The following is a 55,914-nucleotide window of genomic DNA, read 5'->3' as shown; positions in this document are numbered from 1 at the left end:
GGATCAAGTTTGGAACAATTATCTGATGGGATTGATCACCGACAATGAAAGGTACAACCAAGTAATTGATATTTGGACGCGAACCAACTCCAACCTTACCAATATCCTGATGAGGAAAATGGAGGAGGACAACCAAGGGTTCAACGCGATTTTCATGATGATGCACTCTGGAGCTAGGGGTTCTAGGGAGCAGATTCGACAGCTTGGAGGGATGAGAGGACTGATGGCCAAGCCACAGAAAAACCTCCAGGGTTCTGTTGGTGAAATTATCGAAAACCCAATCCTATCCAACTTTAAGGAAGGATTGGACGTATTGGAGTATTTCATTTCCACGCACGGTGCTAGAAAAGGTCTTGCGGATACAGCCCTGAAAACTGCGGATGCGGGTTATCTCACCAGAAGATTGGTAGACGTCGCCCAGGATATGATCATTTCCGAGGAAGACTGCGGAACCCTTAGGGGATTGGTGGTACAAGCCTTGAAAGATAACGATGAAATTGTAGAACCCCTTTCTGAACGGGTGGTAGGAAGAATTGCAGTACACGATGTAATTGATCCCATCTCCGAAGAAATCATCATCAGTTCCGGCGAGGAAATCAATGACGCTCTTGCGAAAAAGATTGATGAGTCGGCTGTAGAAGAAATAGAGATTCGTTCTGTACTTACTTGTGAAACTAGGAGGGGTGTCTGTGCCAAATGTTATGGCAGGAACCTTTCAACTGGAAGAATAGTACAAGTGGGCGAGTCAGTGGGTGTAATTGCTGCTCAATCCATTGGAGAGCCGGGTACACAGCTTACCCTAAGAACCTTCCACGTAGGAGGTACTGCTTCCAATATTTCCGTAGAGGCCAGCATCAATGCCAAATTTGATGGTATGGTGGAATTTGAAGAAGAACTTCGATGGATCCATACCACCAATAAGGACGGAGAGGATGTTGCAATAGTGATGGGTAGGTCCGGTGAAATCAAGATTAATGACTTGAAATCCGGAAAAACCCTTGTTTCCAACCACGTTCCTTACGGTGCGGTATTGAATGTGAAGGATGGGCAGAAGATTGCCAAGGGAGAATCCCTCTGTACTTGGGATCCCTACAATGCCGTTATCCTGTCCGAGTTTGACGGTAAGGTTTCCTTTGAGTCTATCATAGAAGGTGTGACTTATAAGGAGGTTGCTGATGACCAGACGGGCTATCGCGAAAAAGTAATCATTGACACCAAGGATAAGACCAAAAACCCTGCGGTAGTAGTGAATTATGGGGATGAGTCAAAAGCTTATAATATTCCAGTGGGAGCCCACCTTTCTGTAGAAGAAAAGGATGAAGTGAAAGCAGGTCAGGTACTGGTGAAAATTCCAAGGTCTGTGGGTAAAACCAGAGATATTACTGGAGGTTTGCCAAGGGTAACCGAACTCTTTGAAGCGAGAAACCCATCAAACCCTGCCGTGGTTTCTGAAATTGACGGTGTGGTAAGTTATGGAGGTATCAAACGTGGTAACAGAGAAATCTTTATCGAGTCTAAGGATGGCGTAAGGAAGCGATATATGGTTTCCCTTTCCAAGCATATTCTTGTGCAGGAGAATGACTTTATCCGGGCCGGTGAGCCTTTATCTGATGGGGCTATTACCCCGAATGATATCCTAAACATCAAAGGGCCCACTGCGGTTCAGGAATATCTCGTGAATGAGATTCAGGAAGTATACCGACTGCAAGGTGTGAAAATCAATGACAAGCACATTGAGGTTATTGTTAGCCAAATGATGCAGAAGGTGGAGATTTTGGATGCCGGAGATACTGGTTTCCTTCAAAACCAAATTGTGGATAAATGGGCTTTCAGGGAAGAAAACGACATGATACTGGATAAGAAGGTGGTCATGGAGTCTGGTGAATCAGCTACCTTGAAACCCGGTATGATCATCACTGCCAGAAGGTTAAGGGACGAAAACTCATCCCTAAAAAGGAAGGACCTTAAAGTGGTACAGGTAAGAGATGCTCAAGCAGCTGTTTCTCAGCCTACCCTACAAGGGATCACTGCTTCATCCCTAGGCACAGAGAGTTTCATCTCCGCGGCTTCCTTCCAGGAAACCACTAAAGTGCTTAGTGAGGCGGCCATCAGAGGTAAGCGTGACGAATTGCTTGGGCTTAAAGAAAACGTTATTGTAGGGCACCTAATCCCTGCTGGTACAGGGCAAAGGCCTTTCAATAGGATGATCGTAGGTTCCAAGGAAGAATACGAATTGCTAACGGCAGAGAAGGAGGCTAGCGTGAAGAGGTCCAAGGAAGCCGTAAAGTAAAGTGGAATAATATCATTGCATAATGAAGAATAATTAAGGCCTGTATGTTTTGTGCAGGCCTTTTTTTATCTCAACCTAAAGAAAATAAAGATGGAAGACAACAAAGAAAAGCCAGCGGGTAACCAAAACCAGATTAATGTGGAACTTTCGGATGAGGTTGCGGAGGGTACCTATAGCAATTTAGCCATGATTGCACATTCCCATTCCGAATTTGTAGTCGACTTTATCCGGCTTATGCCCGGTATCCCCAAGGCCAAGGTGAAGGCCCGAATTATCATGACACCTGATCATGCCAAGCGTTTATTGGCGGCGCTGAAGGACAATATTGAGAAATACGAAAAGGCATTTGGGAAAATAGAAAATGGACAAGAGCCGCCTCAATTTCCCCTGAACTTTGGGGGGTCCCATGGGGAGGCCTAAGGATGCTTTTGTTGGTGCCGAAGGAATGTTTGATCCCAAAGCCATATGCCTGTCCTTCCCAAATATTTGATAGGATATAATGCAGAACTACAAGTAAAATATAAGTCCTTAATTTTGTTTGTTTTATTGATTTGTTTACCTTTGCAGTCCAAAAAATAAAAGTTTAAAGCAGAAAAATAATTGTAACAGTTAATGCCTACTATACAACAGTTAGTTAGAAAAGGTAGAAACACCCTAGAGACCAAGTCCAAATCAAGGGCCTTGGATGCGTGTCCTCAGCGCAGGGGTGTGTGTACCAGGGTGTACACAACTACCCCTAAGAAGCCTAACTCAGCCATGCGAAAGGTGGCCAGAGTGAGGTTGACCAATGGAAAAGAGGTTAACGCCTATATTCCAGGAGAGGGACACAACTTACAAGAGCACTCCATCGTGCTGATCCGGGGTGGAAGGGTGAAAGATCTTCCCGGAGTAAGGTACCATATCATCAGGGGTGCATTAGACACCGCCGGGGTAAAAGACCGGAAACAAGGCAGGTCTAAATATGGCGCTAAGCGACCCAAGGCGGCCAAAAAATAAGCATTAAAAACGACAACTAAGAAATGAGAAAAGCAAAACCAAAAAAGAGGTATATTCTTCCCGATCCCAAGTTCAACGATACCTTGGTGACTAGGTTTGTGAACTGTCTTATGGTAGATGGGAAGAAAAGTATTGCCTACAAAATTTTCTACGACGCCATAGAGAAAGTAGAAGAAAAAGTAGGTGAGAATGGTCTTGAGGTTTGGAAAAAAGCGCTTAACAATATTACTCCAGCCGTAGAGGTAAAGAGTCGTAGGGTTGGAGGAGCTACATTCCAGGTACCCATGGAGGTAAGGCCTGATAGAAAAGTATCTTTGGGGATCAAGTGGATGATCACCTTTGCCAGAAAAAGAGGGGAAAAAACCATGATGGACAGGCTAGCAGGTGAAATTATGGCTGCATCCAAAGGGGAGGGAGCCGCTGTGAAGAGAAAGGACGATACACATAGGATGGCTGAAGCCAACAAAGCATTCTCGCATTTTAGATTTTAATATATAATGGCTAAGAAAGACTTAAAGTATCTAAGAAATATCGGCATCATGGCTCACATTGATGCCGGAAAGACGACTACTTCTGAGCGGATATTGTACTATACAGGAATCTCTCACAAAATAGGCGAAGTGCATGACGGTGCGGCTACCATGGACTGGATGGAGCAGGAGCAGGAAAGAGGGATTACCATTACCTCGGCTGCCACTACCACCAAATGGAAGTACCCTACCATACAGGGACTTGCCAATGACGATACTAAAGATTATCAGATCAACTTGATAGACACCCCCGGCCACGTGGACTTTACCGTAGAGGTGGAGCGTTCCCTAAGGGTACTTGACGGTGCTGTGGCGCTTTTTTGTGCGGTATCTGGGGTTGAACCCCAATCTGAAACAGTCTGGAGACAGGCTGACAAATATAAAGTACCAAGAATCTGCTTTGTGAACAAAATGGATCGTGCTGGTGCTGATTTTTTTAACGCCGTAAAAGAGATTAAGGATAAGTTGGGAGCCAACCCTGTGCCTTTGCAAATTCCAATTGGTGCGGAGGAAACTTTTAAGGGGGTAGTGGATCTTATCACCAACCAGGCTATAGTGTGGAATGAGGAAGACCAAGGGATGACCTATAAGGTGATTGACATACCCGAGGACATCAAAGAGACCGTTTCTGAGTATAGACAAAGCTTGGTGGAGCAGGTGGCTTCCTATGATGAGGAATTAATGGAAAAGTTCTTTGAGGACGAGAACTCCATTACCAAGGAAGAAATGATGACTGCTATCCGTAAAGCAGTAATCAATATGGATTTTTCCCCTGTACTTTGCGGATCTGCTTTCAAAAATAAAGGAGTACAGGCTCTTTTGGATGCCGTAATCGCTTACCTTCCTTCTCCACTTGACCTTCCTCCTGTAAAAGGTACAGATCCGGATACGGAAGATGAGGTCTCCAGAAGTGCGGATTCTGATGATCCCTTTGCCGCTTTGGCTTTTAAAATCGCTACAGACCCCTTCGTTGGGCGCTTGGCATTTATGAGGGTATATTCCGGAAAACTGGAATCTGGATCTTATGTGTTTAACACAAGAACCAGTAAAAAAGAAAGAATTTCCCGATTGCTTCAGATGCACTCCAACAAACAAAACCCCATAGACAGGGTGGAAGCTGGTGACATTTGCGCAGGAGTTGGATTTAAGGATATCAAGACAGGAGATACCCTTTGTGATGAAAAACATAAGGTGGTATTGGAGGAAATGACCTTCCCAGAGCCGGTGATCGGTTATGCCATTGAGGCAAAGACACAGGCTGATGTGGATAAGTTGGGTATGGCCATCTCCAAGTTGGTGGAAGAAGATCCCACCCTTCACGTGAACACCGACCATGAAACCGGTCAGGTTATTCTGAGAGGTATGGGTGAACTTCACCTTGAGATCATCATTGATCGTTTGAAAAGGGAATTCAAAGTAGAAATAAACCAAGGAGCCCCACAGGTGGCTTATAAAGAAGCCCTGTTTGCTACTGTTGAACACAAAGAAGTGTACAAGAAGCAGACTGGTGGTAAAGGAAAATTCGCCGATATCGTATTTGAGATCGGGCCTAAGGAACCAGATCCAGAGACCAACGAAATTAAGCAGGGTCTTGATTTCGTGAATGGCATCGTGGGTGGTGTAATTCCTAAGGAATTCATCCCTGCCATCCAGAAAGGTTTTAACGAGGCCATGAAAAATGGGCCTTTGGCTGGCTACCCAATTGAGGCAATGAAAGTTAGGCTTTTCCATGGATCCTTCCACGATGTGGATTCCGATTCCCTGTCCTTTGAAATGGCAGCAAGAATAGGATTTAAGGATGCAGCCAAAAAATGTAAGCCCCAGCTACTTGAGCCTATCATGGCTGTAGAGGTAGTGACTCCGGATGAATATACAGGACCTATTACAGGTGATCTTAATAGGAGAAGAGGCTTAATGAAGGGCATGGACACCAAGGGTGCAGCCACAGTAATCAAAGCTTCTGTACCTTTATCGGAGTTGTTTGGTTACGTGACCGACCTTCGAACCATTTCTTCAGGAAGGGCTTCGGCTTCCTTGACGTTCTCACATTATGATCCCGTGCCTAACAATATTGCTGAAGGCATCATTGCCAAGGTAAAAGGTGAAAAGGCATAAATTCCAGTAGAAGATGAATCAGAAAATAAGAATAAAGCTTAAGTCTTACGATCACAGCCTGGTGGATAAGTCATCAGAGAAAATCGTAAAAGCCGTGAAGTCCACGGGAGCCGTGGTGGTGGGGCCCATTCCATTGCCAACGAAAAAGGAGAAGTTCACGGTATTGAGATCTCCTCACGTAAACAAGAAATCCAGGGAGCAGTTTCAACTTTGCACCTACAAGAGGCTAGTGGATATTTATTCCAATAGTTCAAAGACGGTAGATGCATTAATGAAAATAGAACTGCCTAGTGGAGTGGATGTTGAAATAAAGGTTTGACCTTATAATTCTCATAGGGAAGAGAGACCTGTGCCTTTGTTGGGCACAGGTCTTTTCTTATCTGGAGTCAGGCCTAGTTTAGGATGTTACGGAATAGAATTTCGTTTGCTCAAACCGTACAAACCCAACTTTCCTTTTAAGGATGGGGGTAATGGGGTAGGCATTCGAAATAAATTTCCAGTAATTAATTGAAAATATTAAACTTGGGTTTTGCAAGGTATGGGTAATTTGCTAACTTTGAAGTCCTTTAAAAGGACACAAGCGTCTAAACGCCTGTGTATCATTGAGTATTATACAACAGAAGATGTCTGGAATAATAGGTAGAAAAGTAGGAATGACTAGCATTTTCAGTGCCGATGGACGAAATGTCGCATGCACGCTAATAGAAGCTGGTCCTTGCGTAGTGACGCAAGTAAAAAATGTTGACACAGACGGGTACAACGCTGTACAGTTGGCGTTTGGTGAGCGGAAGGAGAAAAATACTCCTAAGCCGTTGATTGGCCATTTCAAGAAGGCCGGAACCACGCCAAAGCAGAAAGTTGTTGAGTTTAGGGATTTCCGTATTGAGTTTGAAGGCCAGGTTGACCTTGGCAAAGACGTCATTGCGGATCAGGTATTCCAGGAAGGTGATTTTGTGGATGCCATTGGTACTTCCAAGGGAAAGGGTTTTCAAGGTGTAGTTAAGCGTCACGGATTTGGCGGCGTAGGGGGTCAAACCCACGGGCAGCACAACCGTCAACGTCACCCTGGTTCCATAGGAGCCTGTTCTTGGCCCTCCAGGGTTTTCAAGGGCATGCGAATGGCAGGCAGGACCGGTGGTGACAGGGTAAAAATCCTTAACCTGAAAGTGTTAAAGATTTACCCTGAGAAGAACCTCCTCCTAGTGAGTGGGTCTGTACCTGGGCCGAAAAATTCTTTTGTGATCCTAGAGAAGTAAGAAAATGGAATTATCAATCATAAAAAATAACGGTGAAGATACCGGGAGGAAGATTAATCTTTCTGACGATATCTTCGGCATCACGCCCAACGACCATGCCATCTATTTGGACGTAAAGCAATACATGGCCAATCGTCGGCAAGGTACGCACAAGGCGAAGGAAAGGGCAGAAATTGTCGGATCCACCAAAAAGATCAAAAAGCAAAAAGGTACTGGCGGCGCCAGGGCTGGTTCTTTGAAATCCCCCATATTCAGAGGAGGAGGAAGGGTTTTCGGCCCTCGCCCTAGGGATTATTCTTTCAAGCTGAACAAGAAATTGAAACAGTTGGCAAGGAAATCTGCTTTGGCATATAAGGTTAAAGAAAACAATGTTTTTGTGTTGGAAGACCTGTCCTTTGACACTCCAAAGACCAAGAATTACATCAACCTACTGTCAAGTCTTTCCCTTTCGGACAAGAAGACTTTATTGCTTATGCCGGAAGTCAACAGGAATGTGGTACTTTCCAGCAGGAATGTACCCATGGCAAAGGTGATGGTAGTGTCCGATCTCAACACCTATGAATTGCTTCATGCAGACAGTTTGGTGCTTTGCGAAGGTGCTGTTAGTAAATTAGAAACCCTATTTTCAAAGTAAACCATGGAAATACTAAAAAAGCCTTTGATAACGGAGAAAATATCGGCCATGAATGAGAGGGGCGTGTATGGTTTTATCGTAGAGAAAAGAGCCAAAAAGCCACAGATCAAGAAGGCCGTGGAGGATATGTACGGAGTGAAAGTGGTTGCGGTACGTACCATGAAGTACGCCGCTAAGAAGAAGACCAGATATACAAAAACCAAGATCGTTTCCGGTTACACCAACGCCTTTAAGAAGGCCATTGTGCAAGTGGCGGACGGTGAGATAATCGACTTTTACGGAGAAATTTAATTGAATCAGAATCATGGCAGTTAAAAAATTAAAACCTGTAACTCCAGGTACCAGATTCAGGGTAGCTCCTTCCTTTGACGAGATCACCAAGTCAAAGCCGGAAAAAAGCTTGCTGGCACCATTGAAGAAATCAGGTGGACGAAACCATACAGGAAAAATGACCGCCAGGTATATTGGCGGAGGACATAAGAGAAGACTGAGAACAGTGGACTTCAAGCGGGACAAAGATAATGTGCCTGCTGTAGTGAAGGCCATAGAATATGATCCCAACAGGACTGCAAGGCTAGCATTACTCTATTATGTGGATGGCGCAAAGGCTTACATCATAGCTCCTGAAGGTCTAAAAGTAGGTCAAAAGATAGTGTCTGGGGAAATTGTTCCACCAGAATTGGGCAATGCCATGCAGATGAAAAACATACCATTAGGTACCATCGTGCATAACATTGAACTCAAGCCCGGTAAGGGTGGTGCTATGGCCAGAAGTGCTGGTGGATATGCACAAATTGTGGCAAGGGAAGGTAAATACGTGACCGTAAAACTTCCTTCTGGTGAAATGAGAATGGTATTGGGATCATGCAAAGCCACCATCGGGACGGTATCAAACTCAGACCACATGAACGTGGTTTTAGGAAAAGCCGGCAGAAACAGATGGTTAGGTAGAAGACCCAGGACAAGAGGAGTCGCGATGAACCCGGTAGATCACCCCATGGGTGGTGGTGAAGGTAGGTCATCTGGAGGTCACCCCAGGTCTAGAAATGGATTACTTGCCAAAGGTAAGAAAACCAGGTCCCGTAAGAAGTACTCCAACAAATTTATCATCAGCAGAAGAAAGAAATAATTTATGGCACGTTCGTTAAAAAAAGGACCTTATATAGAGCATCATTTAGCCAAGAAGGTGGATGCCATGAACGAATCCGGAAAAAAATCTGTGATCAAAACATGGTCAAGGAGGTCAATGATCTCTCCGGATTTCGTGGGGCATACTTTTGCTGTACATAACGGCAACAAGTTCATCCCCGTATTTGTGACCGACAATATGGTAGGCCATAAGTTGGGTGAATTTGCGCCAACCCGGAATTTTAGGGGCCACATCGCCAAAAAAGATAAAGGTAAGAGATAATCATGGAAGCAGTAGCAAAATTAAAAAACGTTCCTACCTCTCCTCGGAAAATGCGGCTTGTGGCCGACTTAATCAGGGGAAAAAGAGTAGGGCATGCCTTGAATATTCTTAAGTTCACTCCCAACCATGGTTCCATCCGGTTAGAGAAGCTTTTGCTTTCAGCCATTGCAAACTGGCAGGCAAAAAACCCAGATGAGAAACTGGAGGATGCGGATCTGTATGTTAAAACCATCTTTGTGGATGGGGGCCGTATGCTTAAGCGCCTAAGGCCTGCACCCCAGGGTAGGGCACATAGGATACGCAAAAGATCAAATCACGTAACCCTGATAGTGGCAGCAGCCAGTGAAGGAGTTACCGCTGAGGTTGTTGAATCAAACGAAAAAGAAGACTAGAGTATGGGACAAAAAGTAAACCCTATAGGTTTAAGGCTTGGTATCATTAAGGGTTGGGACTCTAACTGGTATGGCGGCAGGGACTTTGCCGACAAGCTGTATGAAGACCAAAAGATACGGAATTATGTACATGCCCGAATCCCAAAAGGAGGGATTTCAAAGGTAATCATAGAGCGTACCCTTAAAAGAATCACATTGACCATACAAACGGCTCGCCCCGGAGTGGTGATTGGAAAAGGCGGTTCAGAAGTGGACAAACTTAAAGAAGAGCTCAAAAAGATCACCAACAAGGACGTTCAGATCAATATTTTTGAGATCAAGCGCCCGGAGATGGATGCTAAATTGGTAGGAGAATCCATTGCACAGCAATTGGAGGCAAGGATCTCTTTCCGTAGGGCGATGAAACAGTCTATCGCGGCTACCATGCGAGTGGGTGCTGAAGGTATAAAAGTAAAGCTCTCTGGAAGGCTTGGTGGCGCCGAAATGGCCCGGTCCGAGATGTATAAAGAAGGCAGGATCCCATTGCACACCATTCGTGCAGATGTGGATTATGCTATTTCTGAAGCACATACCATCTATGGTATTATTGGTATCAAGGTATGGATATTCAAGGGAGAAGTATATGGTAAGCGTGACCTTTCCCCAAATGCCGGTGCCATAGGTGACGCAAAAGGAGGTGCTCCTGCTGGAAACAGAAGAAGAAGAGAAGGCGGACCGAAAAGAAGAAAGAGAAGCAACTAATTTTCATCCAAATTGAGGAATCATGTTACAGCCAAGAAGAACTAAATATAGAAAGATGCAGAAAGGCCGGGTGAAAGGTATAGCTCAACGTGGGCATACCTTGGCATTTGGAAACTTTGGCATCAAGTCGTTGGAAGCAGGATGGATCACTTCCCGTCAGATTGAGGCAGCACGTATTGCCATGACAAGGGCAATGAAAAGGGAAGGACAGGTTTGGATCAGGATTTTTCCTGACAAGCCCATCACCAAAAAGCCTGCCGAGGTACGTATGGGTAAAGGTAAAGGAGCCCCTGAATATTGGGTTGCGGTCATTAAGCCAGGGACCATCCTTTTTGAAGCCACAGGAGTAAGTATGGAGGTTGCGCAGGAGGCCTTAAGATTGGCACAGCAAAAACTTCCTGTCAGTACTAAATTCACAGTGCGTAGAGAATACGCCGGATAATCACAGAGATGAAAAATTCTGAAATCAAAGCATTAACGGAAAGCGAAATCAATGAACGCATCCTTGCTGAGCAGGAAAATCTGACCAAGCTGAGATTTGCTCATGCCATTTCTCCCATAGAGAACCCTAATAGAATCAGGCAGTCAAGAAAGCTCATCACAAGGTTGAAGACTTTTTTGACGCAAAAACAAATGGCTAAACAAGATTAAAATGGCTACAGAAAGAAACCTGCGTAAGGAAAGAATAGGAAAGGTAGTTAGCAATAAGATGGACAAATCCATTACAGTAGCTGTAGAAAGAAGGGTGAAACACTCCATCTATGGCAAGTTTATGGGTAAGACTACCAAATTTATGGCTCATGACGAAAAGAATGAATCCAATGAGGGAGACCTCGTAAGGATCAGTGAGACTCGTCCGCTGAGTAAGCAAAAGCGTTGGAGATTAGTAGAAATTATTGAAAGGGCTAAGTAACCATGATACAACAAGAATCTAGATTGAGTGTCGCGGATAATTCAGGTGCCAAAGAGGTGCTTGTCATCCGTGTATTGGGAGGTACCCGAAGACGGTATGCCTCCATAGGAGATAAAGTAGTAGTTACAGTAAAGTCAGCCCTTTCTTCCAGCAGTATGAAAAAAGGAACCGTTTCCAAGGCGGTTATCGTGAGAACAAGAAAGGAGATCAGAAGAAAAGATGGCTCCTATATCCGGTTTGAAGACAACGCTGCGGTGCTACTTAACAACAACGATGAACCCCGGGGTACTCGGATCTTTGGACCTGTTGCAAGGGAACTTAGAGAAAAGCAGTTTATGAAGATTGTTTCACTGGCCCCTGAAGTATTGTAAGAAATGGAAAGAAAATTCAATAAGCAACCAAAACTGCACATCCGTACTGACGACACCGTTATGGTGATCTCAGGAGATGAAAAGGGCAAGAAGGGTAAAGTACTTTCGGTGGACTTCAAAAAGAGAAGGGCATTAGTGGAAGGGCTAAACATTGTCACCAAACATGTGAAACCCACCGCCAACAAGCCCCAAGGAGATATTCAGAAAAAGGAAGCCCCAATACATGTGAGCAACCTGATGCTGGTAGATCCTAAATCTGGTGAAGCCACCAAAATCGGCCGCAAGAAAAATGACGACGGTAAGTTAGTTAGGTATTCTAAAAAAACTGGGGAGGTGATCAATGGCTAATCCTAGATTAAAAGATAAATTTGTAAAGGAAATATCTTCGGACTTAAAGGAGAAATTCCAATATAAATCCGTGATGCAGGTACCGAAGTTGACCAAAATTGTGATCAACAAAGGAATTGGTGCAGCTGTAGCGGACAAGAAATTGGTTGACCAGGGGGTGGAAGAACTTTCCATCATCACAGGACAAAGAGCAGTGGCTACCAAGGCAAAGAACTCCATTTCCAACTTTAAATTGAGAGAAGGAATGCCAATTGGGGCTAAAGTGACCCTACGGGGTAACAGGATGTACGAATTCTTGGATAGGCTGGTAGCAATAGCACTTCCTAGGGTTAGGGATTTCAAAGGGATTTCTGACAAAGGATTTGACGGAAGGGGCAACTACACTTTGGGGATAGAAGAGCAGATTATTTTCCCTGAGATAAGCATTGATAAGGTGGCTCGTATCTCCGGTATGGACATCACTTTGGTTACCTCTGCAGAAACCGACGAGGAAGCTCACGCTTTGTTGAAAGCCCTTGGTATGCCATTTATTAGTAACAATAAAGAGAAAAATTAATTATGGCAAGAGAGTCGATAAAAGCCCGAGAAAGAAAGAGACAACGCCTAGTAACGAAGTTTGCCAAAAAAAGAGCTGCGCTCAAGGAGGCTGGGGATTACGAGGCTTTGGATAAACTCCCCAAAAACGCTTCTCCGGTAAGGTTGCACAACAGGTGCAAAATTACGGGAAGGCCAAAGGGATACATGAGGAAATTCGGTATCAACAGGGTCACCTTTAGGGAGATGGCAGCGGCTGGCAAAATTCCTGGTATCACGAAGTCTAGTTGGTAAAATTCGCAAGATAGTTTTTATAATAAGAAGTGAATGTGTAACTTTGCCCGCCCGTTGAGGGGGCGTGGTTAGACTATATATAAATATGACTGATCCAATAGCAGATTATTTGACCAGGTTGAGAAATGCCATCAAAGCTTCTCACCGTATAGTGGAGATCCCTGCTTCCAATATTAAGAAGGAGATCACCAAAGTGCTCTTTGATAAGGGGTACATACAGAATTACAAGTTTGATGAAGAAGGGCCCCAAGGTACGATCAAAATCGCCTTGAAATATAACCCAAACACCAAAGAAAATGCAATCATCAGCTTGTCCAGGGTAAGTAAGCCTGGATTGAGAAAATATGTGGACAAGGAATCTTTGCCAAGGGTTATCAATGGCCTAGGTATAGCGGTTCTTTCCACCTCAAAAGGAATCATGACTGACAAAGAGGCCCGTACTGAAGGTATAGGTGGAGAAGTACTTTGTTACGTTTATTAATAGCTTATTATGTCTAGAATAGGTAAAAAACCAATAGATCTACCTTCTGGTGTGACTGTAGACGTTTCTGATTATAATCAGGTAACTGTTAAAGGTCCCAAAGGTACGTTGTCCCAGGAGGTTTCTCCGGACATTACCGTAAAGGTAAACGACAACCAAGTGGTGCTCGCAAGGCCCACAGAATCAAAAAGGCACAAGTCTTTGCACGGTTTGTATCGAGCACTTATCAACAATATGGTGGTAGGTGTAAACGAGGGGTACAAAAAGGAGCTTGAACTGGTGGGTGTAGGTTATAAAGCCAGTAACCAAGGTCAGGTATTAGAACTTTCTTTGGGGTATTCCCATAATATTTTCTTTGCCCTTCCACAGGAGATTGCTGTGAAAACAGAAACCCCCAAGGGTAAAAACCCTTTGGTAACTCTAGAGGGGATCAACAAGGAGTTGATAGGCCAGGTGGCCGCCAAAATCAAATCCTTCCGATCCGTCGAGCCATTTAAAGGCAAGGGTGTTCGTTTTGTTGGTGAGAAAGTAAGGCGTAAAGCTGGTAAAACCGCTGCTAAAAAATAATTGAGACATGGCTTTTAACAAGAATAAAAGGAGACAGAGAATCAAAAGGGGAATCAGAAAAAAGATTTCTGGTACCGACTCTAGACCCAGACTGTCAGTTTACAAGAGTAATACTGGCATATACGTACAGTTAGTAAATGACCTTGAAGGGCATACCCTGGTTTCTGCTTCCTCCAAGGAACTTGGAGCTAAGCAAAACATCAATGTATCCATTTCCAAGGAAGTAGGTAAAAAACTGGCCGAAAAGGCAGTGGCCGATGGCCATACCGAAATTGTGTTCGATAGGAGTGGATACCTCTATCATGGAAATGTAAAAGCTTTGGCAGATGGTGCCAGAGAGGGAGGCCTTAAATTTTAATCGATATTATGTCCCAATTAAGAAAAAAACCCGTCAGGGCTACAGATACTGAACTCAAAGAGAAGGTTGTTGCTATAAACCGTGTTGCCAAGGTGGTAAAAGGTGGTAGAAGGTTTTCTTTTTCTGCCATAGTCGTTGTAGGTGATGAAAGCGGTGTTGTTGGATTTGGATTAGGTAAGGCAAACGAAGTTACCGATGCTATCACTAAGGGAGTGGAAGATGCCAAAAAGAACCTTATCAAGGTTCCGTTGTATAAGGGAACCATTCCCCATGAACAACTTGGGAAATATGGTGGTGGTTTTGTACTGATAAAGCCCGCCGCTCCTGGTACAGGCGTGTTGGCGGGAGGTGCCATGAGAGCTGTCTTGGAGAGCGCAGGCTACACGGACATACTTGCCAAGTCCAAAGGTTCTTCCAATCCCCACAATGTGGTAAAAGCCACCATTGATGCGTTGGAGAATTTAAGGGATGCGATTGCTGTTTCTCAGCAACGAGGTGTTAAATTGTCAAAGGTTTTTAACGGTTAATGCAATGGCAAAGGTTAAAATAACTCAGATTAAAAGTACCATTAAAAGACCTAAGGATCAAAAGGCCACTATCTCAGCGCTAGGTTTAGGCAAGATCAATAAAAGTGTGGAAGTTGAAAGAACCCCTCAAATTCAGGGAATGATCAACAAAATAGGTCACTTGGTTAAAACGGAGGATATCTAATCCTATTATCATCCAAGGATGTTACTTGGGGATTTAAAACTACTTTAAGATGAAATTACATACATTGAAACCCGCCGAAGGGTCTATTAAGTCCAGGAAAAGGATAGGTAGAGGCCAGGGCTCGGGTAGGGGAGGAACATCTACCAGAGGCCATAAAGGTGCCAAGTCGCGTTCTGGATATAGCCAAAAACTAGGATTTGAAGGAGGCCAAATGCCTCTTCAGAGAAGAATTCCAAAGTTTGGCTTCAAGAATGTCAACCGTGTAGAATATAAGCCCATCAACTTGGTGGATCTTCAAAAACTTGCTGATAAGTTGAAAACTGAAACTATTTCCATGGAAACGTTCGTGGAAAATGGATTGGCAGGAAAAAAAGATGTTGTAAAAGTCCTAGGAACAGGCGAACTTACCAGCAAATTAAGTGTAAGTGCCCACAGGTTCTCGGCTTCCGCTGTTGCAGCCATAGAAAAGGCCGGCGGATCTGTCAATAAGCTTTAAACAATGAAAAAATTTATCACAACAGTTAAGAATATCTTTTCTATTGAAGATCTTAGAATCAGGATCATCAATACTATAGGTCTTCTAGTGGTGTTCAGGATTGGTTCTTTTATCGTACTTCCCGGTGTGGATCCGAGTCAGCTTGGGGAATCTGCCGGAGGTATATTCGGGTTAATAGACACCTTCCTTGGTGGTTCTTTCAGTAGGGCTTCAATATTTGGCTTGGGAATCATGCCTTACATTTCTGCCTCCATTGTGTTGCAGTTGTTAACTGTTGGGGTACCCTATTTTCAAAAGCTACAAAAGGAAGGGGAATCTGGGCGTAAAAGAATCAACCAAATCACACGAATATTGACCATTCTGATCACCATGGCTCAAGGTATAGGTTACATAACTGCAACCATTCCCAATGAAGCTATTGTGGTAAACAAGTCTTTGTTTATGGTGAGCTCTTTGGTGCTTTTGACCTCAGGTACCATGTTTTGTATGTGGATTGGGGAGAAAATTACCGAAAAAGGAATTGGTAATGGTATCTCCATGCTCATCATGATAGGTATCATCTCAGCATTGCCAGGTGCAATTATTGCAGAAACCCTTTCAAAAGGTGGAGGGGGAATTTTGCTCCTAATCTTAGAAGCGGTGGTTCTGTTCTTTGTTGTGGTAGGTGTGGTAGCGCTTACGGAAGCAGTAAGGAGGATACCCGTGCAGTATGCCAAACAGGTTGTTGGGGGGAAGGTATATGGAGGCCAAAGGCAGTATATACCTATTAAGGTGAATGCATCAGGGGTAATGCCCATCATCTTTGCACAGTCGCTGATGTTCCTTCCTGCTTTGATTGCACAGATCTGGGCGGATACTTCAGATATTGCCTCCTACATTGGCACAACCTTTAGTGACTTCACCTCTTGGCAGTACAATTTGGTGTTCGCCGTTATGATTATTCTGTTCACTTTCTTCTATACGGCGATTACGGTGAATCCCGAACAAATTGCCGAGGACATGAAGAGAAACGGTGGTTTTGTACCAGGCATCAAACCTGGAGGGCCTACATCGGAGTTCATTGACAATATTATTTCCAGGATTACACTACCGGGTTCGATACTGCTTTCCTTGGTGGCAATCATGCCTGCCTTTGCGATTATTGCAGGAGTCAGTGGGGAGTTTGCCCAATTTTATGGCGGAACCTCCCTTCTTATTATGGTTGGAGTGATCTTGGATACCTTACGACAAATTGAAAGTTACCTTCTGATGCGTCATTATGAAGGTATGATGAAAAGCGGCAACATGAAAAATGACCCTTCTAGTTACGCCGTTGCCTAAATCATGATACATTATAAGACGGAAGAAGAAGTAGCAATAATAAAGGAAAGTGCCGAAATATTAGGAAAGGCACATGGCGAAGTAGCCAAGCATGTTAAAGAAGGGGTAAAGACCTCTTTCTTGGATAAAATTGCGGAGGAATATATCAGAGACCATGATGGAGTCCCTTCTTTTAAGGGTTACAACGGGTTTCCTTCCTCCCTTTGTATTTCAGTTAACGAAGTTGTTGTTCACGGTTTTCCCGGTGAATATGTTTTGAAAGATGGCGATATAATCTCTATTGATTGTGGAGTCTTTCACCAAGGTTTTCATAGCGATTGCGCCTATACTTACCCTGTCGGTGAAGTTTCCCCATCCGTTGTTGCCCTCCTCAAAACTACCAAGGAATCCCTGTATAGGGGAATTGAAAATGCCGTTTTCAACAATCGCACTGGTGATATAGGCCATGCAATACAGAAGTTTGTGGAGGCTAAAGGGTACACTGTGGTGAGAGAGTTGGTAGGTCACGGCCTTGGTCGAAACCTACACGAATCCCCTGAGGTTCCTAATTATGGAAAGAGAGGCAGTGGGCCATTGTTGAAGGAAGGCATGGTATTGGCCATTGAACCAATGGTGAACCTGGGAACCAGGAATGTGGTACAAGAGAGAGATGGCTGGACCATACGTACCGCAGACAGGAAACCCTCGGCTCATTACGAACACACAGTAGCTATCTTTAAGGATAGGACAGAGGTGTTGACCACGCATCAGTATATTGAGGAACACATTAAGATTTAAATATGGCTAAACAGGCATCAATAGAACAAGACGGTACCATCATTGAGGCACTGTCTAATGCAATGTTTAAAGTGGAACTGGAAAATGGGCATCAGTTGATAGCACATATTTCGGGTAAAATGAGGATGAATTACATCAAGATTCTTCCCGGCGATAAAGTGAAGCTGGAGATGTCCCCTTATGACCTTTCCAAAGGAAGGATTGTATACAGGTACAAGTAATTAGGAGCAGAAGGGGTTTTTCCCCGGATTAATTTATAACATCATGAAAGTAAAAGCATCTATAAAAAAGAGAAGTGTTGATTGCAAAGTGATCCGAAGAAAAGGAAAGCTTTATGTGATCAATAAAAAGAATCCTAAGTTCAAACAAAGACAAGGTTAATCACTATGGCAAGAATTGCAGGAGTTGACATTCCGGATAATAAACGCGGAGAGGTAGGCCTTACCTATATTTTTGGTATTGGGAGAAGTTCCGCTAGGGCTATCCTGAGCAAGGCTGGTATTTCCTTTGATAAAAAAGCTGGTGAATGGGATGATGACGAGTCCACAGCCATCAGAAACATCATTTCTGAGGAATTTAAAACAGAAGGTGTCCTGAAATCCGAGGTACAGTTAAGTATTAAAAGGTTAATGGATATTGGTTGTTATAGAGGGTTGAGACACAGGAAGGGGCTACCCGTTAGAGGTCAAAAAACCAAGAACAACGCAAGAACCAGAAAAGGTAAGAGAAAAACTGTTGCCAACAAGAAAAAGGCGACTAAATAAAGCTTGATTTAATTATGGCTCAGAAAAGAAACGAGAAAGCTAAGGGTAAAAAAAGAGTGGTGAAGGTAGAAGCTGTGGGGCAAGCCCACATCAAGGCTTCTTTCAACAACATCATCATCTCCATTACCAATAATTCAGGGCAAGTCATCTCCTGGGCTTCTGCCGGAAAGATGGGGTTCAGGGGTTCTAAGAAAAACACCCCTTACGCTGCCCAAATGGCGGCCCAAAACTGCGGTCAAACTGCTTATGATTTGGGTTTGAGAAAGGTTGAAGTATTTGTAAAAGGTCCTGGGTCCGGAAGGGAATCTGCCATCAGGACTTTGCAGAATGTAGGTCTTGACGTAACTACTATCGTGGATGTGACGCCATTGCCTCACAATGGGTGCAGGCCTCCAAAACGTAGAAGAGTTTAATTTAAAGTTGTAAAAGAATGGCTAGATATACAGGTCCAAAAGCTAAAATTGCCAGGAAATTTGGCGAACCTATAGAAGGACAAAGCAAGGTTCTTCAGAAAAAGAACTACCCTCCTGGGATGCACGGGAAGGGAAGGAGAAAGAAACAGTCCGAGTATGCGATCCAACTCATGGAAAAGCAAAAGGCCAAATACATCTACGGGGTGTTGGAAAGGCAGTTTGCTAGGATGTTCGATATCGCCTCTAGGAAAAAAGGGGTTACCGGTGAAAACCTGTTGCAACTTTTGGAATGCAGATTGGACAACACCGTTTTCCGACTTGGCATTGCACCGACCAGGAGAGGTGCCAGACAATTAGTTTCCCATAAACACATCCTTGTCAACGGAGAAGTGGTAAACATACCTTCTTATCAGTTGAAACCTGGGGATGTCATCGGAGTAAGGGAACGATCAAAATCCCTGGAAGCAATTACGGAGAGTTTGAGAGGAAGAGACATCAAGAGGTACACTTGGTTGGAATGGGATGGTGGCTCTTTGAGTGGTAAGTTTATTAACGTGCCACTGAGAGACGATATTCCTGAAAATATCAAGGAACAACTTATCGTTGAACTCTACTCTAAATAATCCATTATTTCCCGACCAAAAAAGAAAATACATTATGTCCATATTAGCATTTCAAATGCCCGAAAAGGTGGTGATGGAGAAAGCAGACGATTTTCACGGTCTGTTTACTTTTAAGCCATTAGAAAAGGGCTATGGCGTCACCATCGGAAATGCCCTGAGAAGAATTTTGCTTTCTTCCTTAGAAGGCTATGCCATTACTTCAGTGAAGTTTCCCGGTGTGGTACACGAATTTTCCACTATTGAAGGGGTGGTTGAAGACGTTACCGACATCATCCTCAACCTTAAGCAGGTGAGGTTCAAAAAACTCCACGATGCCATAGATGGTAAAATTACTGTGGAGGTGAAAAATCAGGACGTTTTTACGGCGGGTGATATTGCGAAATTTACTTCCTCCTTCGAAATTCTTAACCCGGAGCAGATCATCTGCCATCTGGACGAAGAAAAATCCTTTGAGGTGGAATTGATCATTGAAAAGGGCAGGGGCTATTTGCCTGCCGAGGAGTCAAAACCTAAAGAACAAATTTACGGGGTAATCCCTATTGACGCAATTTTCACACCTATTAAGAATGTGAAGTATAGGGTGGAAAACACCAGGGTAGAACAGAAGACTGACTATGAGCAATTGATCATGGAAGTTTCCACGGATGGATCCATACATCCGGAGAAAGCCTTACAGGAATCCGCCAAGATTTTGATACAGCATTTCATGTTGTTCTCCGATCAGACTATGGTAATAGATGCACCAGGTAGTGGGGCTATTGAGCCAATAGACGAGGAGTACTTGCACATGAGAAAACTGCTCAAAACTTCGCTCAGCGATCTTGACCTATCTGTAAGGGCCTATAACTGTCTCAAAGCTGCTGATGTGAAAACGTTGGGAGACCTCGCCAGGTTGGAGATTTCTGACATGATGAAATTCAGGAATTTCGGCAAGAAGTCCTTGGCAGAACTGGAGCAACTGATTCAGGAGAAGGGGTTGACTTTTGGAATGGATTTGTCAAAGTATAAACTTGATGAAGAATAAATAAAATGAGACACGGCAAGAAATTTAACCACCTTGGCAGGACCGCCTCGCACAGAAAGGCCATGCTATCCAATATGGCTAGCTCCCTTCTTACGCACAAGAGGATCTCCACCACGCTTGCTAAGGCCAAGGAATTAAGAAAATATGTGGAGCCCTTTATCACAAGGGCAAAAGAAGATACCACCCACAATAGGAGAGTGGTGTTCAGGTATCTTCAAAACAAAGATGCCATAAAGGTGCTTTTTGGTGAAGTAGTGGAGAAAGTAGGCAGCCGTCCAGGTGGATATACCAGGATCATCAAAACTGGCTTCAGGCTTGGAGATAATGCTGAAATGTGCATCATTGAATTAGTGGACTTTAATGAGCTTCTTACCAAGGAAGATAAGGCCACTAAAAAGCCAGGAAGAAGGAGAAGAAGAGGGTCAGGAAAAACCTCTTCCCAAGCAGAAACGGATACTTCTGGTGCTGAAAAGGAAAAAGCTAAGGAAACTCCTGAGCCGGAAGATGCTAAGGAAGCTACTGCCGAGGCAGATGCTGAAAAGAAAGTCGAAAAGACAAAGAAGCCTTCCGCTAAGGCAAAGAAAGAAGAGCCATCCGAAGATGGGGAAGAAAAGTCAGATAAAGACGATAACAAGAAAAGTGAATAAATTGTGTTTTCACAAACATAGGTTAGAAAGGGGATGGGGCTGGAGCCCGATCCCTTTTTTTTGTATCCTTTACTCAAAGTTTACCCTTCTACTGATAAAATCCTTAAATTTGTTCATCCAAATTTCGCTATGAATAGAAAAAAAGCAACACTCTTATTGGCTGACGGTACCGTAATAATAGGCACCTTGGTAGGAAAAGACGGCACAAGTGGTGGTGAAATATGTTTTAACACTGGAATGACCGGTTATCAGGAAATCTACACCGACCCCTCGTATACCGGTCAGATTATTGTAAATACCACCCCTCATATTGGAAACTACGGCACCATCGAAGAAGAAAATGAATCTGACAGCCCTTTAATTGCAGGTATTGTTGTAAATGATTTTTCAGATGTCCATAGTCGCCTGGAGTCTAACCCCAAATCCCTTCAAGAATACCTGGAACACCATGGTATCACCGGAATCGCCGATGTGGATACCCGAAAGCTGGTGAGACATATCAGAAGCAAGGGAGCGATGAACGCTATTATTAGTTCTCAAATTTCCGATATGGAAGAGCTTAAAGCTGCCTTATCCAATGTTCCGGATATGAACGGGCTGGAGCTTTCTTCCCAAGTATCTACTAAAGAGAGTTATTATTTCGGAGACGAAAATTCACCCATAAAGGTGGCCTGTCTCGATTATGGTATCAAAAGAAACATATTGCGATCCTTGGTTTCAAGAGGTGTTTATTGTAAGGTATTCCCAGCCAAAACCACTGTGGAAGAAATGGAATCCTGGAACCCCAACGCTTATTTTCTTTCCAATGGGCCTGGTGACCCTGCGGTGATGGAATATGCTGTAGATACCACTAAAAAACTGCTGGAGCTCAACAAGCCGCTATTTGGTATATGTTTAGGTCATCAAATTCTAGCTAGAGCCTGCGGGGTAGGTACTTACAAGATGCACCATGGGCATAGGGGCCTGAACCATCCCATCAAAAACCTATTAAATGGGATGAGTGAAATTACCTCCCAAAATCACGGTTTCGTGGTGAAAAAGGAGGATGTTGAAAACAATCCAACACTGGAGATCACCCATCTTCACCTCAACGATGGTACGGTTGCGGGCATCAGGTACAAAGATAGACCAGCTTTTTCGGTTCAATACCACCCCGAAGCCAGTCCTGGGCCCCATGACTCGAGGTACCTTTTCGACCAATTTATCTCTTTAATCAAAAACTGAAAACCATAAATCTTATATTTTATGTCATTAATACAAAATATTCACGCAAGACAAATTTTAGACTCTAGGGGAAACCCAACTGTTGAAGTTGATGTTTTTACCGACTCAGGAGCCTTTGGAAGGGCAGCAGTACCCAGTGGTGCCTCTACAGGTGTTCATGAGGCAGTAGAACTCCGAGACGGTGATAAAAATATTTACCTTGGTAAAGGGGTGTTGAAGGCCGTAGCCAATGTTAACGATTTGATTGCATCCGAATTGGTGGGTTTTGATGTCTTTGAGCAAAATCAAATTGACCACCTGATGCTGAGCCTAGACGGCACCAAAAACAAGTCTAAACTTGGTGCAAACGCTATATTGGGTGTTTCCCTTGCGGTAGCCAAAGCAGCAGCTATGGATTCGGGACAACCCCTCTATCGCTATATAGGGGGGGTCAATGCCAACACCCTTCCTGTGCCAATGATGAACATCCTGAACGGGGGATCTCACGCTGATAATGGCATCGATTTCCAAGAGTTTATGGTAATGCCCACCGGGGCAGAAACTTTCTCCGAGGCGCTAAGGATGGGTGCCCAAATTTTTCATCAATTGAAATCTGTACTTAAGGCTAAGGGACTTTCCACCAACGTAGGAGATGAAGGGGGATTTGCACCAGATTTGAAAAACAATGTGGAAGCCATCGAGGTAGTACTTGAAGCTATTGAAAAAGCAGGCTTTCGTCCTGGTGAAGATGTGTTTATCGCCATGGATCCTGCTTCCTCTGAATTTTATGATGAAGAAAAAGGACTTTACGTCTTCAAGAAATCCACTGGAGATGAACTTACTTCTGACCAAATGGCCAATTATTGGAAAGAATGGGTAAATAAGTACCCCATTAAGTCCATTGAAGACGGTATGCAGGAAGATGACTGGAAGGGCTGGAAATTGATGACAGAGTTGGTAGGAGACAAAATCCAGATTGTAGGGGATGACCTCTTCGTGACCAATGTGGAGCGACTTCAAAAAGGCATAGATGAAAACATCGCCAACGCCCTATTGGTAAAAGTAAACCAAATCGGTTCCTTGACAGAAACTATCAATGCGGTAAATCTCTGTCATAAAAACAAATACAAGTCAGTAATGTCTCACCGTTCCGGCGAAACCGAAGATTCCACCATTGCGGATTTGGCCGTGGCACTTAATACTGGACAAATCAAAACTGGTTCTGCTTCTAGGTCCGATCGAATGGCAAAGTATAACCAATTGTTACGGATAGAAGAACAACTAGGTGAATCAGCTTATTTCCCTGGCCAGAAATTCTAATTTGACCTTTCGGCAAAAATGCCACCAACTATATTCTACTACCCTTCCGAAACCCGATTTTCGGAAGGGTAGTTTTTTTACCTGCACGCTTATTCCAACAACCTACATACAATGAAATGCCCATTAGAAAGAATTCTCACACACTGGGATGATTATAGACTGCGAGATTCCCCCGAAACAAGTTCCCCGAAACCAGTTCGGGGCAGGCAGGGGCAGGCTATATGACCGCTGAAAAGACAATATAAACATATGAAAGATTATAAAAGAGCGAGACAGATTTGCCAAGAGAATTCTCAAACTTCCGAAAGGCTTTTGGATAACTTCCTGCTTTATTATGCAGGAGAAAAAAGTAAATTGAGTAAAGAAGCGGATCGCAGAATGGAGGTCTACAAGCACGTGCTAAAGTTGTTGGATAAAAGTTGGCAGAACATGTTGAAATCTCAATACATCATGTTTAAGGTCATGAAGCAAGGGGGCTTTATCCATAAGTACCTTAACCATTCAGCGATCAAGGAACTTAGTTCGCCTGACAGGGAGTGGTTGTCTGCACAAGCCGAAACACCCTGGAGATTTAGTTTTTCTATTTTGCTGGATAATCCTGAAAAAGACTTCTTCGAAATGCAGGATGCCTTTACAGGGGAGGAGTTCCTATTGTATAGTCCGGGACTTAGTAAAACCTTGAAAGGGGGAAGCTACCTTCTTTTTTTTAATCTAATCGGGTATAATGGGACTTGTTGGCAAACCTATGGTCCTTTGGCTGCCTATCCCAGTTTTGACCCCGATGATATCTTCTTCTATGCCACGGAGGTAAATCCTACCATAGAAAGTGATGAGGACATGTTGGAGGATATAGAGAAAAACCCAGTTCCCTATATGGTATTGTTCGCCCAATCCAATTATCCACTTACAGTACATGGTAATCATATTTTGGTTACTTGCCTCACAGTAGTGGAAGACGTAAAGCTTCCCTGTGAAAAAATGACCAAAGATTTTGAGCTGGAGACCGTAGGGAGTGTACACAGACTCAAATTGAAAAATTGGTGTGATTTCCCCCATTTTTCCGTTGCCTATTATGAAGAGGCAAGCCAACTGGTTCAGGTCACAGCCATGACCGATGATGGTTTTAAAGCTTTGGTAAAGGCCCTGAATAATTATGGAATAAAAATGGACGTGGATCCAGATATTTATTTGAAACCCTCTATGCATACGGCAGCTCAAACCATATTAAAAAGGGAGATTGAACTTATGCCATTGGAGTTACTTTTTGAGGAAAAACCATCTACTCAACCGAATCCTGCTTTGGACAATCTAAATAAGCTTTTGATGTTGGCAATACCTGCCATCAACGCCGGGGAGAAACCCGATATAGAGGAGTTGGCAGAAAAAGCTGGTATTGATATAGGAGAAAATAGGGAAAACATCAATGAGCTGTTTGAAGAACTTTTGGAAAAGAGAAAGCAGGGTAAAAGCTAAAAATGAAGTCCAAAGTGCTCAATGGTTGAATTTGTAGCCTAATCCTACAGAGAAAACCCATTCATCCCTGCTATCCATATGAAGAAAGGGGGTGATAAAAACCCACTGCTTATAGTCCACTCGTGGAGAAACCCCCAGTCTAGCTCCGGTACGGCCCTCGTAGACATAGAAGGAAGGCAAGGCCCCAACCCCTATGGACAAATCTTCGGTAATTCTGAGTTTTAGACTAGGCCCTCCAACGTTAAATGCATAGAAATCCTGCCACATGGAAAAACCCACCATTCCCTCCAAGGCAAAATCAAGTTTAGCCTTACTTTTTTTGGGCGATTTGATTTCAGAGGGCTCAGGGTTTGATGGGGTTTCCATATCTTGTGCTAAACAAAGGGAGCTGATAAAAAAGGGCAAAAGTAAGACTATACGATTCATTTTTTTTAGTTGGTGTAAAGGAAAGAATAAACTGAATTAATTTCATAGTTGAATTGGAAGTATAAAGATAGGTAAGTTTCAGGAAGAGACAATTGAAGAAGAATTATTTGATCATTATGGAAAATCACCCGAATAAAGACGAAATCAAGGATAGGCTTCTCCAGTTACTTGCCGCTCAGCTTAAGGAATTGGAGATGGAACTGCTGGAGCTCAAAGCATCAAAAGCCACGGATACCAAAAGTTCGGCCGGTGACAAATTCGAAACGGGCAGGGAAACCATGGGACAAACCCAGCAAATGCTCGAAACCCAAAAGGGAAACCTGAAGGGGATGTCCCAGGATTTGGAGAAAATTCCAGTTTCACCAAGTGAAACCATTTCTGCGGGAGCTCTTTTACAATTATCCATAGGATGGATTTGGGTTGGGATCCCTTATGGCAAAGTAAAGATAGGGGATTGGGAGGTGCAGGCTGTTTCTTCAAATGCACCCATTGTGAAGACTTTGAGGGACAAAAAAATCGGGGAGGAAATCAGTTTGGCCAATAAGGTTATACGTCTACATGGCATATTTTAGATCCATTTCCTTCTTTCAGTAAATTTTTTTATTTATGCTTCTCTTCTTTGTTCTTCCTCCCTTAGTCTGGAAGCGGTCCATTTTGCGTGCGAGGAAGGTTTGATGGAATGTCCGTAGAAATGGGCATATTCATGAGTAAATTCGGCACCGAAAAAGAGGATGAGGGAGGTGTAATTTACCCAAACCATGATAAGAATTACGGTACCTGCCGCCCCAAATCCAGAAGTCGGGTCTGCCATTCCAAAATAAATGCCCAGTAAGGTCTTGCCAATAGTAAAAAGAAGTGCAGTGGCCAATGCCCCCACCCAAACGGATTTCCATTGGATTTCTACATCAGGGAGGAATTTAAACATCAAGGCAAACAAAAGACTGATGACCACGAAGCTGAGGATAAAATCGAAACCTTCCATCATGAAATAAGCGGAATCCCCAAAATTCCCGGTTATCCAATCACTTAGAATGGCTAGGGCAGAGCTCAAGAGCAGTGAAATCAACAATAGGAAAGCTATGACTAGAATTAATCCCAATGAACTCGCCCTATCTAAGATAAACTTTTTGAGGTTGTTGTCCGGGTCGGGCTCTACGTCCCAAAGGTAGTTGAGTGATTTTTGGAGTTGAAAAAACAAGGTGGTGGCCCCAAAAACAAGAGCACCAATACCCACAATTTTCATTACCCAGCTGGAAGTACTGATATGGGCACTATAAACAATACTTTCTAGGCTTTGGGCTGCATCTGGCCCCATTGCCCCACCGATTTGCTGCGTGATCTCCCCCTGAACAGCTTCTTCCCCAAAGAAAACACCCGCTGCCCAAATGATTATTATGAGTAATCCGGGAATGGAAAAGATAGCGTAATAGGAGATAAGTGCACTTTGGCGGAAGGGTTCGGCTCCTAGCCAGCGTTTGGTGGTACTGGCGAGAAGGGGCTTAAGGTGTGAAAACTTGAATTTTCCCATATATTCAACGGATCAAAAAACAGACCAAAGCCTGCTACCCGGGCTTTTTATGACTTTCCTTTCCAGCCCAACCAGCCAAAATGTAAATAAGTGAAGGATTTTTGAATACCTATTGATTCTATCACTCTAACAAGCTCTTGATACTCCTAATTTCAGAACTGAGCCTTTCTATAGCCTGTGCATAAATAGCGTCCCATTCCTCAAATTTATCCACTTTTTTTTGCTCAATTTCAAATTGAATCCCAGGCAATACCCAAGATGCATACCCACTAAAAGGATCAGAGGACGCATAAAGAGACCTGTACCAACTGCCAAATGGCATTCCATCTTCCAACAAGAAATTTTTTTCCAGCTGCAGAAAGCTCTTGTTTATACGATTGATTTGTGAGAGATTAAGGTTGTTACTTTCCCTACTATCACTTAAAATATCAGTGAGGTCTTGAGCATCTTTTTGCAAATCCTTTATTGCAGATAAGGATTTTTCGAATCCAGCAAAATCTGAATTGAGGCTCTTGGCCTGGGAAGAGGCATTTTCCATATGGGTCTTTAAGTCCCTGGCATACCTGGTAATACGATAGGGTATGATGTCTGCATTGGCCAATCTCAGTGCCATGATGCCTGCCCATTGGGCTACTGCACCACCCATCTGAAAGTCGGGGTCAACAAATTTTTCATAAAAATGAAGGTTGTCGTAATTGGTGTGGTATAAAGTAGGCCCACCACTTCCTGCACTTAAAGCGGGAATCCCCGCATGCATATAAAAAGCAATATGATCCGAGCCTCCCCCTAAGTTGCGGATATTGGGCTCCTCCTTTCCGGAAACCCATACGTCGTGAAAAGAGAGCGTAGTGTCTGGGAACTGTACTGCCTTGGATGATTCTACCAGTATTTTTTTCAGGGAGGGTGAGGCTGCTCCTCCTATATTTTTCCCTGAAACCCCTGCATCAAAGTTCAAATAAGCTACAGCCTTTGCCTGTAACTCGTCCAACAATTGTTCCACCCACTCTGTCGATCCAATTACTCCGTGCTCCTCTCCATCCCAATGGGCAATTAATAGGGATCTTTTGGGTTTGTAGCCAGATTCGGCTAATTCCCCAAGTGCTTCGCCAAGGGTCAGCAACATTGCCGTGCCGCTATTGGGGTCAGTAGCTCCAAAGGACCAGGCATCGTAATGACAACCCAATATCACCCATTCATCCGGGTATTCAGCACCTTCCAAAAAGCCCACTACATTGTTGATCCTTACAAAGTCCCTTTCTTGCTTGACGGTCAATTTCACCTGAAGATCCGACCCCCCCTCTACTCGGTAGGTAAAGGGCAAACCTCCTTGCCATTCTGAAGGCACAGCTTCACCCTTCATTTCCTCAAAAATTTCTTTTGCAGCACCATAAGGGATAGGGGTTACGGGGATAGTTGGAAGTTGCGTTTCCGAGGGTTTCAGCCTTTTAACTTGCACCTCTCCATCTAGGGGAAGTGCCGGTTCGAAAGGGGTAAGGGGATCACCGGTAAAATTCTCTGTCATAAGTGACCCTCTTTGTATGGAGCTTTCGTCGTAATATATCCCCTCTGGATAGACCAATCCCTTCATAAACCCAGCATCGGCGGGGTCGGTGTAGATAAGCAAACCTGCTGCACCATATTCCTCGGCAAACTTGGCTTTATATCCCCTGAAGTTCCCTCCGTATCTCGCAATAACAATTTTGTCTGTAAGTGAAACACCAAGTTCCCGTAGCTTCTCAAAATCTTTCTTAGTACCATAGTTGGCGTAGACTATTTCACCACTCACATCCCCGGATCCTGAATAGGCGTTCCATCCTCTGTGCAACTTGGGATGATTGGAATAAGGATCCTCAGGCACCACATATTCCTGCTGGTTGAGTGGCTTTCTTTTTGGGGAAATGATTTCAACATAGGATTCGCCAGGTTCTTTGGGAAGATACACATCGTAGGGGTAGTACTTTACCTCCCAGCCAGCCTCTTCCATTGTTTTTTTTAGGTAGCTGGCCACTTTTTCATTGGCAGAACTGCCCACCACATGTGGCTCTGAACTGATTTGCTCCAAATGACGTCTAAAGCTGCTAAAATCCACTTTTTCCAAAAAGGCAGTTTCTGTTACTACTTGGGTTTTAAGTTGATCTCTTTGAAAGCCCTCGTGTAGGGTTTGGGCTAAGGTTTGTTGAAAAAGGAAAAGTAACAGGAAGATGGGGGTCTTATTCATGGTTGGTGGTGGTTATTGAATCAGTAGGTTCACGGGCCATAGGTTTTCGCCACTTTTGTTTCTTATTCTTTTCGTTCTTAGGTACCTGTTCAATTCGTATTCATCATAGTTCGGGTCATCGGGGTTAAATGAGCTGATTCTTACCAGTCCACGACTGTGGATAAAGGAATCATTTCCTATCCACATTCCTACATGTACCACCCTTTCTGGTTGGTCGGCCGTGGCCGATCTCCCAAAAAACAAAAGATCCCCTACTTCAAGGTTGGCCCAATTTTTCTCGGAATCCACTTCCTCTCCCTCCTTTACTTGCTGGGAGGCGTCTCTAGGGATGACCATCCCGTTGAGAAAGTAAATGGTTTTGGTAAACCCGCTGCAATCCACCCCCTTAGGACTAGTACCCCCCCAAAGGTAGGGAGCTCCCATCATGTTCTTTGCTGTACGGATCAGGTTTTCATCGGATAGTTCCCTGCTCGATATCCACTCCTCAAAGGGAAGCATGGAAAGTTTTGGAACAAAACCACTTCTTCCATCAGGCAGTTGAACCTCAAAGGAAAACTCCGTTTCTTCCAATAATGCCAGAATGTTTCCCGCGGTAATGTCACTGATGGGTTCGGCTTCTTCATCATTTTCGTAAATGTATCCGATCATCTCGGTGCTCACCACTTTTGGCCCTTTTTCCCATTTTGCCAACTCTTCTTCACTGATCAAGTGTATACCCGCGGCATCTACCCATGAAATATAGCCTTCTGGCGTTTGTACAAGATACCAATTTTCCTGTTTTTTTAAGACCTTCAGAGGGGTCCCCATCAGTGCCTGTGTAGCTAATTCGGCAGAATGTTTAGGTTCGCTACGGATATTTGCCACCGAAATGGTGACCAATGCAAAGATCTTATCCCCCAGGTCTGCTGTAGGCAGTAACTTTATACTGTCCGCAAAACTTATGTTTTGGCTTTCTAGGGTGATTAACAACTTCTCATATGCCCCCTTGAGATTAGTTTCCCCCTTAAGGACACCATTTTCATAATGAATATCCCATATGGCTACTCTTTTGTCGGGTGCGTACTCTCTTTTCAATTCTTCACTAACCTGTTCCACGTATGTTCGTTCTTTATGGGATTGGCAACTTATCCAAAGGAACAGGCTTAAAAATACTGTGCAATTCAATATAAGTTTCATGATTTATTCCGCTTAGGTTGGAGTGGCAATTTAGGTAAGAAAGTAACTTGTTTATTCCAGCAGTTCCGGTTTTCTTTCCAAAAATTCCTGATAGAGTCGGATATGACGATTAGTCATGGGGATTTTATACCCCTGAATAAAAACATGGGTAATGTTGGTCTGGGTTTCGAAGGGGTCCCCATCGGAAACGAACAGATTTGCTAATTTGCCCTCGTCCAATGAGCCAATTAGATTATCCAAGCCGAATATTTCTGCTGGGCTCAGGGTGACCGCCCGCAGGGCCTCTTCTCTTCCCATGCCATAAGCAGCTGCAAACCCAGCGTGATAGGGTAGATTTCTGGTGTTCTCGGCTTGCTGGTTGGTTCTGATGGCTACTTTCACCCCTGCTTTAAGCATTTTTCCCGGATTGGCATATACAGCATCATAAGCATCCGACTCCCTGGTAGGCAAACTCAGGATTGGCCCGGTAAGTACCGGAACCTTGGCTTCGGCAATTTTATCCGCCACTCTCCATCCCTCTGCCACTCCGGAGAAGATCACTTTAATATCCTTGTCGGCAATCCACTCAAGGCAGCTTTTTATATCCTTTGCACTGTTTACCTCTATGATAAGAGGGATTTCTTTTGCCAAAATTTTGGAAAGATGCTCCATCTCCGGGTAATAATCAGTACTGCCCCCTGCACTTTTGATACCGTGATACGTTTCAGCTTTTTTCCAAATCGCATCTATTTTATCCAATTGTTCTTTAGCTTCGCTTTTGATAGTGTTCTCACTCCTTTTGTCATAATTCCCCCTTTTTGCTGTAGAGGGGAAATTCATTAGAATTCCCTTAAACCCCCCAAACATTTGGTCAGGGGTGTATCCATGTAGATGAATAAGAGCAGCAGTGCCAGGAAACAAACCTCCCTGGGGAATTGCCAAACTGCTGGTTACCCCACTTACCCTGGTTACGGGTATGGCTACTGCATTTGGGTTGACTGCAGTAATAACCTGCATATTGGGAGTTACCTCCCCTAATTCCAAAAAATCTTGCGTTTCTTCCAAGGAGCTAATTTCCACAAGCCCCAACCTACTTCCGGCATCTATCATACCTGGGTATACATATTTTCCAGTGCAGTCGATTACCCTAGCATTTTCTTCTGGTAGTCCCTTGCCTATGGCTTCTATTTTGCCATTTTTGATTAATAAATCCGTGTCCTCCAAATTCGAATCACTGACCCTTACCAGGTTTCCACCTTTGAGTAAAAAACTTCCATATTCTGCTTTTATCACCTCACCGTCTATTTGCGCACTCCCTAAAATGGGCAGTAGTGCCAATAGAATTAGTAGCCATATCTTAGGAAGAATTCGCATTTCACCCATATCAATGTTTGTGTTCAAAAAGGTTCCTGCCAAAATTAGTGAAAAAGAAATCCACGTCCCGCATGCAATTGTGGGTCTCCTGATACAAGTAAACAGCTTCCACTTTTTCCCTGGGATCCACCTTTAGTCGTTGATCCGTTTCGTCCTCGTGCCGGTCAAAGTATTTTACCCCCTCAATGAAAGTCATTTCAGGAATGGCATAAATGGAAAGGGGATGCCGGTCAAATATTGCTATATCACCATGTTTTCCTTCTTCCAAGGAACCCACCCATTGATCGATGCCCAGTTGGATTGCGGGGTTTATGGTAATAAGGGATAAAGCTTCTTCATCTGAGAGATCCCCGTATTTCTGGGATTTCCCGGCCTCATGGTAAAGGTGCCTGATTACTTCTCCAGAGTCCGAGTTTACTGAGGTTAGCACCCCATTCCTGGTAAGTATAGCAGCATTATATGCGGTGGAATAATAAACCTCAAACTTATAAGCCCACCAATCCGAAAACACGGATGCTCCCATAGAGTATTTCGCCAGTTCCGGAGCTACTTTAAATCCCTCGTTTACATGGGAAAACACGATCTTGTCGATCCCATATTCTTTGCAAACCTGAATAAGCATGTAAATTTCGTCTGCCCTATAAGAGTGGCAATGTATGATTATTTTTCCATCTAAGACATCCCTCAAGGTTTCTAACCGGAGGTTATAAGAAGGAGGCACTTCTTTCCCTTTGTTTTTTTCGTATTCCTCCCACCGCTTTGTATATTGTTTTGCCTCTTCAAAGCCATTCCGAATTACCGCCTCTACACCCATTCTGGATTTTGGTTGTATGTTTTTGCCTCTGCCATGTACCCTTGTAGGGTTTTCACCCAAAGCAAACTTTATAGTCCTTGGTGCTTCGTTCATAAAAAGGCCAGAGGGTTCCTTATTGCCATAACGGTGTTTTAAGGTGATGTTTTGTCCCCCTATGGCGTTTGCGGATCCGTGCATGGCATGGGATACAGTAACTCCCCCGGCCAGTGCCCTGTATATGGAAATATCAAATGGATCGACAACGTCACCCATCCATACCTCCGAAGTAATGGGGCTGGAAGCTTCATTGACGGTCTCCAAGGCTATATGAGAATGGGCATCAATAATCCCAGGCATCACGTATTTTCCTGTAGCATCAATGCTGCTAATACCAGAGGGCACCTTCAGTTCTTTTCCTATTTTTTTTATAACTCCATCTTCAATCCAGAGGTCGGTGGCCTCCAATAACCCATTGGTAATGGTCAGCAGGTTTCCGTTTCGTATAACAATACTTCCTTTAGGCGGTCTTTCAGAAGCTGCCATTAAGAAAATAGCTGATAGAGAGAAAGCAATATATATCAAAGCACTTTTCATTTCTTCGGATTCTCGATTTTTGTTGCTTTAAACGGTACTGTACTGAATCCCAAAATGTTCATATTACCATCAAATTTACCTCCTGAAATAGTACCCTCCACCCTTATTTCTAAATTATTGCCACCTGCAACCACCTCGAAATCAAAACTCATATGACCAGAGGATACCTTTAAGTCCTTTAGGTCGGTTTTCTTTTTTCCAGATCCCTCCGGATCGTCATAGGATATCTTTCCTTTTAATTTTCCCTGTTCTCTTTTGATGAAAATTTCTCCGGTTGATTTTCCTGCACGCGTACTTGTTTCGTATTTCCAAGTCTCCTCTGAATCCGCAGTTTCCTTTTCCTTTGGTTCGTATTCAAAAACATACCCATCTGCTATCACATATTTGATTTGCATGTCCTCGCTGAAAAGGGTGTCTGTGGTGATGATCATGTTCGCCATTTTCCCGGTCGCCAGGTCTCCCGCAATTTCATCTATCCCATACATTTTGGCAGGATGAATGGTCAATGCAGACAAAGCACCCTCTTGGGAGAGGCCATTTTCGATAAGGAGCCTTAGGCTTTTATAGAAACTGTCCTTTCTCAGATGTTTTGTGGAAAACGCGAAGGGAATTCCTGCCTCTTCGTATTTTCCCGCTAGCCTTAACCTATCTCTATATGCCTCTAAAATTCTTTCGTTGCGTTTTTTTATTTCTTGGTCTTCGCTTTCTTCCCAATCCTCAGAGGCACTGGGATCCTCTGGTAAATTGAGGGTCAGCACTGCCCCTACGCCAGCTTTTTTGATGACAGGAATTAAGGCCTCTCCTTCATCTATCCCTGTTAGGATCAAGTCAAAGTTTAACTCTTCTTTTAATCTAAGCAATTTGAGGATATCCAATTCACTACCCACTTCGAAAAGCAAGGGTTTTTCTCCCTTAACCACAGGTTGAAACGCCTCCAAAACCTTGTTTCTTTCTGGAATTCTAACTCCTTGTTGGGAGGCAAACAACCTCTGATGGTCTTCTAAAAGCCTGGCGTTTTGCATCAATTCCCTGAGTTTTGCCATTACCCCAAGAGGGGTGGTGGGATAAAGTCCCGAAACCGTGTGAAACCTTGCGTATAGGGACGTGCCCTCTTTTACCCTGTTAGGAAGTTTGGGGTTGCCGTAAACCACAAGTGCGGTTTGACCAGGAAGGAACCCTTCACCCATCGGTATTTTGTGAGAAATGACTATGCCGATCTTGCGCCACTCGGCATTATGGGAAAATTCGGGATCATAGTGGTCCAGCACATTTTCATAGGGATGGATTCCAGCAAAAATGGCAGGAGGGTTACTGGGGTCAAAATCATCGGGTCTTTCAGGTATCTTGGGTTTGCTGACACCAGTTTTGTTGGCCAGTTCTATTAGCCCCGGATATACAAACAGGGAATCGGCCTTAATTTCTTGAGCATTAGCGGGAACGGAGAAGTCTTTGCCTATCGCCATAATTATCCCTTTCTCAAAAAGTATTTTATGGCCTTCTAAAAGTTGCCCAGGACTCGGGATTAAAGTGGCCCCTGTAATCACAAAAACATCCGTGACCCTCTTGCTTCCTGAGGGATCACTTTGGGCCATGGTAGGCCTTGGGTGGATTCCCCAAGTTGCCAAGAAGATAAAAAAAAGAAGAACAGATGGTTTGTCGTGGGCCATTTTACAGCAAACTAGGGTTTTAAAATTAGTTATTAATTTAATTTGAAGCTAAATCTCTTTTTGTCAAGACGGCTAATTTTGGGAAGGAAGGCATTTTTCCATGTTGGAACTTCTAAAAATGAACTTTCAAAATTACGCAATTTACCGCCTAAACCAAGAAAAAGTCATAGTTTTGGGTTCTCAATTGATTGACTGGAAAACTACCCGCAATTTGTGGGTCCAATATTTGCGGAATTATGACTAAATTCATTGATAATTTTACTCCTAATATGAACAAAGGCTCGCTTTTCAAGGAACTGTTTACCAATATAAAGACCACAGGGGCCATTACTTTTAGTTCTAAACCTTTGGTTAATAAAATGCTCTCTTTTGCTGACTTTAGTGGTGCTAAAATCATAGTGGAGATGGGGGGAGGGGATGGCAGTATTACCCATGGTATTTTGCAGCGGATGGATGAGGACGCAACCTTATTGGTATTTGAGATTAGCGAAAATTTCTGCGAAAACCTTAAAAAGCGATTTGCCACAAAAAATGTAGAAATCATCTGCGATTCTGCTGAAAACCTGGATAAATATCTTGATGGAAGAAAAGCAGATTTAATCTTGTCCTCCCTGCCCTTCAGCCTAATCCCCCAGCCATCCAGAAACCTCATTTACCAAAAAAGCAGCGAATGCCTTAGGCCGGATGGGTCTTTTATCCAGATATGTTATTCCTATTTGCTGAAATTTCAATTTTCCAGTTATTTTAAAGAGATCAGGACCACATTTACTTTCAGGAACTTCCCACCTGTGTTTATCATGGTCTGCAATGTTTAACCCCCGAATACAATTCACCTTGGATTAGCAGGATTTGACATGGCTATTTTTTAAATTGCCTGGGATGAAACAAGATAATCTCAAAGGAAGAGGTGCCAGGATACAGCCAAAGAACGTTTTCTCAAAAACAGAAGAGGTTCAGGAGCACTTAGAGGGCCTAGACCGACCCAAATGGACAGATAAACCCCATACAAAATTCATCCATACGGCTACTAAAAATGCATTGAGCAAAAATGACAGCCCCGACTTACCTTTAAACTACTCTGTAAATCCCTATCAAGGATGTGAACATGGCTGCGTGTATTGCTATGCAAGAAATTCGCACCAATATTGGGGATACGATGCTGGGCTTGGGTTTGAAACCAATATTTTGGTTAAACACGACATCGTCTCCCAGCTCAGAAAAACCTTTGACAGACCCGGATACCAGGCACGACCCTTAATGCTTTCCGGAAATACCGACTGCTACCAACCCGCAGAGAAGAAATACCAACTGACTCGCAAAATCCTGTCCCTTTGTCTTGAATATGGCCACCCGGTTAGTGTCATAACAAAGAATACGTTGATAGAGCGAGATTTAGACCTTTTAAAGGCTCTGGCAGAGAGGAATATAGTGCATGTGTACTTTTCCATAAACCACCTTGACCCCAAATTAAAGGCAATACTTGAGCCTAGGACAGCAACTGCACAGAAGAAATTGGGGCTGATCGAAAAATTCGATACCGCAGGGGTGCCTTGTGGCATCATGGTTGCTCCAATTATACCCACTATTAATTCGGAGGATATTACTGCCATAATCAGAGATGCGGCTGCCGCAGGAGCTAGAAAGGCAGGATATACAGTGATAAGGCTTAATGGCCAAGTTAGGCAAATTTTCCAGAATTGGTTGCAAACCCATTTCCCCGAACGCGCAGAGAAGGTGATGCATCAAATCGAAAGTTTGCATGGAGGAAAGGCTAATGATTCGGAATGGGGAAGAAGGATTAAAGGAGAGGGCGAACTGGCGAGCCTGATCCAGCATGTATTTCGTCAGGCGGTAAAGAAATATTTATTAGATAGGAAAATGCCTATACAAGACCTTTCCCAGTTTATTGCAGGAAAACAAACTAGACTATTCAAATGAAGGAGGAAAACATCCTAGATGTGGCGATTTTAGAATTGGCAAAGATGCGACATCCATCTACGATTTGTCCATCTGAGGTAGTGAGGTGGGTATATCCTCAGGACTGGGAAGAATTTATGCCTGATGTATTGCAAAGTATGATGCGACTTTTTCAGGAAGATAAAATACTGGTCACCCAAAAGGGGGCAACAACAGATAAAAACTTTTTGCCTACAGGACCAGTTAGAATAAGCATTAAATAAACCGACATGACTAATTTACCTAAAACTGAATTATCCATCGCCAATGGGTTGGAAGCAGCAACTTTTGGTGCAGGATGTTTTTGGTGTACAGAAGCAATATTCCAACAATTAAAAGGAGTGGAGAAAGTTCAATCAGGCTTTTCAGGCGGCCATGTTGAAAAACCAAGTTACAAGCAGGTAGTGGAGGGTACCACTGGGCATGCTGAGGTAGTTCATCTCCAGTTTGACCCCACAATCATTACCTTTGAAGAGTTGGTTCAGGTATTTTTTACCACCCATGACCCAACCACTTTAAACAGGCAAGGTGCTGACATTGGTCCGCAATACAGGTCGGCGATATTTTATCATAATCCTTCTCAGAAAGAGATTTCGGAAAGGGTTAGTAAAGGACTTGAGAAGGACAAGGTGTTTGATTCGCCAATTGTTACGGAACTTACGGAATTTGTCAACTTCTATCCCGCCGAGGATTATCATAGCAACTACTTTGATCTTAACGGGCACCAACCCTATTGTCAGTTTGTGATAAGGCCAAAAGTCCAAAAATTCAGAAAGGATTATCTAGACAAACTCAAGAAGGAATAGGGACCCTAATCTTAATTTTCCTTGTAGATCAGTACAGCTTTAATTAGAGACTCTAAGAAACTTTTTACTGTAGGAGAATCTGGCCGCTCAGAACCAAGCTCTGTGAGTTCCCCAAAATGATTACTGAAATAGTATTGCTCATAAGTAGTCTCCAAAAGGTTAACAGCCAGCGCCCTTGGGTAGGGATAATGGGGGTTTGCTTCTTTCAAAATCTCAGAAAGTGCAAAAACCAGTTTCTTATAGGAAACGAAAAACCCTTCTTTGTCCTCTTCATCTACCTTTTTTGTCAAATAGGTTTTGGAAGACTCACAAATGACTATTTCGTGTAGGTCTTTTAAGTTTACATTGATGATGTTTGGAGCCACCTCCAGCACATTTGTAATGACCATGATCAACTTGTCTATTTTAACCCAGGGTTCGGATATATTTTGCGTGTTAAACAAGATTTTAATTTGCAAAACTTCCCAATAAATGGATATCAAGTATACCAGCAAATGATGTTTACTTTCAAAATACCGATAGATGGACGCCTCTGTACTCCCTGTTTTATCTGCCAGCTTTTTAAAGGTGAAGTTTTCCAAGCCATGCTTCTTAATCATCCTAATCCCCTCGGAAACGATTTTGGTGCCTAAACTAGAACTTTCGGGGTTTTTTAAAAAGAGTCTAGGGTTATCGGGAAAATGTACCTTGATGTCCATTGAAAATTAGCTAATAGTTTAGAAGAGACTAGTTTTGCTCTTGAATAACATATGCAGGTTTTTTGATTTTTCTAATGGTAAGCTTCGTAACCACGCGGCTCATGTCGTAATAGATTACAAAAATCAAAACCAAAATTACCATTATAAAAGCAAGAAAATCAATAAGGAGGAAAAAATACCCTCCTACCAATCCTCCCAGGATATAATAAGAAAGAATATATAGCCTTAATTTTAACCTGTCTTTCAACACCTTGGTTCGAGGTGTGATGGGATGCAGCCATTGGGACAATTCTGCTCCTAAATCGGTGAATAGGCCAGTCACGTGGGTGGTTTTAACTACTCCACCTGAAATGGTGGATACCATACCATTTTGTAAACCCATGCAAAACAGTAAACCTCCGATCAGCCATTCGGTCTCTCGTAGGGTTTCCTGGTAATAGAAATGTCCATATACCGTAATGAATGCCAACACTACTATTTCCAAAAAGATGGGTGCCGAATTGGAAAAGTATTTCCCCTTTTTCACTACTGAGCTGATGATGAAATTGGCCGCAAACGCGCCGAAAAGGAACAATAACAACCAAATGAGTACGATGAATACCTGATGCCAGTGTCCTTTAACAAGTTCTTCGGCAAATATGGCCACATGCCCTGTCACATTGGAAGTGAAAGCAAAGAAGGCAATTACCGATGCCACATTTACTGCTCCTGCACTATAGGCAGTGGTTGCTGCCAGCCATAGGTTCTCTTTTGTGGATCTTTTTGTTGGGGAATGTCTGAGCATGATTCTACCGTTGGAAAATGAGTTTGGCAATCCCTCTGGTTTCCATTCCTATATCAAAGTGTAAAACCATTTCATCATCGTTTAATTCCTTGATGTCAAAAAGTTCGCGGGAACCATCTTCATGAAGGATCTGAAGGATATGGCCTCGGCCTTTTATACGCCATGCTGCCTGCGCTATAAGTTTGCCCTCCTTATAGAATTCAAGGCTGTTTCCAGAGCGGAACTTCCAATTTTCGGCTTCATGCTTTTTGATTTCTCCTAGACCCAATTTCAGCACTTCTTTGTTTTCGATTTTCTCATAGGCCCAATCTTTTTCTTCCCACTCCCCTTGAATGACCTCCTCAGGATTTCTCACATTTAACCCCAGAAAAGCAATTAAAAGGAACAAGGACAAGCCTATTACAATAAGAATGGCATTCAACTTTCTATACATGGTAGGGTATTGAGACACTTATTAGCGGCTATGATAGTTTAGCTATCGCTATGAATAGACAAAGGATTAAGAAGAATAGTTTCATGTATTAAAACAAATAGGTTTCCCCTTTATTGTAAGGAGCTTTGTTTTAGTTCTTTCTTCACCCACCCAAGCCGGGAAAAAGTAGTAACTTTGTTTTGTTTTTTTAACCCTGATTTCATGAAATCGAGCATGGCGCAAGCGAAACACGGAGTATTAAAAATTGGCATTTACAGAAAGGAAATGACATTTAGTTTCTCGCAGCCCTGCCCTGAGTTTTTTCAGGGGGGCGCAACGAATTCGCAACGCTCGCAGCGTAGTAGCTCTAAAAATTTGTATTTAATCAATAAATTATTTGATTTAAAGTAATATGCCAATGGTAGGGATGATTATAAAACATGCGAAGATTCCCTGTCTGCCGACCAGGCAGGCATCTGACCGTAAAAAAAATATAAACACATGAAATGCCCATGAGAAAGTATTCTCACACAGGGGGATGATTAACCTGGGCATTCCATCTGACCACTGAAAAACAATTATAAACAGATGAAACGAACTAAAGCGCAACAGTCCAGGTCTGCCATTGAGCGGCTCTATATCACCATGAGGCATTTATTTATGAGAGGAACCTATAAGCCCACTGGCGTGTCGGGAGAGTCCTTGGTCGAGTCCCTTTTAATCCTAAACCCTGAGATCTACGGATTGGTATCTGATCCCGAGAAAGTGGAACTGGATGGCTTGTTGTATGTGATGGAGAGATTGCCAAGAGGAATAGAGGAATGCAGGTACATTCATCTTATCAGCAGGGAGGGTTATGAGAATAGTGGTTTTCCCACGCTGGTGCCAGCAAAGCGGAAAAGAAGCTGCTACAGAGTAGATGGGGAACAGATGTATGTGGAAATGACACGTGGAAAAAGTGATATATACGATATTCTTACCCATCTCACCTTTTTGTACATAGAATCTGAAAAAATCAGAAGGAACAGCACGGATCATAAGGGCAAAGAAAACCTGAATTGGGAAATGTTGCATCGCATTGTGGATAGGTTGGAGACTGATCAGGAGTTTGATAAGGAAGCGGCATGCTCCTACCTTAGCCATATTACCGGAAGAACCTTTGAAGAAACCAAGGAGGCGGTCGAGAAGTTTGATGCGTCCAAAAATTGCAATAGCCTCTTTTCCATCATACACCATATGGGGAAGCTATCCCTGGAAGAGAACTTAGATAACCATGACCGACAAATTTCCTTCTCCGCTACCTTAAGGGAAAGGGTTGGCCACCATGTATACGGGGAGCAATGGGCCTCGCACATTAAAGCCATGTTGGAAGAACAGGGCCTGCTAGAACGTCCCATACACATCATAAGTGCCAACTTACACAGTATACTAAATACCATTTATGGGCATCAGGCATTAGGATTAAAAGATTTTGAAGAAGTGGAACGCTTAGCCATGGAAATCAGCCAAAACTCAAAACATGAGAAGGCCAAAGCAATCCATTCCTATGCCCAGCAACATGGGTTTATCTCGGTTCCGGACACCTCAGGTACCAATATAGGGGTACAGATTATAGATACCTCCAAGATGAATAAAGAGACCTTGCTGCCAGGAGTGAAACTTCCAGAGGATAAAAAGAAACGGCCTGTACTGTTGGTGATGGACTATGCCTTCGGTGAACAGGCCTATGAATGTTTTGATGAATTGTTGAAACCTTACGAACTAAACGGGAGGAGTATACCTCTAGATGTTGTTTCGGCCTCCATCATGGGAAAGGCAGGGATTTTAAAAGGAGGGAAAGGGGATATCATGATTCCTTCCAGCCACGTCTTTGAGGGCACTGCTGATAATTATCCCTTTAGGAACGAACTGAGGAAGAAAGATTTTGATGGCTTTGGGCTAAATGTATTTGAAGGACCCATGATTACGGTACTGGGGACCAGTCTTCAAAATAAAGAGGTGTTGAGGTATTTTATGGAATCCTCCTGGAAGGCCGTGGGGCTGGAGATGGAAGGAGCCCATTACCAAAAAGCCATTCAGGCAGCTAGCAAGATTAGGAGTAGTATCCGGAAAAGTGTGAAGGTGCTATATGCCTATTATGCCTCGGACAATCCCTTGGAAACTGGGGGTACATTGGCTTCGGGAGCTTTGGGCATGGATGGGGTGAGACCCACCTATCTGATCACCTATAGAATATTGGAAAGGATACTTAGAGTATAGGGTATTTAGGAGATGCAGAAATTGAATTTCATCCATTTTTGTCAGGTTTCCCGAATATAATCAGTTGTACACGCAAATTAAAACGCTAGCCATGTTCGGCAAATAAAAATGAATGGCAACAGAAAGTGATGTCAAACCAGTATCAGATGACTCTCAGATGGAATTGATCTTTCTGAACCTAGTACCACTTACCCTTCCAAACCAAGATAATTGGAAGTACGGCTGCTCTTACCATCCCTCAAATTGTATATGTATATCCTTTTTTCGTACCTTTGCACCTCGAAATTTTGGTCAAGATGGTACATGTATGCAGAAAGGAGCATTTCAATGCTGCCCATAAGTTATGGAACCCCAATTGGAGCGAGGAGAAGAACAAGGAGGTCTTTGGCCCCTGTGCCAATTCCAATTGGCATGGCCATAATTTTGACCTTATCGTGACAGTAAAGGGTAAGCCGGACCCTGATACCGGGTTTGTGGTGGATCTCAAGGCCCTAAGCAGAATCATCAGGGTGGAGGTCATCGACAAAGTGGATCATAAAAACCTCAATATGGATGTGGATTTTATGCAGGGAAAGATGGCGAGTTGTGAGATCTTGGTGATGGAGTTTTGGAAGATACTCTATCCCAAAGTAAGCGAGCTAGTAAAAGAAGGAGGCCTTTATAAGTTGACCCTCTATGAAACCCCAAGAAACTTCGTGGAATACTATGGGGAGTAATTTTTTATACCCCTTTTGACCTAAGTCTATGAAGTACTACCTGATAGCTGGAGAGAGATCCGGGGATTTACATGCTTCAAACCTCATTTATGAGATTAAATACTTGGATTCCAATCCTATATTTAGGGGTATGGGAGGGGACTATATGGCTGAGGCAGGGTGCTACTTAAATGTTCATTTCAAAGAAATGTCCATGATGGGGTTCCTAGAGGTGGTTTTAGGAGCCAGAAAAGTACTTACCAATTTACAAAAGATAAAACGGGACATATTGGAATTTAACCCTGATGCAATAATCCTTGTGGATTTCGGTGGTTTCAACATGAAAATGGCAGCCTTTGCCAAGCAGCACCTCATACCCGTGCACTATTATATTCCCCCAAAAGTATGGGCATGGAACAGGGATAGGGCCATAAAACTAAAAAAAATGGTGGATGGTCTTTATACCATACTTCCTTTTGAACCTGAATTTTTTTCCAGATACAATTGGGAAGTTCCCTACGTCGGTAATCCTGTAAGGGATGAGATTGCAAAATTTAAACCTTCACCCCAGTTTTTAGAACGATACGTACTGGGCAAGAAACCGATCATAGCCCTGCTACCGGGAAGTCGTAAGCAAGAGGTTAGGATAATGCTTGGTTTGATGGTGAAGATGGTTAAGCAATTTGTGGGTTTCGATTTTGTTGTGGCAGCAGTGGACAACCTGGCACCCGAGGAATATGAGGAAGCCAATTCACATGGGATCAAGGTGGTAACGGGCGGCACTTATGACCTGCTTACCCATGCCCATGCAGCGGTGGTCACCTCTGGTACAGCCACTCTAGAGACAGCCTTATTCCATGTACCGCAGGTGGTGGTTTACAAGACCAGCATGCTGACATATGCTATTGGCAAGAATCTGGTTAAAGTCCCCTATATTTCTTTGGTTAATCTTGTTGCGGGGAAAAAGGTGGTTGAAGAACTCATCCAGGGGGAATACACCGCAGATATAGTCGCTCAACATTTAAAGGCTATAGCTGAAGATGGTCAAGCCAGGGACAAGATCCTGGATGGATATAAAGAAGTAGGCCAAAAAATTGGAACAAAAAAAGCCTCGCAGGAGACTGCAAGGCTTATTGTAAACAGTTTGAAAGTGTAACCTGTACTAGGCCACCTGTAATTTTTTGAACTTAGATTTGTCAAACTGAGATTTGGCATAATCCTCATCTATGACAAGCTCTTTCACCGATTCGTCAGAGGGAAGCTCGTACATTGCGTCGGTAATGATTGCCTCGCAAATAGACCTCAGTCCTCTTGCCCCCAAATTGAACTCCACTGCTTTTTCCACGATGAAATCGATTCCGTCCTCTTCGAAGACAAGTTTAACGTTTTCCATCTCAAGAAGCTTGATATACTGCTTGGTAAGGGCATTTTTGGGCTCCGTGAGTATTTTTCTCAAGGTTCCTTTATCCAAGGGGTCCAAGTGAGTGAGTACTGGTAGCCTTCCTATAAGTTCCGGGATTAAGCCAAAGCCTTTCAAATCCTGTGCGGTAACGTATTGCAGCAGATTGTTTCTATCCACAAGTTCAATTTCAGATTTCTTGCTGAATCCCAGTGGCTGAGTGTTTAACCTATTGGCAATATGCCGACTGATACCGTCAAATGCCCCGCCACAGATAAAGAGGATGTTTTCGGTGTTTACCGAAATCATTTTTTGATCCGGGTGCTTTCTTCCACCTTGAGGAGGTACATTTACGGTAGTTCCTTCCAAAAGCTTTAGAAGGGCTTGTTGAACACCCTCTCCACTTACATCTCTGGTGATGGAAGGGTTGTCAGATTTTCTGGCAATTTTGTCCAGTTCATCAATATAAACAATGCCCCTTTCGGCCGATTCCACATTGTAGTCTGCTGCCTGTAGAAGTCGGGTCAGAATACTTTCCACATCCTCCCCTACATATCCGGCCTCGGTAAGTACAGTAGCATCCGCGATGCAAAATGGCACTTCCAGAATCCTTGCCAGGGTTTTAGCAAGATAAGTTTTGCCTGTACCGGTGTCCCCTACCATAATGATGTTGGATTTTTCTATCCGGATATCATCGTCACTGGTTTGTTCTTTTTGCCCAAGACGCTTGTAATGATTGTACACGGCAACAGTAAGCACCTTTTTGGCTTCCTGTTGGCCGATCACGAATTGGTCCAGGAATTCCGTAAGCTCTTTCGGCTTTTTTAATTTAAATTTGGGGCGTTTGGATGACTTTTTGGTTTTGTCTTCTTCTCCCAAGATCTGATAGGCCTGCTCTATACAGAAATTGCAGATGTGGGCAGAAATGCCCGACACCATCAGATCCACATCTTTCTTGTTCCTTCCACAAAAGGAGCATGTAATTTGCGCCATTATATCTATTTATTCTTTTACTTTTCTTGTCAGGACCTCATCCACAAGGCCGTATTCCTTCGCGACATCTGCTCTCATCCAGTAATCCCTGTCAGAGTCCTTCTCTATTTTTTCTATCGATTGCCCACTATGCTTGGCCAGGATCTCGTATAATTCTTTCTTGAGTTCCAAAATCTGTTTCACGGTGATTTCCATGTCGGAGGACTGACCTTGCATTCCTCCGGAGGGTTGGTGAATCATTATCCTGGAGTGAGGTAGCGCTGCACGTTTTCCATCAGCACCACCTGCCAGAAGAACAGCTCCCATAGAAGCAGCCAAGCCAGTGCAGATAGTTCCCACGTCCGGGGCAATATACTGCATGGTATCATAAATTCCTAAACCCGCATACACGGAACCTCCTGGGCTGTTGACATAAAGGAGTATGTCTTTTTTAGAATCCACGGACTCCAAGAACAACAATTGCGCGGTAATAATATTGGCGATATGGTCATCAACCCCAGTCCCCAAGAAGATAATCCTATCCATGATCAAGCGAGAAAAGACATCTATTTCCCTGAAATTGGTGGGTCTTTCCTCAATTACTGACCTGGTCATGTTTTCAATATGCTCGGTATACTGGTCAAAAGCTGTGCCACTCACGCCTTTGTGCCCTACGGCATATTTTCTAAATTCGTTTTTATCTATCATGTTAAAATATTTATACTGGTACAAAAATAAAAAAAGCCCTTATAAAAGGACTTTTATTTAACAATAAATTATTGCGTTTAGTTTTCCAGTAGTTTTTTAAACTTTTCAGTACTGATGATTTCCTCTTCGACTTTGGCTTTTTCTAGTACAAAAGCAAGTACCTTGTCATTTTGCACGGAAGTCAACATTTGCATATAATTCTGTCCATCCTTTCCTTGCAGATAGTTGTTTACAAAGAGATCCATGTTGTCTTCCATTTGACCAGCCATACCGGAGGAAGCAAGGTTTTCGCGAATCATTTGCTTGGTTTTTTCTACCACCTCTTCATGTTCTGCCTTGATCTCGTTTTCCTCGGCAATTTTGTTGGAGATTAATGCCCAGGTGAGGTGGTTAGCGTAGGCCGGAAACTCTTTTTCCACCTCTTCCTCAGAAACTTTTCCATCGTTTGAACGGGTGAGCCATTCTTTCAAGAAATCTTCGGGTAAGTTGACATTTGCCTTTTCTATTAAGACTTTTTTCAATTCTTCTTGGGTAAATAACTCGGTTTCTTTTTGGTAGTTTTCAGAAATGATGGCCTTGATTTTTTCAAGAAACTCCTCCTCGGAACTCACTTGCCCCTCACCCAAAACTTTGTCAAAAAGTTCTTGGTCCAAAGTAGCTTCTTCAGTCCTGTTGATGTTTTTTACAATGAAGGTATGTTCACCTTCTATGGCTTTAGCCTCTTCCTCACTCACATCTAGCAATTCAGCCAAATCTTCGGGTTTTAAGGCTTTGCTGGGATCAAAGGTGATTTCAGCTTCCTTTTCTACCCCGATAAATTTTTTGGCAGTTCTCCCGTCCATTTTCTCAATTGGAAGGGAAAGGGATTTTTCCAAAGAGCCATCTTCTGATTTAAGGTCTCCATAAAGAAAATCACCCTCTTGGCTGACCTCAGGGTTGGTCATTTTGCCATATTGTTTTTTGATGTTCTCCATGGCCTCATCAATCTCATCTTTCCCCACCTCTATTTGGTAGTTTTTTACCTTTAGACTTTCATCAATGGGGATGTTGAGATTCTCTACAAAGCCAATTTCGTATTCGAATTCAAATTCTTTTTGCTTTTTCCAGTCGATGTCATCGGCATTTTCCTGCTTTGGCAAAGGGTCTCCCACCACTTTAAACTCCTGTTCTTTCAGGTAATCATTTAGGGAACTGGAAAGCATTTGGTTGATTTCCTCCACCAAGACGGATGTTCCATACATATTCTTAATCAAAGAAATTGGAGCTTTGCCTGGTCTGAAACCTTTTAAATTGGCTTTTCTTGCATATTCCTTGATTTTCGCATCAACTTTGGGTTGGTAATCTGCTTCGTTTAGCTTAATTTTAATAGAAGCTACGTTGATGGCATGCTTGTCTAGTGTGATTTCCAAGGGATGTTTGTTTAAGGTTATCCAATAACAAAAACCCCCAATCTCGACTTTCACCTAGCATAGGATGTAGAAATCAAGATCGAGGGAGATGTAGTGTGCGGATGGAGGGACTCGAACCCCCATGCCTCGCGGCGCTAGATCCTAAGTCTAGTGCGTCTACCAATTTCGCCACATCCGCATTAAGAAGAATTAGTTTCCCATCCCTAATTGCACTTAGCAAATTATTCATATGGGAAACCATAAGTAATTAGAAGAAGAGTAAAATGAAACAAGCCCCAATGAAAGTAGCCTGATTATTGTGATTTCTCACCACCTCTGCCTAATGTGGATGCAAAGGTAAATAGGAAAATTTAAGATTCCATAGGTAGTGAAAAAAAAATGAAAAAATAATTCCAAACCCAAGGTAAAAGAACCTTACAATTGTATTAAATTAGGGTGTATGATTAGAGTCGACGTTGAGGAAGAACGAAAAGAGATACTTAAGAGATATAGAAGGCTGCTGAGAGTGGCCAAACCGCTCCTGAAAAGCGGGGATGCCAAGTTGATAAAAAAAGCATTTAATGTTTCCAGTGAAGCTCACAAGGAAATGAGGAGGAAATCCGGTGAGCCATATATCTATCACCCCCTGGAAGTAGCACTTATCTGTGTGGAGGAAATTGGTTTGGGAACCACGAGTATTATCGCTGCCCTCCTGCATGATGTGGTAGAGGACACAGATATGGAACTGGAGGACATTGAAAGGGATTTTGGGCCCAAAGTGGCACAAATCATAGATGGACTCACCAAAATCTCCGGAGTCTTTGAATATGGAAGCTCCCAACAGGCAGAGAATTTTAGGAAAATGCTCATCACCCTCTCAGATGATGTCAGGGTGATTTTGATCAAGTTGGCGGACCGGTTAAACAATATGCGAACCCTGGACAGCATGCCCAGGCACAAGCAACTAAAAATAGCCTCTGAAACCAAATACCTCTATGCCCCACTTGCACACAGGCTGGGGCTATATAGCTTTAAATCCGAATTGGAAGACCTCCATTTGAAGTTTACGGATAAAGAGACCTATGAATTCATCGTAAATAAGATCAACGAGACCAAAGTCTCCCGTAATAAATTCATCAAGACCTTTATTGCACCCATCCAAACAGATCTAGAGGCTCAAAACTTCAGATTCAATATAAAGGGCCGACCAAAGTCCGTTTTTTCCATTTACAGCAAGATGAAGAAACAGAATATACCTTTTGAGGAGGTGTATGACCTTTTTGCCGTCAGAATCATCATTGATACCGCTCTTGAAAATGAAAAGGCAGATTGCTGGCAGGTGTATTCGATCGTTACCGATTTTTACAGGCCCAACCCCGATCGCCTCAGGGATTGGATCAGCACTCCTAGGGCCAACGGGTATGAATCCTTGCATACTACCGTAATGAGCCAGACGGGGCAATGGGTGGAGGTGCAAATACGAACGCAGCGTATGGATGATATTGCTGAAAGGGGATATGCCGCTCACTGGAAATATAAGGAAAAGGAGAATTCCCCCGAAAAGGCCGCTGGAGGGCTAGACGAGTGGATCACCCAGGTTAGGACGCTGCTGGAGAATAACGACGGGTCCGCCATTGAATTTATGGACGATTTCAGAGGGAACCTGTTCCAGGATGAGGTGTTTGTCTTTACCCCCAAAGGAGACTTGAAAGTTCTTCCTTTCGGGGCCACTGCCTTGGATTTTGCTTTTGAGATCCATTCCGAAGTGGGTGCAAATTGCATAGGAGCTAAGGTGAATCAGAAATTGGTGCCGATTGGTCATAAGCTGAAAAACGGAGACCAGGTGGAAATTCTCACATCCAAGAAGCAGAAGCCCTCGGAAGACTGGCTAAAGTCGGTGGTGACCTCCCGAGCCAGGGCTAAAATTAAGGATGCATTAAAAGAGGAAAAGAAACAGTATATCCTGGACGGAAAAGAAATTGTGCAGCGTAAGCTAAAGCAGATGAAGATGGAGTTTTCATCCGTTGTAGTGGAACAGTTAAGGGCGTTTTTTGAAACCAAGACGACTACTGAGTTTTATTACAAGGTAGGAAGAGGAATAATTGATCCCACCTCTATAAAGGGTTTTAAAGAATTCAAGCAGCAGAAAAAGCTCAAAAAGAACACCATGATTCAGGTGACGGATGAGTCCTCATTCACCAAGGAGATAAAAAACCTGAAAGGGCCTGAACATGATCAGTTGTTGATTGGGGAAGACATGGATGTGGTGGATTATATTTTGGCCAAGTGCTGTAACCCCATACCCGGAGATGATGTGTTTGGCTTTGTTACGGTGAATGAAGGCATAAAAATTCACAGAACTTCCTGTCCAAATGCCTTGGAATTATTGTCTAACCATGGCAACCGTGTAATCAAGGCAAGATGGACCAGTCAGCAGGAAATTGCCTTCTTGGCAGGGTTAAAGATTGTCGGTACCGACAGAGTGGGGCTGATAAGTGACCTCACCAAGGTGATTTCCAATGAACTTAAGGTAAACATGCGGTCTATCACGGTAGATTCGGATAGTGGAATCTTTGAAGGAACAATCAAGTTATATGTCCATAGTACTAACCATCTGGATAAACTCATTGATAATTTAGGTAAGGTTCAGGGAGTTTTGAAAGTATCCAGGTTTGATTAATGGGACTTCTTGTAATTCCTATCAACTAGAACCTTATATTTGCAAAAAAACCAAGTAAATGGCTTTGAACGAAAGCAATTATGAAAAGGTAAAAAAGATTTTTACCGCCTATCTGGAAAACAAGAAACTTAGGAAGACCCCCGAGCGGTATGCGATTTTGGAGGAAATATATGCTAGGGGAGGGCATTTTGATGTGGAATCACTCTATATCAGTATGAAGAACAAAAACTATCGGGTAAGTAGAGCCACAGTTTATAATACCTTGGATCTTTTGGTGGAATGTGACCTAGTCACAAAGCACCAGTTCGGAAAAAATCTTGCTCAATACGAGAAATCCTACGGATATAAACAACATGACCACTTGATTTGTACAGAGTGCCATCAGGTAAAGGAGTTTTGCGACCCCAGAATCCAGAACATTCAAAATACTGTAGGAGAAATCCTTAACTTCAATATCATACACCATTCCTTGATTCTTTACGGAAACTGCACAGATGAAAGCTGTGAGCACAAGGTGAAAAACGAACCCAACTAAGGGTGCTTAGTTACTTAGGTGCCCAAATTTTTAACCCATCACGATATTACTATGGAAATAGCTTACGAAACCGAGAGAATTAAAAACAGCTTTGTTATCAAGTTAACAGGTGACTTAATTGGTGACGAGTCGGGGCCAAAGTTAGTGGAGTTGGTCTCTGACGCATTAAACAATGGTGTCAAGACCACAATTATAGATTTAAGTGAGGTGAGGTATATCAGCTCTAGTGGCATAGGTGTACTGATTACTATGCTTACAAAAATGCGTAATGCCGGAGGAGAAGTGGTACTAACCTCGCCCTCCGAGCATGTCAAAAAGTTGCTTATTATCACCAAGCTAAACAATATTTTCACGGTATTTGATAATCTACCCGCCGCATTGGAAAAGCACGCCTCTTAATCAGGCAAGAGTAATTTTCCGGAGGTTTTAGGATATTGCTGTTTTTTTTATCGTAATTGCAGGTTTATTTTCGCATTTCAACAAAAATTAGGTCATTTATCACATATATGGAAATGAAGTCGAGCATGACGAAAACGTCACACAGTGACATGATTATCCTTGCGAGATTCCCCCGAAGCGAGTCCGGGGCAGGCTATATGACCGCTAAAAAGAAATTATAAACATATGAAATCGAGCATGACGAACACGTCCTACAATGAGATGATTATCATTTGCGAGATTCCATGTGGCAAATAAAAATCAATTATAAACACATGAAATCGAGCATGAGGAGAACCTCACACGGAGGGATGATTATCAAAGCGAGATTCCCCCGAAGCGAGTCCGGGGCAGGCTATATGACCGCTGAAAAGAAATTATAAACATATGAAAATGGATGTACTTTTAGGGCTCCAATGGGGGGATGAAGGCAAGGGAAAGGTCGTTGACTACTTAGCCCCAAAATATGACGTGGTGGCCCGTTTTCAAGGTGGGCCAAATGCCGGACACACTCTTGAGTTTGATGGCATAAAGCACGTATTGCACCAAATCCCTAGTGGAATCTTTAGATCCAACCTTAGAAATATCATTGGCAATGGGGTGGTATTAGACCCGGTGGTGATGAATAAGGAAATCGAAGGCTTGAAGAAATTCAACATCGACTTTAAGGAGAATCTTTTTGTTTCTAAAAAAGCAGCCATCATCTTGCCTACGCACAAGCTCTTGGACGCTGCTTATGAGAAATCCAAAGGGGACAAGAAGATCGGGTCCACCTTAAAGGGCATCGGCCCTACCTATCAGGATAAAATAGGCAGAGTTGGGCTTAGAGTAGGAGATATTTTAGCCGATGACTTCAAAGACAGGTACAATGTCCTGGTTGAGCGCCACTTGTCCATTTTGGAATATTACAAGTTCGATGCAAGTGAACTCCCCGCCCTTGAGTCCACATTCTTTGAGGCTGTGGAATTCTTCAAAAACCTCAACCTGGTAGAATCCGAATACGAAATTAACGAAGCACTTGAGGATGGGAAAAAGGTATTGGCGGAAGGAGCTCAGGGGTCCTTATTGGATATTGACTTCGGGAGTTATCCCTATGTGACCAGTAGCAATACTATGACTGCTGGTGCCTGCAACGGATTGGGAGTGGCTCCTTCAAGGATAGGGGAAGTATTCGGAATATTCAAGGCTTATTGTACCCGTGTAGGGGGCGGCCCTTTCCCTACCGAACTGTTTGACGCCGATGGGGAAAAAATGAGAAAGGAGGGCAATGAGTTTGGCTCTACCACTGGAAGGCCAAGAAGGTGTGGGTGGATTGACCTTCCTGCATTAAAATACAGTATCATGATCAATGGTGTATCTCAACTTTTCATGATGAAGGTGGATGTGCTAAACTTTTTTGAAGAGGTGAAGGTATGCACGCATTATCAACTTATGGACGGCACCAAAATAGACAGGTTCAGCCTGGATAAGGATGGACAAGAAGTAGAACCGGTGTACAAAAGCATGAAAGGGTGGAATTGCGATTTGCTTTCTGTGGAAAAATATGAGGATTTTCCGGTTGCATTAAAGGAATATGTTACCTTTTTGGAAAATGAGTTAAAAACCCCCATTAAAATGGTGTCAGTAGGTCCTGATAGAAAACAAACTATTTTGAAATAGGTAGATTTTGTCAGTATATAATTAGGCTTTCCAGCGATTTGGTGGAAAGCCTTTTTTGTTTATTGGGACTTTTGGTTAATTTGTTGGTGGTTTTTCTAGGAAAGAAAAATCAAGACAACGAATCAGGCATTGAGAGTTCAGTTTAGGATCCTTTTCTTTATTTTTCTTTTTTCTGGTGGGGCTATTTCAAAGGGTCTTTCGCAGAAGGGATTCCCTTATTGTGAAAGTTTTCAGGGGGATCAATTAAAAAGATATACTAGGCTGGGAGGCCAGGCCGGACTTGCAGATGGGGCCCTGCGACTTACTGAAAACGGGGAAGACCAAAGTGGGTATGTTTATGTTGACCTTCCATTTCCCTCATACTATGGAATTAACATAACGTTTGAATATTTCTGCTATGGGGGTACAGGTGCGGATGGTTTGGCATTTTTCCTGTTTGATGCGGCTGTAGCAGGGTTTTCCCCAGGAGGTTTTGGAGGAGCCTTGGGCTATGCACAGAGAAACGAGACACATGGCTTGCGCGGAGCTTATTTAGGTTTAGGTCTCGATTCCTTTGGGAATTTCGGTAATACAGGTGATGGTAAAATTGGTGGTTTTCCTGAAGACCCCGCCGGATTGCATCCCAACAGTATTGTACTAAGAGGACCAGGAAATAGCCTAGAGGGATATTCATACGTCTCAGGAAGGCTGGTTAATCAAGGTGGGGGGAGTGGTCTGCCAGAAAGTGCCCAATTCTCCGTTTGTGGCAACAATGGCCGTGTCACTGATGAAAGCCAAGTGGGGTACAGAAAGGTCTTTATTGAGCTTTTACCAAATCCAGGAGGGGTTGGGTTTTTGGTAAATATGGAAATGCAAGTGACCACTCAGGCTGGAAATCCCCGTATGGTTTCCATTTTCGAGGATGTCCTTTTTGAATTCATCCCTCCCGAAAACCTTAAAGTCGGTTTTTCGGCCTCTACGGGTGCCCTGACAAATTATCACGAAATCCGAAACCTGGAAGTGTCCGTATCGGACCAACAAGGGCTACAGTCCCCCGAAGGAGAAGACCTAGAGCTGCCACCCGCTTGTGTGGGCATAGAGAATCCCTATTTCTTCGGACCTGATAATTTCAACTTTCCTAATGAGAATAGCCAATTGCAGTGCATTAGGTTTTTTGCATCCCAAGATGAAATTGAGGAGTTGGAGGAAGATATGTGCATTAGTGGCCATTGTGAAAGCTTCCCCACGGAGCTTGAATTAGAGGTGGGCATTTTAATGGTAAGTGAATCGGGTTTTGATTTTACTTTTTCCCCTATAGAGGGTAATGAAGGAGAAACTGTAAGGGTATATTATACCCTAACCGATAATTATGGGAAAGTCTCTGAAGGGAACTGGGTAGAGATCCCTATAAGGGAAGATCCTGGAGAGGTAATAATTACTGTTGAAGGCATTCCCTTGGAAGAATGGTACCTGTGCCAAGGAGAGGACGTGATTTTGGAAGCACAAGGCGAGGAGGAGTTTGTTGCATACGAGTGGTTCAGAGATGGAAATCCAATAGTAAATGCGGAAGAGAAAGTATTAATTGTTAGCCATGAGGGAGTTTTCAGCGCCACAGCCTACAATGACCGGGGATGTATGGTGAGCTCCAACGAATTTACCGTCCTGGTTCCAGAACTTCCTGAACTTGGGATAGTAACTCCAGTTAGGGGATGTAACCCGGAGGCACCGATTTACCTTTCAGAGGAAATTGACCCTTATTTTCCAGAAGATTTTGATTACAGGGTTAGAAAGCCAGATGGGTCCTTCCTGATAAATGAGGCTATGGACACGGTATATACTTCAGGGAGTTATGAATTAAGCGTAAAGCCAAAAGCAGTGGACTGTTGGTCTGAGCCGCTTGAATTTGATATCAGTGTTTCGGACGTTCCCATAGAGGCGGCCTTTGATTATGGCATTGATGGTACGGAAAGAAAGACCGACGATGAAGGGAGAGTTTTTATTGAGGATCCGATTTGGTTTACCGATGAGTCTACTGGAAACCCAGTATCTTGGGAATGGGATTTTGGCAACGGGCAAACGAGTGGAGCGAGAAACCCGGTTCATGTATTTGGGGAAACAGGTACCTATTTAGTAACCCTTAAAGTGAGAAACGACAATGATTGTGAAGCGAGCTACAGCATGGAAATCGAAATTGACCGTTCATACAGGATCATGTTTCCTACTGGTTTCACACCAGATAGTGAGGAGAACACCCATTTCAGGCCAAAAACAAAGGGAGTAGTCAACATGGAATTTATGGTTTTCAACCGTTGGGGTGAAATGATTTTCAGGTCTGAAGATGCAAACACCGATGGTTGGGATGGAAACCTAAATGGTGTGGCACTGCCACCTGGCAGGTATGTATATAGGGTGAATTTAGAATCCGTGGAAGGGGAGAAGGTCTCCAGGTCAGGTTCTGTTCTATTGGTGAGATGAAATCGAGCCTGCCTGGACGGCAGTCAGGCATGACGATCACGTCACACATCTGGATGATTATCATTTGCGAGATTCCCCCAAATCGAGTTCGGGGTAAGCTATGTGCCCATTAAGAAACAATTATAAACACATTAAATCATGCGCATACTAGTTTTCATTATACTCTTTTTAAAGCTGGGGTTATCATCTGCGCAGGATGTACAGTTTTCTCAGTTTTATGCTGCACCGCTTTATTTGAACCCAGCTTTTACGGGGAGTACTGAGTGGACCAGGGTAGGGCTGAATTTCAGAAACCAGTGGCCAGGGCTGGATCACACCTTTGTTTCCATGTCCGCCTATGTAGATCATTTTATAGAACATAAAAACAGTGGGGTTGGGTTAATTGTGAATGGAACCAGAGAAACCTTTGCAGAGCTTCAAAATATGGAAGTAGGTGCTTTGTATTCTTACAGGCTTAAGTTGGGGGAATTCAGGTTTTTGCACGTTGGAGCCCAAGCCAGCTTTGTAAACAGGTATGCCAACGTGGAGCAGATTATTTTGGGTACCCAATTGGACATAGACAGTGGAACCATTAATGCTGATGGTAATAATTGGGTGACGGATGATAGTCAGAGGAGCCATGCAGATATTAATACCGGTCTTTATTATTACGCCGAAAGAATCTGGTTTGGAGTCGCTGCCCATCACCTTACTAGGCCTTTGATTTCTTACATGGCCACTACCGAGAATAGGCTCCCTATAAGGTACTCCGCACATGGTGGTATCAAGATTCCGCTTAAAGATGGCAGGATTAAAGAGTATTTGAACAATGTGCGGCAGGAGCGTAGCCTTTCATTCGCTTTCAATTATAAGCGTCAAGGGGCATTTGACCAATTGGATTTTGGCGCCGAGCTGTATCTACAGCCTATTATCATAGGTACTTGGTACAGGGGCTTGCCCACGAAAAACGCCATGCCTAATAACGAGGCGATTGTAGGGCTTTTAGGGTTTTCATTGCCCAATGATTTGGATCTCGGGTATAGCTATGATTTCACTATATCCAAATTAGGGCTAAGGCATTCGGGAGGGGCTCATGAGGTTTCCCTCAGGTACACTTTTAGAAATTACAAGTTGGGGGGCAAGCGGGACAGAGTGATACCTGGATTTAAATATTGAGATTTCGTAATTATTTTTCTTTTTGTCTTTCAGATAGTTCCGTGTTTTCTTGTTATTATTTTCAGTTACCCTCTTGCCAACTGGGAAAAAGTTTGCACCTTTGTGATCCCAAACGGGGGAAACGGAATTAGGGCTTGGGTTTTACGAGGACAAAAATCA

The 55,914-nt window shown here is 43.3% G+C and carries 65 protein-coding genes and 1 tRNA gene (1 of these 66 only partly in view); 52 read left to right on the top strand and 14 right to left on the bottom strand.

The genetic code is table 11. The features are described from left to right. From rpoC to DB520_RS19230, 38 genes are all read left to right on the top strand, one after another. Window positions 1-2,290, top strand: the 3' portion of a protein-coding gene (rpoC, locus tag DB520_RS19415; protein ID WP_114751443.1) for a DNA-directed RNA polymerase subunit beta'. The gene continues 2,021 nt to the left of window position 1, outside the view; the window shows 2,290 of its 4,311 coding nt (coding positions 2,022-4,311); its start codon lies off the left edge, out of view; it ends in the stop codon at window positions 2,288-2,290. 90 nt (window positions 2,291-2,380) lie between these two features. Further along, the gene (locus tag DB520_RS19410; RefSeq protein WP_114751442.1) at window positions 2,381-2,710 is read left to right on the top strand and encodes a DUF3467 domain-containing protein; all 330 of its coding nucleotides are present in this window, start codon (window positions 2,381-2,383) and stop codon (window positions 2,708-2,710) included. A 192-nt stretch (window positions 2,711-2,902) separates the two neighbouring features. Further along, the gene (gene rpsL, locus DB520_RS19405) at window positions 2,903-3,286 is read left to right on the top strand and encodes a 30S ribosomal protein S12 (RefSeq protein ID WP_114751441.1); all 384 of its coding nucleotides are present in this window, start codon (window positions 2,903-2,905) and stop codon (window positions 3,284-3,286) included. Window positions 3,287-3,309: 23 nt separating this feature from the next. Next, window positions 3,310-3,777: a 30S ribosomal protein S7 gene (gene rpsG, locus DB520_RS19400; RefSeq protein WP_114751440.1), complete on the top strand. Its 468-nt coding sequence runs from the start codon at window positions 3,310-3,312 to the stop codon at window positions 3,775-3,777. Window positions 3,778-3,783: 6 nt separating this feature from the next. Beyond that, window positions 3,784-5,931, top strand: a complete 2,148-nt coding sequence (fusA, locus tag DB520_RS19395; RefSeq protein WP_114751439.1) for an elongation factor G — start codon at window positions 3,784-3,786, stop codon at window positions 5,929-5,931. A gap of 13 nt (window positions 5,932-5,944) precedes the next feature. After that, window positions 5,945-6,250, top strand: a complete 306-nt coding sequence (rpsJ, locus tag DB520_RS19390; protein ID WP_010856297.1) for a 30S ribosomal protein S10 — start codon at window positions 5,945-5,947, stop codon at window positions 6,248-6,250. 304 nt (window positions 6,251-6,554) lie between these two features. Continuing rightward, entirely contained in the window at window positions 6,555-7,187 is a 633-nt protein-coding gene (rplC, locus tag DB520_RS19385; RefSeq protein ID WP_114751595.1) for a 50S ribosomal protein L3, read from the top strand. A 4-nt stretch (window positions 7,188-7,191) separates the two neighbouring features. After that, on the top strand, window positions 7,192-7,821 hold the full coding sequence (gene rplD, locus DB520_RS19380) for a 50S ribosomal protein L4 (protein ID WP_114751438.1): 630 nt from the start codon (window positions 7,192-7,194) through the stop codon (window positions 7,819-7,821). A gap of 3 nt (window positions 7,822-7,824) precedes the next feature. Beyond that, on the top strand, window positions 7,825-8,112 hold the full coding sequence (rplW, locus tag DB520_RS19375) for a 50S ribosomal protein L23 (RefSeq protein ID WP_114751437.1): 288 nt from the start codon (window positions 7,825-7,827) through the stop codon (window positions 8,110-8,112). A 13-nt stretch (window positions 8,113-8,125) separates the two neighbouring features. Beyond that, on the top strand, window positions 8,126-8,950 hold the full coding sequence (gene rplB / locus DB520_RS19370; RefSeq protein WP_114751436.1) for a 50S ribosomal protein L2: 825 nt from the start codon (window positions 8,126-8,128) through the stop codon (window positions 8,948-8,950). Between the two features lie 3 nt (window positions 8,951-8,953). Next, entirely contained in the window at window positions 8,954-9,232 is a 279-nt protein-coding gene (gene rpsS, locus DB520_RS19365) for a 30S ribosomal protein S19 (protein ID WP_106566639.1), read from the top strand. A 2-nt stretch (window positions 9,233-9,234) separates the two neighbouring features. Further along, entirely contained in the window at window positions 9,235-9,624 is a 390-nt protein-coding gene (gene rplV / locus DB520_RS19360) for a 50S ribosomal protein L22 (RefSeq protein WP_114751435.1), read from the top strand. Between the two features lie 3 nt (window positions 9,625-9,627). Then, window positions 9,628-10,365 carry a 30S ribosomal protein S3 gene (rpsC, locus tag DB520_RS19355; protein ID WP_114751434.1) on the top strand — a complete coding sequence of 246 codons (738 nt, stop codon included), beginning with the start codon at window positions 9,628-9,630 and terminating at the stop codon, window positions 10,363-10,365. A 22-nt stretch (window positions 10,366-10,387) separates the two neighbouring features. Then, a complete protein-coding gene (gene rplP / locus DB520_RS19350) occupies window positions 10,388-10,807 on the top strand; it encodes a 50S ribosomal protein L16 (RefSeq protein WP_114751433.1) in 420 nt (139 codons plus the stop codon). An 8-nt stretch (window positions 10,808-10,815) separates the two neighbouring features. Next, a complete protein-coding gene (gene rpmC / locus DB520_RS19345; protein ID WP_114751432.1) occupies window positions 10,816-11,016 on the top strand; it encodes a 50S ribosomal protein L29 in 201 nt (66 codons plus the stop codon). A 1-nt stretch (window position 11,017) separates the two neighbouring features. Continuing rightward, entirely contained in the window at window positions 11,018-11,278 is a 261-nt protein-coding gene (gene rpsQ / locus DB520_RS19340) for a 30S ribosomal protein S17 (RefSeq protein ID WP_114751431.1), read from the top strand. A gap of 2 nt (window positions 11,279-11,280) precedes the next feature. Continuing rightward, on the top strand, window positions 11,281-11,649 hold the full coding sequence (rplN, locus tag DB520_RS19335; RefSeq protein ID WP_114751430.1) for a 50S ribosomal protein L14: 369 nt from the start codon (window positions 11,281-11,283) through the stop codon (window positions 11,647-11,649). A 3-nt stretch (window positions 11,650-11,652) separates the two neighbouring features. Beyond that, on the top strand, window positions 11,653-11,997 hold the full coding sequence (rplX, locus tag DB520_RS19330; protein WP_114751429.1) for a 50S ribosomal protein L24: 345 nt from the start codon (window positions 11,653-11,655) through the stop codon (window positions 11,995-11,997). Further along, window positions 11,990-12,553 carry a 50S ribosomal protein L5 gene (rplE, locus tag DB520_RS19325; RefSeq protein ID WP_114751428.1) on the top strand — a complete coding sequence of 188 codons (564 nt, stop codon included), beginning with the start codon at window positions 11,990-11,992 and terminating at the stop codon, window positions 12,551-12,553. Before rplX ends, rplE begins: the two co-directional genes overlap by 8 nt. Window positions 12,554-12,555: 2 nt before the next feature. Further along, on the top strand, window positions 12,556-12,825 hold the full coding sequence (rpsN, locus tag DB520_RS19320) for a 30S ribosomal protein S14 (RefSeq protein ID WP_114751427.1): 270 nt from the start codon (window positions 12,556-12,558) through the stop codon (window positions 12,823-12,825). 85 nt (window positions 12,826-12,910) lie between these two features. Next, window positions 12,911-13,306, top strand: coding sequence for a 30S ribosomal protein S8 (gene rpsH, locus DB520_RS19315; protein WP_114751426.1), 396 nt, complete (start codon window positions 12,911-12,913; stop codon window positions 13,304-13,306). Window positions 13,307-13,315: 9 nt separating this feature from the next. Then, window positions 13,316-13,873: a 50S ribosomal protein L6 gene (gene rplF, locus DB520_RS19310; RefSeq protein WP_114751425.1), complete on the top strand. Its 558-nt coding sequence runs from the start codon at window positions 13,316-13,318 to the stop codon at window positions 13,871-13,873. 7 nt (window positions 13,874-13,880) lie between these two features. Continuing rightward, complete coding sequence (gene rplR, locus DB520_RS19305; protein ID WP_114751424.1) at window positions 13,881-14,231, top strand: 50S ribosomal protein L18; 351 nt, start codon at window positions 13,881-13,883, stop codon at window positions 14,229-14,231. Window positions 14,232-14,239: 8 nt separating this feature from the next. Continuing rightward, on the top strand, window positions 14,240-14,758 hold the full coding sequence (rpsE, locus tag DB520_RS19300; RefSeq protein ID WP_114751423.1) for a 30S ribosomal protein S5: 519 nt from the start codon (window positions 14,240-14,242) through the stop codon (window positions 14,756-14,758). A gap of 4 nt (window positions 14,759-14,762) precedes the next feature. Beyond that, window positions 14,763-14,942: a 50S ribosomal protein L30 gene (rpmD, locus tag DB520_RS19295; protein ID WP_232835064.1), complete on the top strand. Its 180-nt coding sequence runs from the start codon at window positions 14,763-14,765 to the stop codon at window positions 14,940-14,942. Window positions 14,943-14,991: 49 nt separating this feature from the next. After that, the gene (rplO, locus tag DB520_RS19290) at window positions 14,992-15,438 is read left to right on the top strand and encodes a 50S ribosomal protein L15 (protein WP_114751421.1); all 447 of its coding nucleotides are present in this window, start codon (window positions 14,992-14,994) and stop codon (window positions 15,436-15,438) included. A 3-nt stretch (window positions 15,439-15,441) separates the two neighbouring features. Then, the gene (secY, locus tag DB520_RS19285) at window positions 15,442-16,758 is read left to right on the top strand and encodes a preprotein translocase subunit SecY (protein ID WP_114751420.1); all 1,317 of its coding nucleotides are present in this window, start codon (window positions 15,442-15,444) and stop codon (window positions 16,756-16,758) included. A gap of 3 nt (window positions 16,759-16,761) precedes the next feature. Beyond that, the gene (gene map, locus DB520_RS19280) at window positions 16,762-17,535 is read left to right on the top strand and encodes a type I methionyl aminopeptidase (RefSeq protein WP_114751419.1); all 774 of its coding nucleotides are present in this window, start codon (window positions 16,762-16,764) and stop codon (window positions 17,533-17,535) included. Window positions 17,536-17,537: 2 nt separating this feature from the next. Beyond that, the gene (gene infA, locus DB520_RS19275) at window positions 17,538-17,756 is read left to right on the top strand and encodes a translation initiation factor IF-1 (RefSeq protein WP_015264095.1); all 219 of its coding nucleotides are present in this window, start codon (window positions 17,538-17,540) and stop codon (window positions 17,754-17,756) included. A gap of 43 nt (window positions 17,757-17,799) precedes the next feature. Further along, window positions 17,800-17,916 (top strand): 50S ribosomal protein L36, encoded by a 117-nt coding sequence (rpmJ, locus tag DB520_RS19270; RefSeq protein ID WP_009034194.1) that lies wholly within the window; start codon window positions 17,800-17,802, stop codon window positions 17,914-17,916. 5 nt (window positions 17,917-17,921) lie between these two features. Then, the gene (gene rpsM / locus DB520_RS19265) at window positions 17,922-18,299 is read left to right on the top strand and encodes a 30S ribosomal protein S13 (protein ID WP_114751418.1); all 378 of its coding nucleotides are present in this window, start codon (window positions 17,922-17,924) and stop codon (window positions 18,297-18,299) included. A gap of 14 nt (window positions 18,300-18,313) precedes the next feature. Continuing rightward, window positions 18,314-18,712 carry a 30S ribosomal protein S11 gene (gene rpsK, locus DB520_RS19260; RefSeq protein ID WP_114751417.1) on the top strand — a complete coding sequence of 133 codons (399 nt, stop codon included), beginning with the start codon at window positions 18,314-18,316 and terminating at the stop codon, window positions 18,710-18,712. Window positions 18,713-18,729: 17 nt separating this feature from the next. Beyond that, the gene (rpsD, locus tag DB520_RS19255) at window positions 18,730-19,335 is read left to right on the top strand and encodes a 30S ribosomal protein S4 (protein WP_114751416.1); all 606 of its coding nucleotides are present in this window, start codon (window positions 18,730-18,732) and stop codon (window positions 19,333-19,335) included. Between the two features lie 34 nt (window positions 19,336-19,369). Then, the gene (locus tag DB520_RS19250; RefSeq protein ID WP_114751415.1) at window positions 19,370-20,359 is read left to right on the top strand and encodes a DNA-directed RNA polymerase subunit alpha; all 990 of its coding nucleotides are present in this window, start codon (window positions 19,370-19,372) and stop codon (window positions 20,357-20,359) included. A 5-nt stretch (window positions 20,360-20,364) separates the two neighbouring features. Continuing rightward, window positions 20,365-21,006, top strand: a complete 642-nt coding sequence (gene rplQ / locus DB520_RS19245) for a 50S ribosomal protein L17 (protein ID WP_114751414.1) — start codon at window positions 20,365-20,367, stop codon at window positions 21,004-21,006. 129 nt (window positions 21,007-21,135) lie between these two features. Further along, window positions 21,136-22,230, top strand: coding sequence for a glutamine-hydrolyzing carbamoyl-phosphate synthase small subunit (gene carA, locus DB520_RS19240; protein WP_114751594.1), 1,095 nt, complete (start codon window positions 21,136-21,138; stop codon window positions 22,228-22,230). A 21-nt stretch (window positions 22,231-22,251) separates the two neighbouring features. After that, window positions 22,252-23,529, top strand: coding sequence for a phosphopyruvate hydratase (eno, locus tag DB520_RS19235; protein ID WP_114751413.1), 1,278 nt, complete (start codon window positions 22,252-22,254; stop codon window positions 23,527-23,529). A 249-nt stretch (window positions 23,530-23,778) separates the two neighbouring features. Beyond that, window positions 23,779-25,002 carry a hypothetical protein gene (locus DB520_RS19230; protein WP_114751412.1) on the top strand — a complete coding sequence of 408 codons (1,224 nt, stop codon included), beginning with the start codon at window positions 23,779-23,781 and terminating at the stop codon, window positions 25,000-25,002. Between the two features lie 18 nt (window positions 25,003-25,020). Here the strand turns inward: DB520_RS19230 and DB520_RS19225 are convergent, their stop codons facing one another. After that, window positions 25,021-25,428, bottom strand: a complete 408-nt coding sequence (locus DB520_RS19225; RefSeq protein WP_114751411.1) for a hypothetical protein — start codon at window positions 25,426-25,428, stop codon at window positions 25,021-25,023. A 116-nt stretch (window positions 25,429-25,544) separates the two neighbouring features. Here DB520_RS19225 and DB520_RS19220 point away from each other — a divergent pair, with 116 nt between their 5' ends. Continuing rightward, complete coding sequence (locus tag DB520_RS19220; RefSeq protein ID WP_114751410.1) at window positions 25,545-26,000, top strand: hypothetical protein; 456 nt, start codon at window positions 25,545-25,547, stop codon at window positions 25,998-26,000. Window positions 26,001-26,032: 32 nt separating this feature from the next. On the opposite strand, the gene DB520_RS19215 is transcribed toward DB520_RS19220, so the two are convergent. From DB520_RS19215 to DB520_RS19190, 6 genes are all read right to left on the bottom strand, one after another. Next, window positions 26,033-26,956, bottom strand: a complete 924-nt coding sequence (locus DB520_RS19215) for a YihY/virulence factor BrkB family protein (RefSeq protein ID WP_114751409.1) — start codon at window positions 26,954-26,956, stop codon at window positions 26,033-26,035. A 121-nt stretch (window positions 26,957-27,077) separates the two neighbouring features. Further along, the gene (locus DB520_RS19210; RefSeq protein ID WP_114751408.1) at window positions 27,078-29,174 is read right to left on the bottom strand and encodes a M28 family peptidase; all 2,097 of its coding nucleotides are present in this window, start codon (window positions 29,172-29,174) and stop codon (window positions 27,078-27,080) included. Window positions 29,175-29,186: 12 nt separating this feature from the next. Then, on the bottom strand, window positions 29,187-30,350 hold the full coding sequence (locus DB520_RS19205) for a C40 family peptidase (RefSeq protein WP_114751407.1): 1,164 nt from the start codon (window positions 30,348-30,350) through the stop codon (window positions 29,187-29,189). A gap of 51 nt (window positions 30,351-30,401) precedes the next feature. After that, window positions 30,402-31,703, bottom strand: coding sequence for an amidohydrolase family protein (locus tag DB520_RS19200; RefSeq protein WP_114751593.1), 1,302 nt, complete (start codon window positions 31,701-31,703; stop codon window positions 30,402-30,404). Window positions 31,704-31,713: 10 nt separating this feature from the next. Beyond that, entirely contained in the window at window positions 31,714-33,090 is a 1,377-nt protein-coding gene (locus DB520_RS19195; protein WP_394340948.1) for an amidohydrolase family protein, read from the bottom strand. Beyond that, entirely contained in the window at window positions 33,087-34,757 is a 1,671-nt protein-coding gene (locus DB520_RS19190; RefSeq protein WP_114751406.1) for an amidohydrolase family protein, read from the bottom strand. The genes DB520_RS19195 and DB520_RS19190 overlap by 4 nt, the downstream gene beginning before the upstream one ends. Before the next feature lie 269 nt (window positions 34,758-35,026). Between DB520_RS19190 and DB520_RS19185 the strand changes: the two genes are divergently transcribed. From DB520_RS19185 to msrA, 4 genes are all read left to right on the top strand, one after another. After that, window positions 35,027-35,572, top strand: a complete 546-nt coding sequence (locus DB520_RS19185) for a class I SAM-dependent methyltransferase (RefSeq protein ID WP_114751591.1) — start codon at window positions 35,027-35,029, stop codon at window positions 35,570-35,572. Between the two features lie 64 nt (window positions 35,573-35,636). Continuing rightward, window positions 35,637-36,695, top strand: a complete 1,059-nt coding sequence (locus tag DB520_RS19180) for a PA0069 family radical SAM protein (protein WP_114751405.1) — start codon at window positions 35,637-35,639, stop codon at window positions 36,693-36,695. Continuing rightward, window positions 36,692-36,937: a DUF3253 domain-containing protein gene (locus tag DB520_RS19175; protein ID WP_114751404.1), complete on the top strand. Its 246-nt coding sequence runs from the start codon at window positions 36,692-36,694 to the stop codon at window positions 36,935-36,937. Before DB520_RS19180 ends, DB520_RS19175 begins: the two co-directional genes overlap by 4 nt. A 6-nt stretch (window positions 36,938-36,943) precedes the next feature. Beyond that, a complete protein-coding gene (gene msrA / locus DB520_RS19170; protein WP_114751403.1) occupies window positions 36,944-37,519 on the top strand; it encodes a peptide-methionine (S)-S-oxide reductase MsrA in 576 nt (191 codons plus the stop codon). A gap of 11 nt (window positions 37,520-37,530) precedes the next feature. On the opposite strand, the gene DB520_RS19165 is transcribed toward msrA, so the two are convergent. The 3 genes from DB520_RS19165 to DB520_RS19155 are packed head-to-tail and all read right to left on the bottom strand — an operon-like array spanning window position 37,531 to window position 39,434. Then, window positions 37,531-38,217: a TetR/AcrR family transcriptional regulator gene (locus tag DB520_RS19165; RefSeq protein WP_114751402.1), complete on the bottom strand. Its 687-nt coding sequence runs from the start codon at window positions 38,215-38,217 to the stop codon at window positions 37,531-37,533. Window positions 38,218-38,245: 28 nt separating this feature from the next. Next, the gene (locus DB520_RS19160; RefSeq protein ID WP_114751401.1) at window positions 38,246-39,001 is read right to left on the bottom strand and encodes a YoaK family protein; all 756 of its coding nucleotides are present in this window, start codon (window positions 38,999-39,001) and stop codon (window positions 38,246-38,248) included. Between the two features lie 4 nt (window positions 39,002-39,005). After that, complete coding sequence (locus DB520_RS19155) at window positions 39,006-39,434, bottom strand: hypothetical protein (protein WP_114751400.1); 429 nt, start codon at window positions 39,432-39,434, stop codon at window positions 39,006-39,008. A 567-nt stretch (window positions 39,435-40,001) separates the two neighbouring features. Here DB520_RS19155 and DB520_RS19150 point away from each other — a divergent pair. From DB520_RS19150 to lpxB, 3 genes are all read left to right on the top strand, one after another. Then, window positions 40,002-41,672: a DUF6909 family protein gene (locus DB520_RS19150; RefSeq protein ID WP_114751399.1), complete on the top strand. Its 1,671-nt coding sequence runs from the start codon at window positions 40,002-40,004 to the stop codon at window positions 41,670-41,672. Between the two features lie 296 nt (window positions 41,673-41,968). Beyond that, a complete protein-coding gene (locus DB520_RS19145; RefSeq protein WP_114751398.1) occupies window positions 41,969-42,388 on the top strand; it encodes a 6-pyruvoyl trahydropterin synthase family protein in 420 nt (139 codons plus the stop codon). 28 nt (window positions 42,389-42,416) lie between these two features. Further along, on the top strand, window positions 42,417-43,523 hold the full coding sequence (lpxB, locus tag DB520_RS19140) for a lipid-A-disaccharide synthase (protein ID WP_114751397.1): 1,107 nt from the start codon (window positions 42,417-42,419) through the stop codon (window positions 43,521-43,523). A 6-nt stretch (window positions 43,524-43,529) separates the two neighbouring features. On the opposite strand, the gene clpX is transcribed toward lpxB, so the two are convergent. The 4 genes from clpX to DB520_RS19120 form a co-directional block, all read right to left on the bottom strand. Continuing rightward, the gene (gene clpX, locus DB520_RS19135; RefSeq protein WP_114751396.1) at window positions 43,530-44,759 is read right to left on the bottom strand and encodes an ATP-dependent Clp protease ATP-binding subunit ClpX; all 1,230 of its coding nucleotides are present in this window, start codon (window positions 44,757-44,759) and stop codon (window positions 43,530-43,532) included. A 9-nt stretch (window positions 44,760-44,768) separates the two neighbouring features. Beyond that, window positions 44,769-45,446: an ATP-dependent Clp protease proteolytic subunit gene (locus DB520_RS19130; protein WP_114751395.1), complete on the bottom strand. Its 678-nt coding sequence runs from the start codon at window positions 45,444-45,446 to the stop codon at window positions 44,769-44,771. A 77-nt stretch (window positions 45,447-45,523) separates the two neighbouring features. Beyond that, window positions 45,524-46,855, bottom strand: coding sequence for a trigger factor (locus DB520_RS19125; RefSeq protein ID WP_114751590.1), 1,332 nt, complete (start codon window positions 46,853-46,855; stop codon window positions 45,524-45,526). Window positions 46,856-46,951: 96 nt separating this feature from the next. Further along, window positions 46,952-47,033, bottom strand: a tRNA-Leu gene (locus DB520_RS19120). Window positions 47,034-47,294: 261 nt separating this feature from the next. On the opposite strand from DB520_RS19120, the gene DB520_RS19115 reads away from it, so the two are divergent. The 6 genes from DB520_RS19115 to DB520_RS19090 all read left to right on the top strand — a co-directional run bounded on the left by DB520_RS19115 (window position 47,295) and on the right by DB520_RS19090 (window position 55,755). Then, the gene (locus DB520_RS19115) at window positions 47,295-49,514 is read left to right on the top strand and encodes a RelA/SpoT family protein (protein ID WP_114751394.1); all 2,220 of its coding nucleotides are present in this window, start codon (window positions 47,295-47,297) and stop codon (window positions 49,512-49,514) included. Between the two features lie 58 nt (window positions 49,515-49,572). Continuing rightward, window positions 49,573-50,049 (top strand): Fur family transcriptional regulator, encoded by a 477-nt coding sequence (locus DB520_RS19110; protein ID WP_114751393.1) that lies wholly within the window; start codon window positions 49,573-49,575, stop codon window positions 50,047-50,049. A gap of 51 nt (window positions 50,050-50,100) precedes the next feature. Next, window positions 50,101-50,448, top strand: coding sequence for an STAS domain-containing protein (locus tag DB520_RS19105; RefSeq protein ID WP_114751392.1), 348 nt, complete (start codon window positions 50,101-50,103; stop codon window positions 50,446-50,448). Between the two features lie 426 nt (window positions 50,449-50,874). Next, on the top strand, window positions 50,875-52,146 hold the full coding sequence (locus tag DB520_RS19100; RefSeq protein ID WP_114751391.1) for an adenylosuccinate synthase: 1,272 nt from the start codon (window positions 50,875-50,877) through the stop codon (window positions 52,144-52,146). 129 nt (window positions 52,147-52,275) lie between these two features. Then, a complete protein-coding gene (locus DB520_RS19095; RefSeq protein ID WP_114751390.1) occupies window positions 52,276-54,600 on the top strand; it encodes a PKD domain-containing protein in 2,325 nt (774 codons plus the stop codon). 138 nt (window positions 54,601-54,738) lie between these two features. Then, window positions 54,739-55,755 carry a PorP/SprF family type IX secretion system membrane protein gene (locus DB520_RS19090; RefSeq protein WP_114751389.1) on the top strand — a complete coding sequence of 339 codons (1,017 nt, stop codon included), beginning with the start codon at window positions 54,739-54,741 and terminating at the stop codon, window positions 55,753-55,755. The last annotated feature ends 159 nt before the right edge of the window (window positions 55,756-55,914 follow it).

This window comes from Pleomorphovibrio marinus, from assembly GCF_003347495.1.
GTDB lineage: Bacteria > Bacteroidota > Bacteroidia > Cytophagales > Cyclobacteriaceae > Pleomorphovibrio > Pleomorphovibrio marinus.
This window is presented reverse-complemented; position numbering and strand designations above follow the sequence as displayed.

Coding starts and splice junctions, on each gene's coding strand:
- DB520_RS19115 (WP_114751394.1), top strand. CDS start 47,295: ATGATTAGAGTCGACGTTGAGGAAGAACGAAAAGAGATACTTAAGAGA.
- rplB (WP_114751436.1), top strand. CDS start 8,126: ATGGCAGTTAAAAAATTAAAACCTGTAACTCCAGGTACCAGATTCAGG.
- DB520_RS19210 (WP_114751408.1), bottom strand. CDS start 29,174: ATGAATAAGACCCCCATCTTCCTGTTACTTTTCCTTTTTCAACAAACC.
- rplF (WP_114751425.1), top strand. CDS start 13,316: ATGTCTAGAATAGGTAAAAAACCAATAGATCTACCTTCTGGTGTGACT.
- DB520_RS19145 (WP_114751398.1), top strand. CDS start 41,969: ATGGTACATGTATGCAGAAAGGAGCATTTCAATGCTGCCCATAAGTTA.
- DB520_RS19250 (WP_114751415.1), top strand. CDS start 19,370: ATGTCCATATTAGCATTTCAAATGCCCGAAAAGGTGGTGATGGAGAAA.
- rplO (WP_114751421.1), top strand. CDS start 14,992: ATGAAATTACATACATTGAAACCCGCCGAAGGGTCTATTAAGTCCAGG.
- DB520_RS19230 (WP_114751412.1), top strand. CDS start 23,779: ATGAAAGATTATAAAAGAGCGAGACAGATTTGCCAAGAGAATTCTCAA.
- rpsL (WP_114751441.1), top strand. CDS start 2,903: ATGCCTACTATACAACAGTTAGTTAGAAAAGGTAGAAACACCCTAGAG.
- map (WP_114751419.1), top strand. CDS start 16,762: ATGATACATTATAAGACGGAAGAAGAAGTAGCAATAATAAAGGAAAGT.
- clpX (WP_114751396.1), bottom strand. CDS start 44,759: ATGGCGCAAATTACATGCTCCTTTTGTGGAAGGAACAAGAAAGATGTG.
- rpsN (WP_114751427.1), top strand. CDS start 12,556: ATGGCAAGAGAGTCGATAAAAGCCCGAGAAAGAAAGAGACAACGCCTA.
- rplE (WP_114751428.1), top strand. CDS start 11,990: ATGGCTAATCCTAGATTAAAAGATAAATTTGTAAAGGAAATATCTTCG.
- rplD (WP_114751438.1), top strand. CDS start 7,192: ATGGAATTATCAATCATAAAAAATAACGGTGAAGATACCGGGAGGAAG.
- DB520_RS19200 (WP_114751593.1), bottom strand. CDS start 31,703: ATGCGAATTCTTCCTAAGATATGGCTACTAATTCTATTGGCACTACTG.
- DB520_RS19410 (WP_114751442.1), top strand. CDS start 2,381: ATGGAAGACAACAAAGAAAAGCCAGCGGGTAACCAAAACCAGATTAAT.
- DB520_RS19205 (WP_114751407.1), bottom strand. CDS start 30,350: ATGAAACTTATATTGAATTGCACAGTATTTTTAAGCCTGTTCCTTTGG.
- carA (WP_114751594.1), top strand. CDS start 21,136: ATGAATAGAAAAAAAGCAACACTCTTATTGGCTGACGGTACCGTAATA.
- rplW (WP_114751437.1), top strand. CDS start 7,825: ATGGAAATACTAAAAAAGCCTTTGATAACGGAGAAAATATCGGCCATG.
- rpsC (WP_114751434.1), top strand. CDS start 9,628: ATGGGACAAAAAGTAAACCCTATAGGTTTAAGGCTTGGTATCATTAAG.
- rpmJ (WP_009034194.1), top strand. CDS start 17,800: ATGAAAGTAAAAGCATCTATAAAAAAGAGAAGTGTTGATTGCAAAGTG.
- rpsG (WP_114751440.1), top strand. CDS start 3,310: ATGAGAAAAGCAAAACCAAAAAAGAGGTATATTCTTCCCGATCCCAAG.
- secY (WP_114751420.1), top strand. CDS start 15,442: ATGAAAAAATTTATCACAACAGTTAAGAATATCTTTTCTATTGAAGAT.
- DB520_RS19130 (WP_114751395.1), bottom strand. CDS start 45,446: ATGATAGATAAAAACGAATTTAGAAAATATGCCGTAGGGCACAAAGGC.
- rpsJ (WP_010856297.1), top strand. CDS start 5,945: ATGAATCAGAAAATAAGAATAAAGCTTAAGTCTTACGATCACAGCCTG.
- rplX (WP_114751429.1), top strand. CDS start 11,653: ATGGAAAGAAAATTCAATAAGCAACCAAAACTGCACATCCGTACTGAC.
- DB520_RS19215 (WP_114751409.1), bottom strand. CDS start 26,956: ATGGGAAAATTCAAGTTTTCACACCTTAAGCCCCTTCTCGCCAGTACC.
- rplN (WP_114751430.1), top strand. CDS start 11,281: ATGATACAACAAGAATCTAGATTGAGTGTCGCGGATAATTCAGGTGCC.
- rpsS (WP_106566639.1), top strand. CDS start 8,954: ATGGCACGTTCGTTAAAAAAAGGACCTTATATAGAGCATCATTTAGCC.
- DB520_RS19165 (WP_114751402.1), bottom strand. CDS start 38,217: ATGGACATCAAGGTACATTTTCCCGATAACCCTAGACTCTTTTTAAAA.
- DB520_RS19150 (WP_114751399.1), top strand. CDS start 40,002: ATGAAACGAACTAAAGCGCAACAGTCCAGGTCTGCCATTGAGCGGCTC.
- DB520_RS19185 (WP_114751591.1), top strand. CDS start 35,027: ATGAACAAAGGCTCGCTTTTCAAGGAACTGTTTACCAATATAAAGACC.
- rpsD (WP_114751416.1), top strand. CDS start 18,730: ATGGCTAGATATACAGGTCCAAAAGCTAAAATTGCCAGGAAATTTGGC.
- DB520_RS19180 (WP_114751405.1), top strand. CDS start 35,637: ATGAAACAAGATAATCTCAAAGGAAGAGGTGCCAGGATACAGCCAAAG.
- rplC (WP_114751595.1), top strand. CDS start 6,555: ATGTCTGGAATAATAGGTAGAAAAGTAGGAATGACTAGCATTTTCAGT.
- DB520_RS19225 (WP_114751411.1), bottom strand. CDS start 25,428: ATGAATCGTATAGTCTTACTTTTGCCCTTTTTTATCAGCTCCCTTTGT.
- lpxB (WP_114751397.1), top strand. CDS start 42,417: ATGAAGTACTACCTGATAGCTGGAGAGAGATCCGGGGATTTACATGCT.
- DB520_RS19160 (WP_114751401.1), bottom strand. CDS start 39,001: ATGCTCAGACATTCCCCAACAAAAAGATCCACAAAAGAGAACCTATGG.
- DB520_RS19155 (WP_114751400.1), bottom strand. CDS start 39,434: ATGTATAGAAAGTTGAATGCCATTCTTATTGTAATAGGCTTGTCCTTG.
- DB520_RS19195 (WP_394340948.1), bottom strand. CDS start 33,090: ATGAAAAGTGCTTTGATATATATTGCTTTCTCTCTATCAGCTATTTTC.
- msrA (WP_114751403.1), top strand. CDS start 36,944: ATGACTAATTTACCTAAAACTGAATTATCCATCGCCAATGGGTTGGAA.
- rpsQ (WP_114751431.1), top strand. CDS start 11,018: ATGGCTACAGAAAGAAACCTGCGTAAGGAAAGAATAGGAAAGGTAGTT.
- fusA (WP_114751439.1), top strand. CDS start 3,784: ATGGCTAAGAAAGACTTAAAGTATCTAAGAAATATCGGCATCATGGCT.
- rplP (WP_114751433.1), top strand. CDS start 10,388: ATGTTACAGCCAAGAAGAACTAAATATAGAAAGATGCAGAAAGGCCGG.
- rplR (WP_114751424.1), top strand. CDS start 13,881: ATGGCTTTTAACAAGAATAAAAGGAGACAGAGAATCAAAAGGGGAATC.
- DB520_RS19220 (WP_114751410.1), top strand. CDS start 25,545: ATGGAAAATCACCCGAATAAAGACGAAATCAAGGATAGGCTTCTCCAG.
- DB520_RS19105 (WP_114751392.1), top strand. CDS start 50,101: ATGGAAATAGCTTACGAAACCGAGAGAATTAAAAACAGCTTTGTTATC.
- rpmC (WP_114751432.1), top strand. CDS start 10,816: ATGAAAAATTCTGAAATCAAAGCATTAACGGAAAGCGAAATCAATGAA.
- infA (WP_015264095.1), top strand. CDS start 17,538: ATGGCTAAACAGGCATCAATAGAACAAGACGGTACCATCATTGAGGCA.
- rpsK (WP_114751417.1), top strand. CDS start 18,314: ATGGCTCAGAAAAGAAACGAGAAAGCTAAGGGTAAAAAAAGAGTGGTG.
- eno (WP_114751413.1), top strand. CDS start 22,252: ATGTCATTAATACAAAATATTCACGCAAGACAAATTTTAGACTCTAGG.
- DB520_RS19190 (WP_114751406.1), bottom strand. CDS start 34,757: ATGGCCCACGACAAACCATCTGTTCTTCTTTTTTTTATCTTCTTGGCA.
- rpsH (WP_114751426.1), top strand. CDS start 12,911: ATGACTGATCCAATAGCAGATTATTTGACCAGGTTGAGAAATGCCATC.
- DB520_RS19175 (WP_114751404.1), top strand. CDS start 36,692: ATGAAGGAGGAAAACATCCTAGATGTGGCGATTTTAGAATTGGCAAAG.
- DB520_RS19100 (WP_114751391.1), top strand. CDS start 50,875: ATGAAAATGGATGTACTTTTAGGGCTCCAATGGGGGGATGAAGGCAAG.
- rplQ (WP_114751414.1), top strand. CDS start 20,365: ATGAGACACGGCAAGAAATTTAACCACCTTGGCAGGACCGCCTCGCAC.
- rplV (WP_114751435.1), top strand. CDS start 9,235: ATGGAAGCAGTAGCAAAATTAAAAAACGTTCCTACCTCTCCTCGGAAA.
- rpsE (WP_114751423.1), top strand. CDS start 14,240: ATGTCCCAATTAAGAAAAAAACCCGTCAGGGCTACAGATACTGAACTC.
- rpmD (WP_232835064.1), top strand. CDS start 14,763: ATGGCAAAGGTTAAAATAACTCAGATTAAAAGTACCATTAAAAGACCT.
- DB520_RS19090 (WP_114751389.1), top strand. CDS start 54,739: ATGCGCATACTAGTTTTCATTATACTCTTTTTAAAGCTGGGGTTATCA.
- DB520_RS19110 (WP_114751393.1), top strand. CDS start 49,573: ATGGCTTTGAACGAAAGCAATTATGAAAAGGTAAAAAAGATTTTTACC.
- rpsM (WP_114751418.1), top strand. CDS start 17,922: ATGGCAAGAATTGCAGGAGTTGACATTCCGGATAATAAACGCGGAGAG.